Below are 57671 nucleotides of genomic sequence, written 5' to 3'. Positions count from 1 at the left end.
TCAAACTGCTGCTTCAAACGCACTTCTGCCTGCTCAAGAATTTGCAGTTTTTCAGCATTGGCTTGGTTGATTTGTTCGTGGCGTGCTTGCTGCTCACCAAGCTGGGTTTCAAGACGCGATTTGTGCTCTCGCATCTGCCCTAGCTCATCAAAATACTGCTGACGCTCCTGTTTCACTGCTTCGAAATAGCGCAGTTTTTCCATCGCCGCCATCAATTTGCCGTGAGTTTGGCGCACTTCGAATGCCGCTTTATCGCGCTCGTCATCAAGCTCATCCAATTCTTGCTGTGCTTCAGCGAGACTTTGCTTCACCTGTTCAAGTTGTTGTTGATGAAGCTGTTTTTCAGAGGAGAGCTGTTGTTCGAGCAATTGAGTTTGCGTGGCAAAGCGTTGTTTAACCCACCAACCCACTGCAACACCGCTGATGGTCGCGGTAAAAAGAGAAGACAGAATGAGAGATTGATGCTCAAGAATCCATTGCATAATAGCGAGTTAGCCTGTGTTTTTTATCTTTAATAATGGTATTTATATACTGGATAAATGTCCAGTTTGTTGGATGAAAAATCCTCGCATACACTAGGCGCTCCGTACAACATACTCACACCTGCTCAAACCAACAGCGATGAGCGGTACATCATCACACAGAGGCATCATGAACGAGCGTCGCGCCCTAGGATTTGGGCTATCAGCGGTATTACTTTGGTCAACAGTAGCGACCGCATTTAAATTGACTTTGGCGGAATTCTCACCGATTCAGATGCTGACCATGGCGAGTATTGTCTCGGCTATCGCACTTATCGTGGTATGTGGTGTACAGGGCAAGCTGAATCAGCTTAGTTCGACGTTTCTTGCCAATCCTTGGTACTACTTACTGCTTGGATTGATTAACCCGCTGGCATACTACCTTATCTTGTTTAAAGCATACGACTTATTGCCGGCCTCCCAAGCGCAGGCGATCAACTACAGTTGGGCGATCACGCTCACCTTGATGGCGGCGGTTTTCTTGGGTCAGAAGATCCGCAATAAAGATTGGATTGCTTGTGGTTTTAGTTATTTGGGCGTCATCGTAATTGCCACCAAAGGTAACGTGTTAGGAATGGAATTCGAAAGTCCGCTTGGGGTGGGATTAGCACTACTTTCAACATTGCTGTGGGCAAGCTACTGGATTCTCAACACCAAAAACAAAGCCGACCCTGTGGTGGGCGTGCTATTGGGCTTTCTGGTTGCGATTCCGTTTGCGATTGGTTTAAGCATTTATGAAGGCGCAGACTGGAGCCAAATCACCGCGAAAGGTTGGGCGGCAGTGACTTATGTTGGTCTGTTTGAGATGGGCGTAACCTTCGTGTTGTGGCTAACGGCACTCAAACTCACCGAAAACACCGCACGCATCAGCAACCTGATTTTCGCTTCACCATTCATCTCGCTCATGTTGCTTGCCACCATCATTGGTGAAGAGATTCACCCATCTACTTTGATTGGCTTAGTGCTGATCATCAGCGGCTTGGTGATTCAACAAGTAAAGTTCGGCAAAAAGCAAAAACAGACGAACACCGCTCAGTGATGACGTCCGAAAACATTGCAAAAATGAGACACGATTTATAAAAAAGAGAGCTAGCTAACAGTTTACTCGATTAATGAAGTGTTCCTTGCTTGGATTTGTTCGGGCTTTGGATACGATATAGCCAAAGCCCGATATGAACGCTGAGTCAGATGTTCACCATACTATTCCAAGGGCGTTTCAGGATGCTTTATTAATTATGTTTCGCTTCGCTATCTCCCCTGCATTGATGACAGACTGGAAACAGGCTCTACAACAATGCTGTGATGCCACACAGGCGCACGGTCAGCTTTATACTTTCAGCTACACTCGCCAATGGCGCTTGAGTGAGGTGGCGACATCTCCGCAACATCATCGTGAAGTCGTCGCGATTCTCGAACCTGCCACTGAGCACTTTATCTATCCTCAGCTTGTTGTTGAACAAACACCCTTTCAGAATCAAACCTTGAGTTACTGCCCGGTATGGCTGCCGAGCGGTGAGCTGTTTGCTGCCTTCGCGTTGGTTCATCCAACTGAGCAAGATACTGTCATTTCTGGGTGGTTAAGCGCATTGGCAGGACGCGTCGGCTTTGATGTTGCTCAGACTTACCATAATGAGCAGCAGCGTCACGATGTTCAATTGCCAGACTTACTGCCATCCCTACAAGAATTCATTGATTGCTTAGAAGACCACACGTGGATAAAAAGCACCGATGGTCGCTACGCGATGACCAACCGCAGCGTTGAAGACTCTTGGCAAATGACCGGCAGTGAAATCGTCGGCAAGAATGACTTCGAGTTGTTCAGCAGCCGTCGAGCGAAAAAGTTCATTGATACCGACCAGTTGGTGATCGCTACTGGCAGCCAAAACACGGTGGAAGAGTGCACCCTAATTGATGACAACAACAATCCGACTTGGCTGGAAACCATTAAATCGCCAATCCGCAATCAAACCGGAGAGCTGATTGGTATTTTGGGTATGACACGCAACGTCACTCGCCGAAAAATGGTGGAGACTCAGTTGTCATTGGCATCGAAAATCTTCGATAACTCCCACGAAGGGATGGTGATCACCGACCGTAAAGCCAACATTCTTGATGTAAATAGCGCCTTCACCCATATCACTGGTTACGCAGCAGAAGAAGTGATCGGTAAGAACCCAAATATCTTGCGTTCTGGGCATCACGACCGCGAATTTTATCAACAGTTGTGGCGTCAGCTAGAAAGCAAAGGTCAGTGGAAAGGTGAATTCATCAATCGCAAGAAAGATGGCAGCATTTACCCACAGCTCGCGACCATCAGTGCGGTGATGGACGATAAGAACCATCTGATCAACTACATTTGTGTGTTCGAAGACATCTCGGTACGTAAAGCACACGAAGAAAAGCTGCAACGCATGGCGTTTTACGATCCATTGACCAACCTTCCTAACCGTACGCATTTGATCAGCTTGCTAGAACAGCACATTGAGAACGGTCAGAAGCATCAACACGCGTTTGCGACTCTGTTCCTCGATATCGACCACTTCAAGCACATCAACGACAGCATGGGACACTTCTGTGGTGACCAACTGCTGACTAAACTCGCTGAACGTCTGCAAGATGTGCTGCACTTACGCGCTCATGTGGCACGTATCGGAGGCGATGAGTTTGTCATCATATTGCCGAATATCGAATCGGATTCGCAGCTGATCGACACTATTGAGGACATACTCTGCCTGTTCAACCGTCCTTTTGAAGTCAGTAAGAACGAGTCTCTGCGCATCTCCACCAGCGTGGGCGTGGCGCGTTATCCTCAAGACGGGCAAGACAGCGAAACCTTGCTCAAGAATGCCGATACTGCCATGTACTTGGCGAAGAAAAACGGTCGTAACGGCTACGCATTCTACTCACCGGATTTGACCGATAAATCCGTGTCTCACGTGCGTATGCAGTCTGCTTTACATGAAGCGATTGAGAAGAATCAACTGCACCTAGCGTACCAACCGCAATACAACTTAAGCGCCAACGAACTGGTTGGCGTAGAAGCCCTGCTACGCTGGCAACATCCTGATCTTGGAATGATTTCTCCGGCAGATTTTATCCCGATTGCAGAGAAAACTGGCTTGATTCAGAGCATTGGTAAATGGGTCTTGGAGCAAGCTTGTTTGCAAGGTCGCGCATGGCTGGATAACGGCATTGAATTTGGCAAGCTTGCGGTGAATGTATCGGCTCTTCAGCTACAACAATCAGACTTCATCAGTAAACTTGGGGTGATTCTAAAAGAGACAGAATTCCCAGCGCACCGTCTAGAGCTGGAAATCACCGAAAGCTTCCTACTGATCGATCCACAACAAGCCATCGCATCACTCAACTTGCTGCGCGAACTCGGCATTGAGATCTCTCTTGATGACTTTGGTACTGGTTACTCGTCACTGTCTTACCTCAAAGGTTTGCCAATCAACAAATTGAAGATCGACCGCTCTTTCGTAAGCGATGTTCCAAGCAATACCGACAGCAATGCGATCGTGAATGCCATCATCGCGATGGGACAAACCCTGTCATTGAAAGTGGTCGCCGAAGGCATCGAAACCGACGAACAAGCTCAATACCTATTCGAGCGCGGCTGCATCTACGGACAAGGCTTCCGCTTTAGCGCCCCTGTTCGCGCCGAGAAGTTGTTTCGTTAGAGATCGTTCGCAAAAGTAATCTGCTCGGATAAAACATCAGCATGTTTTATCTGGGCTTTCTCGAAACTTCTTCTGATTAATTCGACATCCAAGCCCAAACTGCACAGGCTTGTTGAATTGCGAAGGGGAAGAAGCAAAAAATGAAGAACTCAATATTACTCTTGCTCAGTATCATGGGCTTTACCATTGTGCACGCCCAACCAACATCGCCCTCATTGCTCGCAACCTATGCTAACTATCTGGCAAACGCATCAGAGGAAAATATCTCAGAGACTTATTGGCAGTATTTCTCGAAGGAGGCACTCACAGGTATCGAGGTAAGCTCTCCAACAACAAAAGAACAGTTACTGTTCAAACATTTGATGAGGTCGACAAGCAGTGTCTATGAGGTGCATTTCAACGACTATGGCTGCCTTAGCGTGAATGGCAAAAACTCGAACGATGAGCCCATCACGTTCAATATTGAATATGAGATAGAAAATAGCCGGGCGTTGATATCACACATCGATGTGCAGCTGCATAACTCAGAAAAAGAGTTCCCGACCAAAGCAACATGCCCACGAGACTATATGGTGTTTTGAAGTGACGGGTAGGCTGAGCTGAGACAACGCTCAGCCTAAAGAAAATGTTGCTTAAACCCACTGACCCGCGACAAAACCGCTCGACCAGCACCATTGGAAGTTATAGCCACCTAACCAGCCGGTTACGTCCATCACTTCACCGATGAAGTACAAGCCTTTGATGTTCTTACATTCCATGGTTTTTGAAGACAGGTGATCGGTATCTACGCCGCCTAAGGTCACTTCTGCAGTGCGGTAACCTTCCGTGCCGTTCGGTGCTACTGCCCAGTTTTCCAGACGCTCAACGATGGTTGCCATCTCTTTCTGGTTGAACTGCTTAAGAGGTTTATCTGCTAATTCTTTACGTTCAATCAGCACTTCAACCAAACGCTTTGGTAGCACTTTTGCTAGTGTGTTCTTCAACGATTGGTTCGGATGTTTCTCGCGGCTGCGTTCTAGCAGTTCAGAGATGTCGTCGTTCGGTACAAGGTTAATCGTCACCTTCTGACCCGCTTTCCAGAATGACGAGATCTGCAGTACCGATGGACCAGACAAGCCGCGGTGAGTAAACAGCAATGCTTCTTTGAACATGGTGCCGTCTTGCGCGGTGATTTCTGCCGGGATCGCGATGCCCGATAGTTCTGCGAAATCTTCTTTGTCTTCTTTATGTAGCGTAAATGGCACCAGACCCGCTGTAGTCGTAATCACTGGGATCTCAAACTGCTCAGCAATCTTATAGCCGAATGGCGTCGCACCCAATTTAGGCATCGACAGACCACCCGTTGCTACCACCAAAGATTCACATTCGATATTTTCAGTACCAGCATGCAGACGGAAGCCCGCATCGGTTTTCTCGATCGAATGTACATCACATTGGTAGCGTTGTTGGATGTTTGGCATATCGCATTCTGCTAGTAGCATCTTAACAATGTCTTTTGCAGTAAACGCATCAACACAGAACAGCTGCCCGTGATCGCGCTCTTCAAACTCGATGCCATGCTTGCTGACCATCGAGATAAAGTCCCAGTTGGTGTACTGAGACAACGCCGATTTCACGAAGTGTGGGTTTTGGCATAAGTAGTTGCTCGCTGAGACGTCGTAGTTAGTGAAGTTACAACGACCACCACCTGAGATAAGGATTTTACGTCCTGGCTTTTTCGCATGATCCAGCACGAGCACACTGCGTCCGCGTTTGCCAGCTTCTGCTGCACACATCAAACCCGCCGCACCTGCGCCGATTACTACAACATCAAATTTCTTACTCATGGGTAACGCTCAATTACTTATTTAGATTGGTTTATACCCAAGTAACCTCGAGATGCTTGGTTCAGCGAGGATGACTTGGTTTGTAGGCGCGGCGGCGATTTAAAGGTTTAGTGGGTCTAAATCAAAAATCGACAACAAAGTATACAAGCCAAGGCAACTCGCCCTTCGGGAGCGTGTCATTGACCCGATTTCTACGTCAAACAACTTGGAAAGAGCTAGCTATTACGCTGCGTCGTTTTCCTTGAACTCAAATCAATGACAACGCTCTGAACTCTGCATCTTGAAGTCACTTGGGTATGTAAGTCCAAAAATAAAAAAGGATGTGCGTAATGCACATCCTTGCTTTCTGCGGGCGCTATTCTAACGACAAAAGTCGAGCGGGAAAAGCGCTTAAATTCCAAGCACAGCTTGCCGGCTTAAAGAATGAAGGCAGCCAGTAGGGTCACACCAAGTAAAGCGGTCGATAAAATGAATAACCCGCGTACCCTTTCGCATTTGCCAGTAAAGATCTCATCGTGATGATGGTGATACTCTTTACTCTTAATGTAATGGTACAGCCGCACCTGTTTGGTGACGTTACCATGGGTGGTGAAAAATCCATTGCCATCCACTTGCTGATAAAGCAAAGGATGCGCTTCGCGCATGATGTAAATTAAAGAACGAAGAGCGGTGAGATAACGGACCATGTTTACTCCCGTTACTACCATTAGCGCAAATAAGATTGTGTCTCCACTGATCATCTTTTCCTCCCTACATCTTCAACGATGCTCAAGAGATAAAGACGACCAATGCTTCGTCCTTAACCCGCTGCTTACCGCGTCGGGAACACGTTATGCAGCTGGAGCACCCATAATTGAAGATGAACCTTCTTTTGCCATTTGTGCTAGATCTTTATCGATGAAGAACAATGCTTTACCGTCTTCACCAACTAATTCGATCTTATCTAAAATCCCTTTAAACAACTTCTCTTCTTCGTGCTGTTCAGCCACGTACCACTGTAGGAAGTTAAACGTTGAGTAGTCTTGGCTTGTAAATGCAACATGCGCCAATTTATTGATCTTTTCCGTGATCATTTGCTCATGTTCGTAGGTTTCACGGAAAACATCGCCAAGGCTAGCAAAGTCATGCTTAGGTGCTTCAATTGCACCTAGGATTGGCATTGAGCCAGTTTCACTTACATAAGTGAAAAGACGTTGCATGTGCTCCATTTCTTCTACGGCGTGAGCGCGTAAAAATTCAGCCGCACCTTCAAAACCTTTGTCTTCACACCAAGCACTCATTTGTAAGTATAGATTGGATGAGAAAAATTCTAGGTTAATTTGCTCATTCAATTGTTCAACCATAGTTTGAGACAGCATGTTAACTCCTATTTATGTGCATGCGTTTTGCGCCACTATAACATGATTACTGTGGCAACACTTTGTACCTACGATATTGATATGAGATCACTTCAGCAAAATTATCTGACACTTAGTGCTAATCTGACACTATGACCTTATCAAGGAGATAGCAATATGAGTTACAAACACGTACTTGTGGCAGTCGACCTCTCAGACGACAGTAAAGTGTTGATTAAGAAAGCCGTGTCACTGGCTAAACCTCTGGATGCGAAAGTCTCTTTCATTCATATCGATGTGAATTACGCCGAGCTTTACACCGGGCTTATCGACATCAACATGGCGGAGGCGCAACACCAAGCGATGGAAGCGTCTCGTACACAGTTAGCGAATTTTGAAGAATACGCAGAGTACCCAATCACGCATACGTTAGTTGGTAGCGGTGATTTGAGTAACGAGCTGTGCGACACCATTCAGGACTACAATATTGATTTGGTGGTTTGTGGTCATCACCAAGACTTCTGGAGCAAGATTCTTTCGTCGACGCGTCAGCTTATTAACTGCTCACCTGTCGATATGCTGGTCGTACCGCTAAAAGACTGATTTGCGTTGGCGTGACCTCAAAACTTGGTTAGACTGCGGGCACATTTGTTGTTGATAAAGATTCTCATCCATGGCTTATCTATCCGCAGTTACCCTACTTTGGGCATTCTCATTTAGCCTGATCGGCGTTTACCTTGCCGGTCAGGTTGACTCTTGGTTCTCTGTTTTCATGCGCGTTGCGTTGGCGAGCCTAGTCTTCATTCCTTTCTTAAAATTCCGTGGCGTAAGCAAATCTCTGATCGCGAAATTGATGATCGTGGGCGGCTTCCAACTCGGCTTGATGTATTGCTTCTACTACCAGTCTTTCCTACTCCTTTCTGTACCAGAAGTACTGCTGTTCACCGTATTTACCCCTATTTACGTCACCTTGATTTATGACTTCTTGAAAGGTCGATTCTCGCCTTGGTATTTGGTCACAGCGGCGATTGCAGTGCTGGGCGCGGCGTGGATTAAGTTTGCGGGCATCAATGAAAACTTCTTGATGGGCTTTTTGGTCGTACAAGGAGCGAATCTGTGTTTTGCCATCGGTCAGGTCGGCTATAAATACATTATGGAAACCGAGTCGGTTGAACTGCCGCAGCACACGGTATTTGGCTACTTCTACTTAGGCGCATTGTGCGTGGCGACCGTCGCTTTTGCTCTGATGGGGAACTTGGACAAGATGCCAACCACAGCAACACAATGGGGCATTCTGACTTACCTTGGTTTGATTGCATCAGGCTTTGGTTACTTTGCGTGGAACAAAGGCGCAACCATGGTCAATGCGGGTGCACTTGCGGTAATGAACAACGCACTCGTCCCTGCTGGTTTGATTGTGAATATCGTGATTTGGAACCGCGATGTCGATGTGACGCGACTTGCCATTGGTGGTGCGATCATCATGCTATCACTGTGGATTAACGAAACTTGGGTGAAAAAACGCGTAGAGATGAGTTACGCCAACAAGTAACACAGCTAATCCTAAAAACATTTCGACAATAAAAAACGCTCTCCAACTGGAGAGCGTTTTTTTTGATTCGATTAATGCACTTTGGCTTGCGAGTTTGTGCTCAACAACGTGTTTGGTGGCGTTGGCAGTAACACCTCTAGTTTGGCATTTCGCGCTTCAAGCTTGCGCTGGCGTTTGAGCAATTTTTGCTGCTTTTTGGCTAACTTAAGCAACTTCTTCTGCTGCTTGTAATGTTTCTTAACCGCTTTCTTCGCCTTCTTCAGCGCTTTCTTATCTGACAAATCAAACATAGCTGGCGCCTCTAGCTTAGTGGTTGAGGTTACGGATGCGACTTTTGCTGCCAGTTTTTTCTCTTTCACTCGTTCCACAACACGTTTAACGATCGCGGCTTTCTCTGCGCTTTGCTCAGACGCCATGATGATTGGGGTATCTTGAGTAAGAGATGAAGTTGGCAGTGCTTCCGCCAATAGACCACAAGCCTGTTGCTCAGACAGCGGTTTGTCTTGGCACTTTTGAGGTGGAATCGCGGCAGGCTTACACAAGGTGTTTTTCGATGCAGAAGAACGGGCACAAGAACGACAGACAAACTTAGGTGCCACCACTAGGCGGTGAATATCACCCAAACTCTCAGCAATCTGTTTGCGGCTCATCTTACATAAACGTTTCGCCATGCTACTACTCCAGCTTCCCAATTCTCGACTGTTTTACTCTACGGCATCACACAAGTGAAATAATAATAATTCTTAGTTAGATATACAGTCAGTATGCCGAATTAGCAAGAGAAAAGTATCAATAAGCAGAGCAAACACCAGATACAAACACAGCGCCAGAATAGGCGCTGTGAGAAGAAGTTTTTTGTCGTCAGGTGTTTAGGGTCTGTTGACCTTTTGCGGTTAAATTTTGTTCGAGATAAAAGCGTTTTAATCGCGGCGAGAGGTTTGTAGCCTAGTCATTCTAAGCAAAATCCTCTCAACAAAGAGTAAAACGCTTTTAGCCGAACCCTTTGGGCAGCGTTTGTGGCTCCTTTCTACTGCGTTATCGGCTTATCAGGTAGGGCAACTACATTTCAAAGCCTCTGCCTCTTTCTTAGTTTATAAAGAAGGAAGAATCCACAAACGGCTGCAAAAATCAGCTCAAAAGGTCAATAGACCCTAGTTGAACTACGCCATTGATGCCTTCACATACACATCGAAACGGTTCTTTTTGGTTTCGATTGCCATGCTCGGCTTTTGCTCATCAAGCCAGTTGGCGTAATCAGGGCGTTTGACCACCACACGCTTGCTCGCCAATGCCATTGCAGGCGCCAGCAAACCATCCGCATCAAGATCTGCACCAACCAAAGATTGGAAGACGCGCATCTCTTTCTTCACTAATGCCGATTTCTTTTTGTTTTCAGGGTGCGGGTACATAGGGTCGAGATAAACCACATCTGGCTGAACAAAGCCTTTATCTTGCGCCAATTGCTCCAACGCATCATGACTAGAAGCGTGAATCAAAGACATACGCTCTGATACCCAAGTACCGATTTCTGGATCGTGTTTCGCGCGAGCCAAACCGTCATCCAACAAAGCTGCGACTACTGGGTGACGCTCAACCATTTGGACTTTACAACCTAACGACGCCAATACGAACGCATCGCGCCCTAAGCCAGCGGTGCCATCAAGCACGGTTGGAGTTGCGCCTTTGTTCAAACCCGCAGCTTTCGCGATTGCTTGACCTTTACCGCCACCGAACTTGCGACGATGCCCTACTGCACCACCAATCAAATCCACAAAGATTGCACCCAGCTTTGGCTCATCCACTTTACGCAGCTCTAAACGCTCTGTCGTTAGGACTAAGGCAAAGTCACTGTCATCAGTGTGAGAAAGCTGCCAACGCGCAGCGAGTTCATCAAGGTGAGACTGTTGAGATGGGTCTTCACAAATCAATTGCAGTTGCAAAAGGAGGCTCCAGTAAAAATCGGTTTAACTGGCGCTGAGTGTATACCCAACCCGCCTCTAATTGCTAGGTTGGGGAGAAGTTAGATGACGTTCGTCTAGATGGTTAAAGCTGTTGGAGTTCGTCGACCAGCTCAGCCAAAGGTTTAGGATGCCCAATGCCATAACCTTGCCCATAGTCGACACCAAGTTCGATCAGCAGCTCTCTAACTTGGTCATTCTCAACAAATTCCGCCACCGTGACTTTGCCCATCTGCTTGGCTAAGTCGTTGATTGAACGCACCATCACACGATCCATCTCGTTTACGTTGATATCTCGCACGAAAAGACCATCAATTTTCACGATATCGACAGGAAGTTGCTTTAAGTAGCCAAAAGAAGACAAGCCAGAACCAAAATCGTCCAACGCAATCAAACAGCCCAGCGTGCGCACGCGAGTGAAGAAGCCGAGCGCTTGGTCGATATTGCTCATCGCTGCAGTTTCGGTAATTTCTAAACAGATCTTCTCACAAGGAATCGAGGACGACTGCAAACGCTCTAGCAGGAAGTCGATAAACTCTTGATTCCCCATCGACTGACCGGACAAGTTGATCGCGCAGCGTCCGAGTTTTTCTACTATCTCTGGGCGAGCTTCAAACCACTCTAGGGTTTGGGTAATCACTTGTTTATCAATCCAATGCGCGATGTTGTAGCGTTCAGAGGCTGGGATAAAAACACCAGGAGACAAGTAATTGCCCTGTGCATCACGAATACGCACCAGAATCTCAAAGCACAATGGTGAGCCTTCACCGCTTAAGTTAACAATGCGCTGAGCAAACAGTTCAAGACGCTTACTCGATAGCGCTTCGTGCACCAGATTAACGCTCTGCATTTCTAACTGGCGACGCTGCAACTCTTCGTTATCTAAGCTGAATAGGTTATAGCGATTGCGTCCCTGCTCTTTGGCAACATGACACGCGGAATCTGCTTGAGCATGGACCATTTGTGGCGTTTCGGCAGTGTGGTCAATGATACGAATGCCCACTGAGCAGCTCATAAACAGTTGCGTGTCTTCCCAACGGAAAAGCTGTTCGCTCAAGGTCGTGATAATCTGCTTGGCAACGTTAATTGCACCGTGCTCATCGCAATCTTTCAACAACACAGCAAATTCATCACCACCCATGCGTGCCAAGACTGCATTGTATGGCAGCACCTCTTCCAACATGCTGGCACAGAACTGAATAGCCGCATCACCGGCATCATGACCCACGGTATCGTTAAGCACTTTTAGCTGGTCGAGATCGAGATACAACATTGCATGAACTCGACGGTGGCTTTCTACTTCTCGCAGTGCGGTTTGCAGCTCTAACTCGAAATAGTTACGGTTGTAGGTGTCAGTCAGCAAATCGTAACGTGCTTGGTACTCAAGCTGTTTGGCGAGCTTCTTGGTCTCAGTTATGTCTTCACCAACGATCAGCAGTTGGTCGGAATCTCTTAATGGGCGAATGTTTTCACGTACCCAAACACGATGACCATCCGCATGACGATATTCGATTTCGCGACGCCAAACGCCGTGCATCACTTGCTGCGGTTGTAGTAGCACTTGGCGCGGGATCAGCGCTTTTTCGTCTGAATAGAACTCACGTAGGCGATGCCCCAACATATCCAACGGTTGATAACCCAAAAGCTGCTGGGCAAAACGGTTCACTTCCTGAATGCGGTTATTGTTATCTAACGTCACCATCATTACCGGTTGCTGCTCGTAGTAGTTACGCAAACTCGATTCACGTTGGTAGAGCTTGTCTTCCATCGCTTTACGGCTGGTGATGTCACGCGCTTCGAACAAGTATTGCTCTTGGTTTGCCACTTGCTGAGAAAACGGTTTGAGGGACACTTCCAGCACCATAGCGCCATGTTCTTTACTCCAGATCTCCGTTTCAAAAGTGGAGACTTGGCGATGGCTGGACTGGAAATAATTGGCAAGTAGCTGGCGTGCTTCTTCGCTCCAGTTTTTATGATGCCAAAGCGGACGATCGACACGCATATCCTGATGATTAAGTAACGATTGCAGACGATCGTTACCAGATTTAAGCAAACCATGCTGGTCGAGAATGCCCATGTACTGCATGCTTTGGTCAAACACCGACTCTAAAATCGTCTGGCTCTCGCGAGCAATACTTTCGCTGCGACGAATGCGATGCAGGTAGTAACTAAGCAGCATAATCACGATGGTCATTGCCACCAGCACACTACCAAACAGTTTAATTTCTCGGGCGTAACGCTCAGTAAATTCCACCGGCTTATTGAAGAACACCGACGAGGCTTCTTGCTCTGCGCCTAAGCCCCAACGCACAACCGATTGATAGTCGAGTTTGATGTCCGATTCTGCACGCACAATCGCAGGCAAAGGTTGCTGTGGGTTATCCAGCACTTGTGCCAATAACTTCGCAGCTTCAAAACCTTGGCGATAGCCAGTTTGAATCACACCGCCAACCGCACCGTGCCCAAGTCCAATATCGTGCACCATAAACAGCGGTGCATTAGAGGCTTGGTTGATATCCCGCCAGTCTTTATCGGTCGCAACGTTACCGTGAATATCGCGGTAGTAAGTCCAAAACAGCACTACGTTGTCGATGCTCATTTGCGACACTTGTTGTTTTAAGTCATCGACCGTTTCCGGCACTAAATGAAGGATTTTGTCGCGATATACTGGGTTATTATCAAGAAAGTCTTCGATCTGAGCACGAAGTGCCGCCCCAGTAACAGAATGGTCACTGACAATAAGGATTTGCTTGTGGGTCGGATGCAAACGCTCAATTAAGGCGAGGTTGGCGGACAGATCGACGTCTTCAATCACGCCCGTCGCCTTCAACCCCTGATGCAGTGCAGGATGATAGTTATTGATACCACTGAAAATCACCGGTGTATCTTTGATAACCGAAGACAAACGCTGCATCAAAGCAAGTGCATTGTTATCGCTGACCACGATCGCGTCAAAATGCTCTTCGCTCAGTTTGGTGCGATAAAGGGACTCCAGCTGATTAAAGAAGTGCTGGCTTTGACTGCGCTTGGAATCGAGATACAACACGCGCGTATCAAGCTGTCGCCCCTCAAGCTGCTGGGTGAAACCACGCTGGATAGAATCAGTCCAGAAGAAACCTTGATGGTAAGAGTGAACAACGAGGACTTTTTGCTCTTGCGCCGCAGCGACAGCACTGAACATGATCGCTATGCAAAACAGAAAAAATGGCACATCAACTCCATGACTTCAGAGCTACCTCGCGGTTATCCCTGCGTAAACCTTGTGAATCCTGTCCGCTGTGAGTATAAAATGAACTTTAAACCTCATACCCAACGGAAATAATTGTATGAATGCGAGCTTGCCTAAACTCGACGATCTTGATCGCGCGATTCTCAAAACTCTGATGGCGGATGCGCGTAAGCCTTACGCAGAAATGGCAAAACAATTTAATGTCAGCCCAGCGACCATCCACGTTCGTATCGAGAAAATGAAAGCGGCAGACATCATCGAAGGTACTGAGGTAATCGTCAATACCAAAAAGCTAGGATATGACGTATGTTGCTTTATCGGCATCAACTTGAATGCCGCGCGCGACTATCATTCAGCGCTAGAAAAGCTCAATGCCCTCGATGAAGTGGTAGAAGCTTACTACACCACAGGCGCGTATAACATATTCGTCAAATTGATGTGCAAATCGATTGAGGAGCTGCAATTTGTATTGATTGATAAGCTTCAAGCGATCGACGAAGTGCAATCCACCGAGACACTGATTTCGCTGCAAAACCCGATCAATCGCAGCGTAAATCCATAACAGTCTGAATCAGATACTAAAAGCTGAATCTATGAATAAAAAAATGGGCAGCCACTTGGCTGCCCATTTTCATTCTCAATCGAGATTACGCTGCGATACCTGAATGACGCAGTAACGCATCGATTTCTGGCTCACGACCACGGAAGCGCTTAAATAGCTCCATTGGTTCTTCACTGCCACCCATTTCTAGGATGTTGTTCAAGAAACTCAGACCGGTTTCTTTGTTGAAGATACCTTCTTCTTCAAAGCGAGAGAACGCGTCTGAAGACAGTACTTCTGCCCATAGGTAGCTGTAGTAACCCGCGCTGTAACCACCCGCGAAGATGTGACCAAAGCTGTGTGAGAAACGCGCCCACTCAACCGCTGGTACAACTGCCACTTTCTCTTTCACTTCTGCCAAGGTTTCAAGTACACGAGCACCCACTTCTGGGTCGTATTCTGTATGCAGAGTGAAGTCGAACAAGCCGAATTCTAGCTGACGTAGGATGCCCATCGCCGACTGGAAGTTCTTCGCTGCTAGCATTTTATCTAGCATTGCTTTTGGTAGCGGCTCGCCAGTCTCGTAGTGACCAGAAATAAACGCCAGCGCGTCTTCTTCCCAACACCAGTTTTCTAGGAACTGACTTGGTAGCTCAACCGCATCCCAAGGCACACCGTTAATACCCGATACCGCGCCTGTTTCTACTTGCGTCAGCATGTGGTGGATACCGTGACCAAACTCGTGGAACAGAGTCACCACTTCATCGTGCGTAAACAGTGCAGGCTTGTCGCCCACAGGACGGTTGAAGTTACACGTTAGGTAAGCGACCGGTGTTTGTAGCTCGCCTGATAGCGTCACACGACGACCGCGGCAATCGTCCATCCACGCACCGCCACGTTTGTGTTCGCGTGCATATAGATCTAGGTAGAAGCTACCGCGCAATGTGCCTTCGCCATCGAAGATATCGAAGAAACGCACGGATTCGTGCCAAGTATCTACGCCTTCACGCTCTGTCACTGTCATACCAAACACGCGGTTTAGCACTTCAAATAGACCACTTACTGCTTTTGATTCAGGGAAGTAAGGACGCAGTTCTTCATCCGAGATTTGGAACAAGTGCTGCTTTTGCTTCTCGCTGTAGTACGCGATATCCCAGACGTTTAGCTCGCTAACACCAAATTCTGCGTTAGCAAACTGGCGTAGCTCTTCAATTTCGCGCTCACCTTGTGGCTTCGCTTTGGTTGCCAAATCGTTCAAGAAGCCAAGAACTTGCGCTGGGTTCTCTGCCATTTTGGTTGCCAGAGATTTCTCGCTGTAAGTGTTGAAACCCAACATACGAGAGATTTCATGACGCAGTTTTAGCTGCTCAGTGATGATTTCTGTGTTGTCCCACTTGCCTGCATTTGGACCACGATCAGAAGCGCGCGTTACGTACGCTTCGTACACTTCTTTACGTAGGTCTTGGTTATCACAGTACGTCATAACTGGTAGGTAAGATGGGATATCTAGCGTGATTAGGTAGCCATCGAGCTCTTTTGCTTCTGCTGCCGCTTTTGCCGCTGCAAGTGCAGATTCTGGCATACCCGCTAGGTCTTCTTCGTCGGCAACGTGCTTAGTCCAACCCATAGTTGCATCCAGCACGTTGTTGGAGAATTTCGAGCTCAGCTCAGACATACGCTTGCTGATTTCGCCGTAGCGATGTTGCTCGTCTGATGGTAGACCGATGCCCGAAAGCTCGAAGTCGCGTAGTGAATCCGAAATGGTCTTCTGCTGTGCACGCGTTAGTGTCGCGTACTCTTCGCTGCCTTTGATCGCTTTGTACGCTTCGTAAAGACCTTTGTGCTGACCAACCCAAGTACCGTACTCAGACAGGATTGGTAGACAGCTTTCGTAAGCCTCGCGTAGCGCTTCGCTGTTCACTACTGAGTTCATGTGACCCACTGGTGACCAAATGCGGCTCAAGCGGTCATCCGCTTCTTCAATAGGCGCGATCACACTGGTCCAGCTTGGGTTTGCGTTGTCTTTTAGTACCTCGTCAATCTTGGCACGACAATCCGCAATCGCCTGCTCCACTGCAGGTTTAATGTGTTCTGGTTTGATTTGCGAAAACGGAGGAAGATCCGTAAACGTAAGAAGTGGATTAGACATGAATAATTCCTTTTGTGTTTTGGCTCTGTATTTGCCTATTCGCATTTGCAAAGCACCTATTGGTGTTTGCAAAACAGTAGGCGAACTCAATGCACAGGCAAGCCGACAACATGGATGGGGGGATTTCCGTTCCCTTTCTCGATGCAGCAATGACCGAATGGGTCAAAGAGCGCTTACTCTGTCCTTGAGTCTTGTTATGCCTAAGTTCGGTTTGGCACTCTATTGGAGCGGCGCAATCCCACTTAGGTTCAATTTGTTTACTCATACTAAGTATGGGTGACTTAAAGAAATTTCAATAGCGAATCCCTATCAGTGATACTGATTTGAATCGAAGTTCTACTTCTTTAAGTTACTTGAGTATAATACCGCCATATCGCGAAAATCACAGACCACACTCAGTCAAAGAGTGTTTCGAGAGTTTAATTTGTTAAGTTACCGCCACAGCTTCCACGCTGGCAACCATGCTGACGTGGTAAAACACATCGTTCAAAGCCTCATTCTTGATGCACTAAAGCAGAAAGATAAGCCGTTTGTTTATCACGATACCCACTCGGGCGTGGGACGCTACGATCTGACTCACGAATGGTCTGAGAAAACGGGCGAATACAAACAAGGCATCGCACGCATTTGGGACAACTCAAACATCCCTGAAGAGATCGCAAGCTACATCGATTCAATCAAAACATTGAACAACGGTGAGAATCTGCGTTACTACCCAGGCTCACCACGTGTTGCTCGTGCGCAAATCCGCCCACAAGACCGCATGGTTCTGACTGAACTGCACCCAGCCGATCACCCGCTACTAGAGCAAGAGTTCCATCGTGATCGCCAAGTGAGCATCTACAAAGAAGATGGCTTTAAGCGTCTAAAAGGCAGTCTGCCACCACAAGAGCGTCGTGGTTTGGTGCTGATTGACCCGCCATACGAGCTGGCGAAAGAGTACCGCGACGTCGTGCAAGCGATTTACCAAAGCCACAAACGTTGGGCAACGGGCATCTACGCGATTTGGTACCCAGTCGTAAACCGCCATGACATCGAAGACATGATTGAAGGTTTGGAAGGGCTTGGCATTCGCAAAATTCTGCAAATTGAATTGGGCGTATCTCCAGACACCAACGAGCGTGGCATGACGGCATCGGGCATGATCGTGATTAACCCACCGTGGAAACTGGAAAGCCAGATGAAAGAAATTCTGCCGTTCCTGCAAGAAGCGATCGCGCCAGCAACGGGGCACTGGAAAGTCGACTGGATCGTTCCAGAATAAAAAACACTGAATTTCAGAAACTTAAAGCGCAACGATGACCTCGTTGCGCTTTTTTTTATTTATTTTCTAAAAAATTTTCGCCTGCGCTTCGTCTTTTCTTTTTTGCCTGCGTCTTAGGGATGTAAACAAGCTAAAACATAGAGAGAAATGACCATGCTTAAAGTTATCAGTTTTAAAATTTGCCCATTTGTTCAACGCGTAACTGCGGCACTAGAAGCAAAACAGATCCCTTACGAGATTGAATACATCAGCTTAAAAGACAAGCCACAATGGTTCCTAGATATCTCACCAAACGGTCAAGTGCCTGTGATGGTGACAGAGTCTGGCACGGTACTGTTTGAGTCGGATGCGATCATCGAATACATCGAAGATGAATACGGTCCGTTAGAGCAAAGCGTGACAAACGAACAACGCGCACTAGACCGAGCATGGAGCTACCTAGGTTCTAAACACTACTTGGCACAGTGCGGCACGATGAGCAGCAAAGACCAAGCAACCTTTGAAGAACGAGCAGAGAAGCTGATCAAAGCGTTCCAAAAAGCAGAAAACCAACTGTCTGGTGAAACCAAGTTCTTTAAATCCGATGAACTAAGTAATGTGGACATGGCTTGGTTGCCGCTTCTGCATCGCGCGGCTATCGTCAAAGCGCACTCTGGTTACGACTTCTTCTGTGGTCTGCCAAAAATGCAGGCATGGCAAAAGCACATCCTAGAGTCAGGATTAGTAGATAAGACGGTATCGGAAGACTTCGTGCAGCTGTTTAGCGATTTCTACCTAACCAACACTTATCTTGCGGATGGTAAAGACGTACAAGCCCAGTCAGGCTGTGGCACATCAAGCTGCTGCGGTTAATGGTTTTCCCCTACCCTGAGCATGAAAAACACCAGCGGAATAGCGCCTTATTCCGCTTTGCTATCCTTTCATCGCTATTTGTCATAAGCAATGTCACTTTTTCCCATTTAGGAAATTGCTAGACTCGATTTATGATAGGGACATGGAATTAACAACAATTCCGTTGGGCTGTTGAGTTCATCACCCACCACCCCAATGTAGTTGTTGTCAGACAAAATTAATAAGCTCTTGGAGAAAGTAATGGCGACTCATTTTGATTATATCTGTATCGGCGGCGGCAGCGGCGGTATCGCATCAGCAAACCGTGCGGCAATGTACGGTGCTAAAGTAGCGCTTATCGAAGCTCAAGACCTTGGCGGTACCTGTGTAAACGTTGGTTGTGTGCCTAAGAAAGTGATGTGGCACGGCGCGCAAGTTGCAGAAGCAATGAACCTGTACGCAGAAGACTACGGCTTCGATGTAGATGTAAAAGGTTTCGACTGGAGCAAACTGGTTGAGAGTCGTCAGGCTTACATTGGTCGTATCCACCAATCTTACGACCGCGTTCTTGGCAACAACAAAGTAAACGTGATCAAAGGCTTTGCTAAGTTCGTTGACGAGAAAACAGTTGAAGTAAATGGTGAACACTACACAGCGGATCACATCCTGATCGCAGTGGGTGGTCGTCCAACGATTCCAAACATCCCAGGCGCAGAATACGGCATCGATTCAAACGGCTTCTTCGAGCTTGCTGAGCAACCAAAACGCGTTGCAGTGATCGGCGCGGGTTACATCGCGGTTGAAATCGCAGGCGTGCTGCATGCACTTGGCACAGAAACGCACCTATTCGTTCGTAAAGAATCACCACTACGTAGCTTCGATCCAATGATCATCGAAACGCTAGTAGAAGTGATGGACGCAGAAGGTCCAACTCTGCACACCCACTCTGTTCCAAAAGAAGTAGTAAAAGAAGCAGACGGCAGCCTAACTCTGCACCTGGAAAACGGTGAGAGCCAAAACGTTGATACCCTAATCTGGGCAATCGGTCGTCACCCAGCAACTGACGCTATCAACCTAGCATCAACTGGCGTTGCAACGAACGATCGTGGCTACATCAAGGTAGACGAATACCAAGAAACTAACGTGAAAGGCATCTACTGTGTAGGTGACATCATGGAAGGCGGTATCGAGCTAACACCAGTGGCTGTTAAAGCGGGTCGTCAACTTTCTGAGCGTCTGTTCAACAACAAACCAAACGCGAAGATGGACTACGATTTGGTACCAACTGTGGTATTCAGCCACCCACCAATCGGCACTATCGGTCTAACGACTCAAGAAGCAGAAGAGAAGTACGGCAAAGACAACATCAAGGTCTACACGTCCGGCTTTACTGCGATGTACACAGCGGTTACTAAGCACCGTCAACCATGTAAGATGAAACTAGTATGTGCTGGCGAAGAAGAAACGGTTGTTGGTCTACACGGCATCGGCTTTACCGTTGATGAAATGATTCAAGGTTTCGGCGTAGCAATGAAGATGGGCGCAACCAAAGCAGACTTCGACTCTGTTGTGGCTATCCACCCAACAGGCTCTGAAGAGTTCGTGACGATGCGTTAATCACTTTGCTGATTTAAACAGACAAACAAAAAGGGTCATCAATTACTTGATGACCCTTTTTCTATTCACGTTTTAAAACGTTAGGGGGTATTTCGGAGCTGTTTGCGCGTTTTACTTAACTGCGCGAACCAATTCAGCAATACCTTCCCAGTCGCCGTTGTCCATCATAGCGGTTGGCACCATCCAAGTACCGCCACACGCTACAACCGATTTCAGCGCTAGGTAATCTTCCACGTTAGATGGGCTTACACCACCAGTTGGCATGAATTCCACTGGGTAAACTGCCGTTAGTGCTTTAAGCATGTTTACGCCGCCTGAAGGCTCAGCAGGGAAGAACTTCAGGGTACGTAGACCCATTTCCATCGCTTGCTCAACCAAGCTTGGGTTGTTCACACCCGGTACGATTGTCACGTTGCGTTGCTGACAGTATTTCACTGTCGTTGGGTTGAAACCTGGGCTCACGATAAAATCCACGCCAGCTTCAATTGCGATGTCCACTTGCTCTGTTGTCAGTACTGTACCAGCACCGATCAGCAGTTCTGGGTACGCTTCACGCATGATGCGGATCGACTCAGCCGCCGCTTCAGTGCGGAATGTTACTTCCGCACATGGTAAACCGTTTTCTACCAACACTTTTGCCAGTGGCAGAGCGTGTGCTACATCGTTGATTGCGATAACTGGGACGATTTTGATTTCTCTTAATCGTTGTTCAAGTGTTGTCATGGGTAACCTCTAAAGAATAAAGCTTAATGTTGCTACGATAATAAACGCGATACCACCAAGTAAAGTTTCCATTACCGTCCAAGTTTTTAGCGTTGTTTTCTCATCCATCTCTAGTAGACGAGATACTAGCCAGAAACCAGAGTCGTTGAAGTGAGAAAGCACTGTTGCACCACCTGCAATCGCGATAACGATAAAGCATAGGTCTAGCTCGCTCAAACCAGTTGATGCAGCCACTACTGGCGCGATAAGTGCTGCAGTTGTCGTTAGTGCTACGGTTGCTGAGCCTTGAGCAACACGCAGACAGGTAGAGATAACAAATGCCGCTACGATCACTGGCATACCTGTGTCAGTCAGAACGTCTGCTAGTGCATCACCGATACCACTTGCACGCAGTACGCCACCAAACATGCCGCCCGCACCTGTTACTAGGATAACGCCACAGATAGGAGCCAATGAGTCGCCACACAGCTTCTCAAGTTTTGCCATGCCGTAGTCTTTCGCGAATACCGCAAGAGACACAAGCAGAGTAATCAGAAGTGCTACCGGTGTTTTACCTAGCATACGCAGGAACTCAACCAGTGCGGTTTTGCCATCAATCACACCCGCAACCGCTAGCGTGTTCAATACTGTGTCTAAACAGATTAGCAGTACAGGCAACACTAGGATGGTCATTACTGTGCCAAATTTTGGCAGCTTAGATTCATCAACTTGTGTTTCACCGTTGAAGAACGCTTTTGATAGTGGGATATCGAACTTCTTACCTGCGTACAGACCAAATAGGTAAGCGCCTAGGTACCAAGTTGGGATAGCCACTAGGATACCAACAACAAGCAGTAGACCAATGTTTGCGCCTAGGAATTCTGCTGCTGCAACTGGACCTGGGTGCGGAGGAACAAAGCCGTGCATTACTGCGAATGCACCTGCTGCTGGTAGTGCGTATTTGATTGGCGAACCACCAAAGCGTGCTGCCACACTTAGGATGATTGGCATCATTACCACTAGACCAGCGTCAAAGAAGATTGGGAAACCGAACAGTAGTGAAGCCACACCCAATGCAAATGGTGCCCGCTCTTTACCGAAGCGTCCAATCAAAGTATCTGCCAGCACTTGCGCACCGCCAGTTACTTCCAAAATCTTACCGATCATTGCGCCAAGACCAACCAGCAATGCTACTGAAGCCAGTGTGCCACCGAAACCACTCATCATGGTTGGGACAACTTGGTCAGAAGAAACGCCAGTCGCAATCGCAGTACCTAAACTCACCATAGTTAGGGAAGCAAAAGCGTGCACTTTTAGCTTAATAATCAATACAAGTAACGCCGCAATCGCGAGGACTGCAATCGTTAATAGGAACGTAGGGTCTGGAGCTTGGGTTAGCTGTTCCATGGGTTCACCTTTAAAAATTATTGTTTGTGTTGTGGTTCACATTTATTTGAGTTACCGGTAACATGTTACCGATAACATGAATAAGATAAACCCATATTTTAAAGTGAATTCAAAAATTGAGATCACGCGCAAATTTGTTATGAGGATAAGTTATGGCTGGTAGTAGTGTCGTCGTTATGGGCGTTTGTGCGAGTGGCAAAACCACAATTGGTGAGCACTTGGCGAAAAAGCTGGGACGTAAATTCATTGATGGTGATGATCTTCACCCACGAGCAAACATTCAGAAGATGGCATCAGGTCAGCCTCTGAACGACGACGACCGCAAACCTTGGCTAGAACGTATCCGCGACGCTGCTTATAGCTTAGAAAGCAAAAATGAGCACGGCATTATTGTCTGCTCGGCACTAAAAAAGATTTATCGTGACCAAATCCGCGAAGGCAACGAGAACGTGACCTTCCTCTTCCTAGACGGCAGCAAAGAACTGATCCTTGAGCGTATGCGTGCTCGCCAAGGTCACTTCATGAAAGAGAACATGGTCAACAGCCAGTTCGAAGCTCTAGAACGCCCAGAAGATGAGCCTCGCACCATTTTCGTCAGCATTGATGCAACCATCGAAGACGTTGTGTCGAATGCCGCTGAGTTAATCCTAGTGCAAGACGAGGCAATGGCATGACTCATCAAGTAATTTTAGACGTTACCCAACGTTTAGTTGAGCGCAGCAAAGAGGCGCGTGCGGCGTTTCTTGCTCGCACTGAAGTCCAAGCTGAAGCAGGCAAAGGTCGTGTCGGTCTGTCTTGCGGTAACTTGGCTCACGCTGTTGCGGCATCTTGTTCTTCAGAAAAGAAAAGCATTCTGGATTTCACGCATTCGAATGTAGCGCTGATCAGTGCTTACAACGATATGCTGAGTGCCCACCAGCCATACCAACACTACCCTGATCAAATCAAGCAAGTGCTGTCTGGTTACGGTCACACTGCGCAAGTTGCTGGCTGTGTTCCGGCAATGTGTGATGGCGTGACTCAAGGTCAAGCGGGCATGGACATGTCACTGTTTTCTCGTGACTTAATTGCTCAATCGACAGCACTTTCACTGAGCCACAACGTGTTCGACGCGACCTTGCTTCTGGGTATCTGCGACAAAATCGCACCAGGACAATTGATGGGCGCGCTGTCTTACGCACACCTACCAACGGCGTTTGTGCCAGCAGGTTTGATGGCAACAGGCATCAGCAATGAAGAGAAAGTCGACGTTCGCCAAAAATACGCAGCGGGCGAAGTAGGCAAAGACGCGCTACTTGATATGGAGTGTCGCGCTTACCACTCAGCTGGCACGTGTACTTTCTACGGCACGGCAAACACCAACCAACTTGTGTTTGAAGCAATGGGCTTGATGCTGCCAGGTTCGGCATTCATCCATCCACATACTGAGCTACGTAAGGCGCTGACCGATCATGCAGCTCTGAAAATCGCGGCAATGAATGCAGGTTCAGCCAATTTCCGTCCATTGTCTGAAGTGGTCACCGAAAAGAGCCTGATCAACGGCATTATTGCGCTGTTGGCATCGGGCGGCAGTACCAACCACACTATTCACATGTTGGCAGTGGCGCGTGCAGCGGGTTTGATTCTGACATGGCAAGACATCAGCGACCTATCTGAAGTGGTGCCACTATTGGCGCGCGTTTACCCGAATGGTCCAGCTGACATGAACGCATTCCAAGAAGCGGGCGGCGTACCTGCGCTATTGCATCGTTTGGACGAGTCAGGCTTGCTTCATCGTGACGTGAAACCGGTATTCGGCGAATTCGAAGACCAAATGACACTACCTAAACTAGTCGACGGCAAACTGACTTGGACACCATGTGGTGGCAGCCAAGACGGCGAAGTGATTGCTGCGCCAACGCAAGCTTTCCAAAACACCGGTGGTACTCGCGTACTCAACGGTAACTTGGGTAAAGCGGTAGTGAAAGTCTCTGCGGTGAAAGAAGATCAGCGCATCATCGAAGCGCCAGCAATCGTATTCCAATGCCAACACGAAGTGGAAGCGGCGTACAAACGCGGTGAGCTAAACCAAGATTGCATCGTGGTCGTGACGCACAACGGTCCTGCAGCGAACGGCATGCCAGAGCTGCATAAACTGATGCCAATTCTCGGCAACGTGCAGAAAGCGGGCTTTAAAGTCGCGCTAGTGACGGACGGTCGACTATCGGGTGCATCGGGTAAGATTCCATCGGCAATCCACGTTTCTCCAGAAGCAATTCGTGGTGGCGCGATTGGCTTAGTCCGCAATGGCGACATCATCCGCGTTGATTGCCAAACTGGCGAGCTGAACAACCTAAGTGATGTTATGGGTCGTGAATTGTTAGAGATGGATACTGAAGCGAAACAACAGACTTGGGGTCGTGGTTTCTTTAGTGTGATTCGTCAAAGTGTTTCGAGCGCAGAAGAAGGCGCAAGCTTTATTGTTTAAGGCGGAGAGAAAGACCCCGTCATTCCGACAAGCCTAGGCAAGAGCAGGAATCTACTATCAAAGTGCTGTGAAGTGAGAGGAAACATCCCTGCCACAGCACTTTTTGTTGGCAGATTCTGAATCACGCTCGTCCCTCGCTGTTCAGAATGACGAGCTTTGGGGTTGGTCACTTTTCTTTTTAAATAAATAAATCCGTCATTCCGACGAGCCTAGGCAAGATCAGGAATCCAATATCAAAGTGCTGTGAAGCGAGAGGAAACATCTCTGCCACAGCACTTTTTGTTGGTAGATTCTGAATCACGCTCGTCCCTCGCTGTTCAGAATGACGAGCTTTGGGGTTGGTCACTTTTCTTTTTAAATAAATGAATGAATCCGTCATTCCGACAAGCCTAGGCGAGAGCAGGAATCTACTATCAAAGTGCTGTGAAGTGAGAGGAAACATCCCTGCCACAGCACTTTTTGTTGGCAGATTCTGAATCACGCTCGTCCCTCGCTGTTCAGAATGACGAGCTTTGGGGTTGGTCACTTTTCTTTTTAAATAAATGAATCCGTCATTCCGACGAGCCTAGGTGAGATCAGGAATCTAATATCAAAGTGCTGTGAAGTGAGAGGAAACATCCCTGCCACAGCACTTTTTGTTGGCAGATTCTGAATCACGCTCGTTCCTGGCTGTTTAGAATGACAAGCTTTGGGGTTGGTCACTTTTCTTTTTAAATAAATGAATGAATCCGTCATTCCGACGAGCTTAGGCGAGATCAGGAATCTACTATCAAAGTGCTGTGAAGCGAGAGGAAACACCTCTGCCACAGCACTTTTTGTTGGTAGATTCTGAATCACGCTCGTCCCTCGCTGTTCAGAATGACGATATCTAGGACTCAGGCAAAGAACATCAAGCCGTCTTCATCACCACAACTGCAGCAATCACCACAAAGATACCAAACCAACCAATCGCCTTAAGCTTTTGTTTGAACAGCAAAGCGCCACCAATCGCGGTACCTAAGATACCTATCGCGCCCCAAGAGGCGTATGCGATCGCAAGGTCGATCTCTTTTACCGCTTGAGCAAGTAAGGTAAACGCCGCCATCACCAACACAATCGCAGTGATGCCCCACCCTTTGTGCTTAAAGCCTTTAGAGCGAGTCAGTGCCATGTTCGCCATGATGTCGACCAACGCCGCCATGACAACAAATCCAAATGAAACAGTAAAAAATTGGCTCATGATTAACACCTCGCATTCGATGAGCTTGGCAACTCATCTTTTTGTTGAGGCTGACCGTGCGACTCACCGAGCGTCACACACACGATACCGACTACCGCCAGCGCCAAACCAAGCAACTGCTGCGTACTTAAGTTGGCATCAAATAAGACAATAGAAACCAGGGTAATCAAGGCGATACCCAAACCTTCCCATGTTGCGTACGCGACACCGATAGAGATTTTCTTTGCCGCTTTCGACAAGAAGTAATAGGAAATGGCGATCAGAACGTACATCACCAGATAGCCTTCCCACGCATTACTTTCACCAATAAACGACATCGTACTGGTACCGGCAACTTCGGCAACGATGGCGAGCAACAAAAATAGACGTGCAATGAGCATGATTCATCCTCCCCAGAAATTAAAAAACTGCATAACGGAGAATGGTGAATGTCCTTTAAGAATCAGACATTCAAAGAATTGATAAGATAAAAAGAGCCGCTTCTCCTGACTATTTGTAGTCAGATTAGCCCTTCTTCAGTAAAACAGACAGGTAATTGAGATATTCATTTTTGAATATCTTAAAGGGCAGTTTGCTTATCCGATCACGTTAATGGCGTATTGAGGGTTTGCTGCATCACTTGGTGCAAATGGCGGTGCAATGGGTGGTTACGGTAGGTCTGTAAATAACCACCAGAAACAACAAATTGGCTGAACTCTCGGTTGACCATCGGCATTGGATAAGAGGCAAGCTCGTGCATCAAATGTGCAGTACTTTGGCTGGCATACATGATGGCATCGGTCTCAAGCAACATTTGGCAAGCGACACGCAAGTTGTAGGACTTGAGCAATACAACGGGTTCGTAACCCATGCGGCGATATTCCGACTCCACCGTACACAGCGGATTGTAGGATGCAGGTGCAGGCAAAGAGACCAGTGGCAATTCCGACACCGTGTCCCAGTCATTACTGACTTGCGACAACGTCGGGTGGTCTTTACGCGCCAAAATCACACGCTTTTCAACAAACAATGGGCGCATGTAGATGTCTTTCGACAACTCGGTTTCTTGATCGAGAATGCAGTAGTCGTGCTCGCCCTCTAACATCTCGTCTTGGGAATAAATGTTCCAGCTTGAGAAGGCAAACGAGGCTTGAGGAAACGCCTGATGGCAACCGCGCAATAAACGCTGACCTTGCTCGTCCATCAAGTAAGGGTCGGTCACTATCGCAATCTGACCTTGGTATTCAAGTGGGTCGAATTCCGAAAACTCCTGCACTACTTTTTCTAGCGGCGACAGCATGTTATCGAATTCCGCCGCTAAGCGAATCGCCATTGGAGATGGCTCTACCCCATGCGCTTTACGCACAAACAGCGGATCATCAAACACGTCTTTAAGTTTCATCACCCCACGACTGGCACTGGGTTGCGAAATACCAAGCTGCATCGCCGCCAACTTGATGCTGCGATTTTCTACCACGGCTTTAAGTAAGCGCATTAAATTAAGGTCTAGCGCATCAAGTTGATGTGGCATGCCCGTGTCCTTATCAGAAACGAATGATGAAAAATAAACGTGAGTCAGAGCGAGTTAGACGCTCTCGCCTGCTGTAATTTGATAGCCCATGTTCACGACCGTCTCGGCTTGCTCTTCACCCTTAAGGCGTGCAATCAATAGCTCGGCACTTTTCTCACCAATCTCGAAACGCGGTGTATCCACACTGGTCAGTTTCGGGCTAATAGTTTGCCCGATGTCCAATGCGTTGTAGCCCACCACCGCAAGTTGATCTGGCACTTTGATGCCGCGTTGCTGAGCACTCAACAAGGTACCAATCGCGATGTCGTCGTTGGTACAAAATACACCATCAAGTTCTGGGTAGGTTGCCAGTGCGCGCTCCAATAAATCATGCGCCAACGAAAAGCTAGAGTGATCGCCCGTTAGCACGTGTTTTGGCTCCAATCCTGCTTCTGTCATTGCGCGATCGTAGCCTTGCATACGCAATTTAGTACGCGTATCCAAGCGAGCACCGAAGTAAACAATAGTACGTTTGCCCGACTCCAACATGCGCTTTACGACGCTGTAAGAAGCGTCTTCGTGGTCCATACCAACCGCCATATCAATCGGCTGCTCTGGCAGTTCCATGGTCTCTACCACAGGAACGCCAGCGTTTTTGATCATCTGCAAAGTGCGTTGAGTATGGTGGCTTTCAGTTAGGATTAAGCCGTCAACTTGATAAGAGAGCAGCGACGCGATTTTGCGTTCTTCTTCCAGCTCGTCATAACTAAAGTGCGCAAGCAGTGTTTCATAGCCATTAGCTTTAGTGACCGTTTCAATGCCCTGAACAAAAGACGCAAAAATTTGGTTGGACAGTGAAGGCAGTAAAATACCAATCGCTTTACTGGAAGACTTCGACAGCATCGCCGGAGCACGGTTTTCGATGTAGCCCATCTCTTCAATTACAGCGGCAATTTTCACTCGCGTTTTTTCTGCCACTGAGTCTGGATTGCGCATATAACGCGAGACGGTCATTTTTGTTACGCCAACTTTGTCTGCGACATCCTGCAATGTCGTTCGTGCTTTCTTATTCTGCTGAGCCATAAATATCTAATTTATCAGTAATGTTACTAGTAACATTATGACGAATAGACTCCTCGTCGACAAGCTCGGCAAAATCCATCTGCTACATCATTAATAAAATCATAACCTTACCGCTCAAATAACCATCAAATTGCAATTCCAACATTGTGATTCAAAGCTGAATAAATAAATGACATTAATATTGAGTTTCTTATAAAATAGCGTACCTAAAACAATAAGATACGAAGTACAGTGCAGTTAGGCTCTAGCGAAACCCAGATTTACTATCACCTGCTTGATCTGGACGACTCTCAAAAGCAGCAATACCTCAACGAATTGCAGCAGAGTCAACCTGAGCTTTACCTCCAAATCGCTCCTCTTTTAGCTAGCGAAAACGAAGAAGAACAACTGACACAGTTGCTCGGCTTCGGCGCGAATTTGGCAACCAAACAAGAGGTCGACCTAACGGGCGAAGAAGTTAGCAAGTACCGACTCACCCACGAGTTAGGGCGTGGAGGTATGGGGGTCGTATATGCGGCACTGCGCGCTGACGAGACGTTCGAGCAAGACCTTGCGATCAAGTTCATCCAAACCAATCTCAGTAATGTATTAGGCAAACGCGCGCTGTTTGATGAAGCTCAGCTTCTGGCTCGTTTGAACCATCCTTACATTGCCAAAGTGTTTGATGGCGGCTTGCACGGTGATTCGGTTTACATCGTGATGGAACGCGTTTTTGGTCAGACCTTAGACTCGTATTTGTTGCTCACGCCAATGGAAGACGATGACAAGTTGTTGCTGTTTAAGCAGATTTGTCAGGCAATGGAACACGCCCACCAGCATCAAGTCCTGCATGCGGATCTCAAACCAGAAAACATCCTAATTGATCGCAATAAACGACCAAAACTGCTCGATTTCAACCTGACACAAAAGGTGCAATCAAACAGTGATGATTCGTCTCCGGCATTAATTGCCTTCAGTGAAAAATACGCCAGCCCAGAACAGCAAGCCGGAGCGTTTTTGACTGAGCAAAGTGATGTGTATTCACTGGGTAAGATTCTGGCGCTGATGTTTCCTGATCAGCCAATATGGTCAGATATTTATTGGGTGGTGAGACGCGCAACGCGAGCGAAAGCAAAGCAGCGCTACCTCAATGTTCGGACACTGCGCCAAGATATTGAATGTATTTTAGAACGACGCCCAATAGAGCAAAAGAAGCACTGGCCACTGTACAGTACGCTTCGTTTAGTACAACGCCGACCGCTGCCGTCGCTGTTGTCCGCAATCTTAGTGTTATCTGGTTTGCTGTTTGGTAACACTCTGATTCAAAAGAACATACAACTGCAACAAGAGAAAAAGATTGCAGAAGACATCATGTACGAAGTGACGCGCCTTGTCTTTCATGCCAAGGGGCAAAACGTCGAGCATATGTCCGTCAGTGCCATGATGGAACTGACACGCAGGCGGATTCTGTCTAACCCAGATATCCCCAAACACATAAAACAGAAAATGCTGTTGGCGATGATGACACCGGTGCCAGAGAAGCACCTCACTAAATCAATAAGTTGTCAGCCAAATTGTGCACCAAAGGACCGCACTCAACAGTAAGGCTAAACATAAAAAAGGCTTAAAAATTAAAATGCACACACGTTCCATTGCGATCTGGCTGTCTGCGTTAGCGATAGCACCAGCATGGGCGAACTCTACTTCTACGACTCCGTCGGCAGAAGCGACAGCGCCTACCATAAAACAAGGTTTCTTCATCGATTCACCGGTAACTGGTCTGTATTACAAAACCAGTTCCAACCTGTCTGGTCACACAAACAAAGGCGCATTTCAGTATCGTCCTGGCGATGTCATCAGCTTCTTCCTCGGCAATGACGATAACGGCTACTTGCTCACCACGATGTCGAGCCAAGAAGTGCTTACTCCGACAATGGCAACCACCAAGCCAAGTCGCAGTATCAACATGACCCGCTTGTTGCTCTCTCTCGACAGCACACCAGAAAACCGCCAAGAAATCGTGTTGGCTAACAAGGTGTTATCCGACCCTGCCTTCCAAGCGCAACTCAAGCGCCTCGACCTCAACTTTTTAGATGATGCCAAACACCAACTCAATTTGGATTGGGTTTCGGTACAAGAAGCGGTCGAACACCTCAATGAAAGCCAACGCTATATCGAGAAGAACTTTGCCTCAGATGAAATCATTTTTGAGCCTCGTGATGTGCGCTTTAAGAACATCATCATCAAGAAGAAGGATTGGCAAGGTCGCGCCTGTGCGTTTGATATCCGTTATCAGCACCATCCCCGCTATCGCCCACCAATCGGTGAGGTTAACTTCACCATCACTGAAGAAAATCTGATCCAGCACCCAAGCGTGGGGGACTATTTCCAAGGCTGTTTCTTAGCGCTCAATCAAAGCGTCACCGAAGACATTATCGAACCAATTGAAAAGTTCTCAGAGTGGGAGAGCTTTGTCGGCTGCGCGGATACAGGTTGCACCCGCAATGACCTAAATGGCTTCTCGCTGGAAGATTATGATGATGAAGGCGACTGGAAATATCGCTCGGTCGCACTCAACTTCGATCCAAATACCCAACTGTTGATGGAAAAAGTGCAAGGTTTGGGACCAAATGAACACGTTAAACACCACAACCGCACTGAAATGCTGTGGTTTACCTATCCTGATTCGGTTGATAACCAAATAGCCTACCAAGGTGTGTGGCAGCAAACTCAATACCTACAAGACTCAATGAAGCAGTCGTGTCTACTAATGCGTCATAACCAAGTGTTGCGTTTACCTGTCGATGCCGTTACCTGCCCTACAGATACCAGTCTATACACCCAAGATGTCACCAACGAGTATTTGGACATGTGGTGGGTCAACAATGACCAGCCAAGTGCTGAACTCGCGCAAATGAACGTAATGGTGCGTTGGTCACCAACCCCAGCAGAAATCAACTACACCACGTGGGAATACCTACCTGCTGGCAAAAGCTGGGAGCAAGGCATTTTGTATCGTTACCAACAAGACATTAGCCGTAATCGCGATGGTTCTGATCGCGTTGAAACCTATTCCATCTCTGAGTTTGTAAAAGTAAGTGAGGATGTATAGCAATGACTTCTAAATCTACTCTGACGCAAATTATCCAACAGTGGCAAGCAGGCGATAAACAGGCGGAAAGTGAGTTGTACCAATTCGCTTACCTACAACTGCGTAAAATTGCTCAACAAGAACGCGAGCGCAACGCAGAGAAATACGGAACCGACAATAAGGTACTGTCGGACAGCGTAAACAGCACCACCGCGCTGATCCATGACGCGTATTTAAAGATGTCTAACTGCGACATGAGTGAGATTGAAACCAAGCGCGATTTCTTCTTAATGGCAGCCAAAGTAATGCGCCAAATCCTGATCGACAACGCTCGCTCGCATCAAGCGCAAAAACGCCAACACATCACGCTAATGAAAGAAGAAGAAGATCGCTTCGAGCAACTCATCATCATGGATAAAGCACTCGATAACTTTAGTGTGCGCTACCCACGCCAATCCAACGCGTTAAAGCTCAAATATCTGATGGGCATGAAAAACCAAGAGATCTGTGAACTACTCGAATGCAGCGCCAGTTTGATTGAAAAAGACCTTAAGTTCTCCCGCAGTTGGCTGCAATCAAGAATGGCACACGCGTAAAATCATGAAGAAGAAATACTGGATTGCAAGTGCATTAAGTACCTGCTTGATGGCGCTTTACTGGCTAACAGACGAACAAACCACAGCTGCGGCTGCCAACATACAACCAGCGAATAATAACGAGGAAAAGAGAAATACGCCTCACGGTGAACGCACTTCCCTTATCGAAGTAAAACAGGCACTCACCGCATCTGTATTGGAAAGAAGCAATGAACTGGCGTTTGAAAAAGCGCTTGAATCCACGTTGTCAGACCGTCCTGATCAGGTTGAAGATGCCTTGGGATCATTGGAGGCCAATTACTCCCAAAACCTAACGATAACCTACATCAGTGAATCTGCACACGACGATGCAACAGAGAACGGCAAGCCGATAATAAACCTAGCGGTTGAGCAGCAATTACAAACCATTATCTATAGTTGGGAACTGACACAAAACAACCCTATCAACTACTCATTAGGGTTGGAACAGCTGTTCGAAGATCCAGAAGGAGACTTACTCACCACGCGAATTTGGCTAGAAAACGCCAACGGACTGAGCGTTCTCAACCAAGGGCAAATCATGCTGCAAGGCGCGCCAAAAGACTTCAACCAAACCACATATTTGGCAGTCTCTGCACGTGATGACCACCACGGGACAGAAGATCACGCTTGGGTCACGACACGCTTCGAGCTGCCAGCAGTCACTGCAGAGCAGAACGATACAGAACATCCGCTCATTGATGGTGTGGTATATCGCCTTGAAACCACAACGTTGCTCGGTGGACGCAAGTACCCTTACGAAGTAGTGTACTGTGAAGCATTTAAATTCATTGATGATGAAGTTTTTTATGCTGCTTCAAGCAACAAAACTCGCTGCCCAGACGAGCATAAGCTGAATAAAGTCGGGGAATACCAGATCAGTGATGACTCATTGATCATCCACATCAAAGGTAGCCGTCAGATCTGGACTACGAAGAAAACCTACCGGTCACGAGCTCACAAAGACACTGAGAACTACTTTATTACCGTCTTTGATAACAATCGTTTCGAAAGCTACACCATGCAAAAAAACAAGCGCTCAATGGAAGAGCGTTTGAACGTCAATACTGGAAAAGAGCTGTATCAGTCCGCCCTATTTGATCTGCTCATTCCGACTGCCGGCGGTTATCGCCATGCGCTCGCGGGTAACTATATTTTTGACCGAAGGCATGCTCAAGGTGGTGAGTATTACGACGGTTTCGACTCAGATCTCAACATAGTCGCGTCTAATAGCGACTTATTTGCTCATGAATTCTGTCAGTTTTGGGACACCTCAATCCTTGCAGGTGAAGGGATGTTTAGCGAGGTAATTTCTTACTCCAATAATACCGATTGCGCGACTGCACCTAAGCCATCCGCATACGCTTATGTCTACTTCAACAATGATTATCATGCTAATGATGAGTTTATTCAGGGGGAGGTTTATAGCTACATCCTACGCCCATTTCCTCAGTACGCGAGCAAAGTAGAAGAGCTAAAAATAAACATGATTTACCACTACCCAAAAAATACAGCAGCCTATAAATAAACCAAAACAACACAAGTCATTGTTTATAAAGACCTAAATTTAAAGTTAATTGATATTTTTATTGATAGAAATTCCAAGAAAAAATATTCCAAAAATTTTTACGGTTTTTCTTTGGTTTTCCGTGTCTTGAAGCCGCTTCCAAATCCGATTAAAAATGCGCAGCTTTTCTAATCTCACTAGTGAGATTAGAAAATAAAACAATAAAAAGCGACTTTCTCATTCGGAAACGAAACAAGGACAAATAAACAATGAATAAGGTGAGTTTACTAGCAGCGTCAGTGGCTATCGCGCTAACCGGTTGTGGTGGTTCAGATAGTGGTTCAAGCAACAACAACTCTGGTGTAGTGATTACAGGCTTTGATGGCTACTTCAAAGAAGCTGTCGTTTTTGAAGATGTAGACAACAATGGAAAGCTAGATAGCAACGACCCAATTATTGGTCTAACCAATGATGAGGGTAAGGTGACGCTAACAGACAAACAATACTCTGCTGAAAAGAGCCTTGCGATTCAAACCATTATTCCGGGTGGTACTGTTCAAGCTGAACTGATTGCTCGCGATCCACAACTTTTTGCTGGCACATACACGGTTGATATGGACAACCCAACCCAAGCTATGGCTCATGAGGTTGTATTCCGTACACTTCCGGGTGAGAAAGTTATCTCTCCGCTGACTGACCTTGTTGCAATCCAAGCTGGTGCTAACCCAACACCAGAAAAAATCCAAGCAGCGAAAAACAAAGTAAATGAGACATTAGGTATCGAGGGTGATACTGCATTTACTGATGTAATCGCCGCTAACAATACCGCTTTACATAAAACGGCTCAGATTCTAACCGAGTCTAAAGCACAAGCAAAAGACAGCTACTCTGCAGAAACCGCTATTGCAATTGCCGATAAAGCAACTGACGTCGTTAATGATAAAAACAACGCAGACAAACTAGATGATCCAAACTTCAAACCAGTTATTGAAGTCAACAATGGCGTAGTTAGCGAACCCGTTATCAACAGCAAGTTATTTGCAAATGAGAGCGTTGTAAAAGCTATCAATACAGAACTGAAGCCTCTTGATAGCCACTCAATCAATTTAGAACTGCCTCTTGCTGCTGGCGATCTTGCCCTTTTTGAAGATGACGATAACAAAAACATCGACATCACAGTAAGCGTCATCACACTTGATGGTTCTGTGGTCAAAAATCTAACAACTACGGCTATCAATGGTGGCAAGTTAACGATTTCAGGTGAGCTAACTCCAGTTCGTCCTGCTTACCAAATCAAGCTAACGGCAACTGACTACAACTCACAAGAACAAGATAAGTCCTTTGGTGCTGTAACAACCGCTTTCGACCTACAAGTAAACGTTGAAAATCCAGCGCCAACAATCAACACAGAAGCCGCTGATACAATCGAAGAGTGGATTGACAGTATTGAGCTATACCAAGGTATTGAAGTTCAGAATGAACAATTCCGTATTGACAACTTGTTCTCTGACGACGAAAAGCTTGCATTTAAAGCATACACATCTGTTGATGGCTTAGTACTTGAACTTGTAGAAACACAAGGTCAGACTGAGCTGAAAATCACAGGTAAGCCATCTCGCATTTACCCTGAAGGTCAAACAATCACGATCTCTGCATTTGACGGTATCAATACGACTTACAAAGTCTTCGAGCTAGATGACATTGAAAAACAACCTGAAGCATCGATTGAAATTGATCGCGGTGATCTTGCAGAACTTCAACAAGAAATCACAGTACAGCTAACAACACTAAAAGTTGGTGAAGCTGTTGATGCAGATTTCAATATCACTGAAGTCTTTGAAGCTCAGCACACGTCAGGTGCAATCGAATACTACGCTGGTACAGAAGAAGATGAGTACGCAACAACCGTTCCGGGTCTAAAAGTCAATGTTGATAACAACGGCACACTGACTGTTTCTGGCACACCAACTAGTGCAACGCAAAACGGTTCATTCGTGATTGCGGCAGGTGTAAACCCAGATGCTGACGATGCCGTAATTTCTGAATACGTAACGATCACACTGCCAAACGTTCAACCAGCAGATGACGTAACACCTCCTCCTGCAGGACATCCGTTAGAAGGTAAGTTCCTACATTTCGTAGAAATTGGTCACAATGGTACCAACTTCGCTAAAGGATGGTGTGACTCAATCTACCTAGATGTGAACACGAAAACGATGTACTGGAACGATCGAGATAGCGACAATCTATCAACTTGTGACACAGACATGTCAGAGTTTACAGAAGGTGTCCCATACACAATCGTTGATGGCAAAATTATCTCCCAAGAAGATGGTATGAAAATGACATTGGATGTCATCAAACAACACTCTTTTGATGACGACGAGCATTTCCTCGTGTCATTCACAGATGAAGAAGGCGATGAAAAATCAACCGAGCTGTATTCTTACCACACAAATGCTCAATATGTCGAAGAAGCGCTTAACAACGACGTTAGCGAATCTCAAGAAGATGCTAATTGGGTAGACCGTGAAACATTCATTGCGATGCCATCTGAAGAAGGCGCAAATGATATTGTGGTAACTGAACTGAAAGTTTCTGGCATCGTTCAACAATTTGATTACCAAGGCAGTCCATACACTTCAGCTTCAATCTATGGTCGTAATGCAAAAACTTGTGAAATCCTAAAAGATATCTATCTCGACTACGGTCGTATCCAAGTTCACGGTGACAGCTACAGTGCTGACAACTACTTCAGCAGCCAACCACAATATAGAGATGCTGAAGGCTCTTGTTACATCGATTTCATGCCTTTAGATCATTCAGCAGCAATTCCTACGGGGCTTTACACTATCGAAGCCACTCCAGAGCGTACTGATGAAGCAGAACGCATTATCTTTAGTTTTGAAAAGTGATAACTAGAAGCTCATAAACACGAAGCCCCGCTCTTGCGGGGCTTTTTTTAATCCATTTTTTACTTCACGCAAATCACGTTAAGCAACGAGGTGCCCGTTAGCTGATTTGGCTCTCGGTCAGCAAACAAGCCTTTTTTATCTTTACCCCAGTAAGGTAACTGCAAAGGCCACTTGTTCTTCTCCATCACGCCAGAATCGCGCAATGTTTTAAACTCTGACGCAGTTGCTAAGTGCATTCCTAGCTGTTGGCAAACTTTCATTGAGCTTGAGTAGCTAAGACGATTCCATGGTTTTCCATGTTCCATGTAGAACTGGTTGTTGTTCTCGATTAAATACGGCACCACAAATGTCTTGCCCTTCAGTACCGTTTTCAAACGCACTTCAACGTTGTCATTCTTGATAGTTGGTTGAGCTGGCTTGGTCATTTTAGCAGGCTTAGCGGCAACTGGTTCTAGCGACTTTGGCTTTGGCGCATCTTTTGTCTTAAATGCGTCCGTATTAGCACGAGTAGCAGCTGGTACGACAGGTGTTACAGGTTTTGCCACCGGCTTGGTCATTGGCTTAGCCTGTTTCGCAGGGACTGTACCGCCTTTACCAACCACACGAATAAATGCTTCGTTATAGGTCGACAAGGTTTTGACTCGTTGCAAGTCCTGCGATGCTTTAGCAAATTCCGTATAAGGACCAATGAGGCAACGATAGCCTTTTTGTTCTGGCTTCATCCAAACATCGGTGGTGATTTTGCCGTAAATCGGCTTTGCTTTGGCTAAAGACATCGGTTTTGGCAATAGACCACACTGGATCCAGAAGAAGTCATTGCCTCCTTGCGGCACTTTCTTTCCCCATAGCCCTTTACCGATCGGACAAGATTGCTCAAGCACAGGCAATTCTTTATTGCTGGCCTGAGAGGCTTGGCAAAGAAATTCACTCGCCAAAACCGGAGTCGAAAATTGAGCGCACGCCACCAGCAGCCCAAGGCTCAAGCCAGATTGGACGATACGGGAAGAATGTAGTGCCTTTTTCATTTCCATAGCTTCACTCTAAACAGTAGGTGATGAAATTATCGCGACAGAGCGTCAATAAAACATGCATAAAAAGTGATAAGCAAAAAAAGAGCCGGAATTGCATCCGGCTCTCAGTTTAGAAAGAAATTTATTAAATAGGCAAATAATACGTCGATTTTATCGCGTCATTAACCCTTGTAGATTTTCGGGTTGAACACGTCACGTAACCAGTCACCCAGTAGGTTAATCACCAGTACCAATGTCACTAGCACGATACCTGGGAAAGCGGTAATCCACCACGCACCAGAGAAAATGTAGTTAAAACCAATACTGATTAGTGCACCCAATGATGGCTGGTCTACTGGCAAACCTAGACCAAGGAATGACAATGCCGCTTCTGACATGATTGCGTTTGCTACCTGTACCGTCGAGATAACCAAGATTGGTGATAGGCAGTTCGGAAGAATATGACGGAACATGATTCGCGGGGCTTTAAAGCCCATCACTCGTGCCGCTTCTACGTATTCTTTCTTCTTCTCAGCCAGTACTGAAGCACGAATGGTACGTGCATATTGCGGCCACTCCGCCACACCAATGATCACGACAAGCATGACTACCGCGTATTGGCTGTAAAAATCACTGCCAAAGCTGGCTTTAAAGATAGCTGACACGATGATCGCAACCATCATGGTCGAGAACGACAGCTGAACGTCAGCAAAACGCATCAAGAAACTATCAATACGACCACCAAAGTAACCTGCTGACAAACCAATGATGATACCCAGCATAAGCTGAAGACCAACCGCGAGGAAGCCGATCGTCAAAGATAAACGAGAGCCGTAAAGAATGGTCGACAAAATATCACGACCTTGCTCATCCGTGCCCAATACGAAACGCTCATCGCCATCTTCCATCCAAGATGGAGGTAGCTCTGAGTCCATGATGTCGATAGACGTCAAATCGTATGGGTCAGTTGGAGCTAGAATCGGTGCTGCTACAGCCAAGACTAAAAACATCATGAAGACGGTAAAACTTGCCATCGCAACTTTGTCGCGCTTGAAGTAATACAAGAAGTCCGACTCTTTGAAACGCTGCCAGGCTGACGGTGCGGCAGCAGGAGCTGGTGTTACATTTGATTGGCTCATGATTAAGCTCCCTTTCCAGTTAGGTTCACAGTTGGGTTGATGATGCCGTACAGCAGGTCAACGATGGTATTAGTTACCACGAAGATCAGACCAACAAAGATAACGTAGGCAGTGATCAACGGTGTATCTACACGGTTTATTGCCTCTAGGAAAAGAAAGCCAGTGCCCGGCCATTGGAACACGGTTTCTGTCAGAATGGTGTATGCCACCATGGTACCAATTTGCACACCACCGACCGTCAATACAGGTAGCATGGTGTTTTTAAGTGCATGTTGGTAATAAATCTTTTGTAAGTTCAAGCCTTTCGCTTTAGCGAACTTAATGTACTCAGAGCTCAGTACTTCCAGCATTTCTGAACGCACCAAACGGATGAACAACGGCAGCATGATAGATGCAAGTGCAATACACGGCAGGATCAGGTGCTTAATACCATCGATGGTAAAGAAGCCAGACTCCCATCCGAGTAGATTGGACGTTTCGCCCCGTCCAAAGGAAGGTAGCCAACCGAGTTCTATGGAGAAGACGTACATCAACATGATTGCGGTTAAGAACACCGGAATCGAGATGCCGACACTACTCATCGCCATAACGAATTTTGTAAAAATACTCTTCGGATGGATCGCGGAATACACCCCAAGCGGTATAGAGAAAACAATGATAATGAGCGTCGCACCAAACACGAGCTCTAATGTAGCCACCAGCTTATCGAGGATGACCTCAACTGCAGGTCGCTTGAAGAAGTAAGACGTACCTAAATCACCTTGCAGCGCATTGCTCACAAAGCGAGTGTACTTTGTGATAAAGGGATCGTTCAGGCCCAGTTCGTCACGCAGCGCTTGACGCTCCGCTTCTGAAACCGACTGACCTACAAGCTCACGTAGCGGGTCACCCAGGTTATCCTGAATGGCAAACGCCACCAAACTGATCACAAACATCACTATCAGTGCCTGAAACAGGCGCTTGACCAGAAACGAAAACATTCCTTGCCCCTTAACTATCCATAGATCTCTATTCAGAGAGAAAATTCAGTCTAAAAACAACTCAGTCCGACTGAAACAAAACTGAGCCGAGTACGTAGAGTTGAGGAGGGACATCCATCCCTCCTCAACATCGACTAACCGTGATTATTCAACCACTAGGTCACCGAAGTAAGGCATTACCATTGGGTTAACGATGTCTGCAGCTTTCACGTTAGACTTCGCGCCCCAGGCTTCACTTTGCCAGTGTAGCGGTACGAATGCAGCGTCGTTGTACAACGTTGCTTCAACGCCTTTCAGCATTTCTGCACGTTTAGCTGGATCCGTTTCTACGTTTGCCGCTTCAACCACTTTGTCCATTTCTGGATTAGAGTAATGACCACAGTTGTACTGACCACGACCTGTCTCTTCGTTACGTGTCATGGTTAGGAACTCGTTGAAGTTTGCTGAATCTTCTGTATCTGAGTGCCAACCGATCATCAACATGTCTGCCGCACACTTGTCGAACTCAGGCCAGTATTGCGCTTTAGGCATAGTCTTCAGGTCAACCTTGATGCCGATCTTAGACAGCATTGCCGCCGCCGCTTGTGCCACTTTCGCATCGTTCACATAGCGGTTGTTTGGTGCAATCATCGTTAGCGTAAAGCCATTCTCGTAACCCGCTTCTTTCATCAGCTGTTTTGCTTTCTTAAGATCGTAACGAGGAACCAGTTTGTCATCATGACCAACGTAGCCTGCTGGGCTTTGCTGACCTGCAGCTGTTGCGAAGCCTTTCATGATTTTTTTCACGATGCCTTCGTTATTGATTGCGTGAACAATCGCTTGGCGAACGCGAACGTCTTTCAGTGCTTCGTTGTTGCTTTGGTTCATTTGGAACGTGATGATACGCGTACCAGGTAGTGTTACTAGATCGATACCTTTTGCGTCTTTCACACGTTTGTGATCGTTTGGCGCTACTGGGTGGATCATATCAACGCCGCCAGAAAGCAGTGCTGCAACACGAGTCGCGTCTTCTTTGATCGGAAGTAACGTCAGTTTGTCTACGTTACCTTTCGACTCTTTATCCCAGTAATCTTTGAAACGTTCGAATTCTACTTTTACGCCCTGCTCACGAGCCGTCACGATAAACGGACCAGTACCAGAAACATGTGTTGATGCAAATGAGTTACCATGCTTCACTAGCTCAGACTTGTCTTTACCATCTTCGGTTTTACCCGTGTAGAACTTGCTGTCCATTGGGAAGATGTACGTTGCTGTTTGTAGCACTAGCGGGTAAGGCCCTTTAGTCACTAGATCAACCGTGTAATCATCCACTTTCACGATTTTTTCGTACGGGTCAAAGATAGCTTTGAAGTCTGGAGAGCTTTGTAGACGTTCGAAAGTCCACACAACGTCATCCGCTGTCATGTCGTTGCCTGAGTGGAACTTAACGCCTTGGCGAAGTTTGAAACGAACCGTCGTATCATTGATACGCTCCCAGCTTTCCGCTAGGCGAGGTTCAAAGTCCATGTCTTGTGTGAAACGAACTAGAGGGTCAAATACCATGTGTGACATTTGCAGCGTACCACCTGATAGCTGCTCGTGCGGGTCTAGAGATACTGGGTCAGCTGCATAGCCAACTTTGATATCTGCTGCCAATGCGTTAAAGCTTAGACCTGCTGCCATTAGCGCCACTGCTAACTTGCTTTTCATGGTTTTCATTTGCATAACTCCTTCATGCGGGAATTCGAATCCCTTGTTGTGTTTGCGTCTTTGTTATGACTAAGGTTTGTTGACCTTGATGGTCAGCCAAGCGAAAAACTTGGTTTATGCCGTTTTGATTTCTTCTCTCAAACCTGTGAATTCAGGCATCAGAGAAATCAGTTTCTTACTGTATTCATGCTGAGGAGCAGTAAACAATTGCTCTGTCGGAGCCACTTCCAGTAGCGTACCCATCTGCATCACACCTACTCGGTCACACATCTGACGAATAACCGGTAAGTCGTGACTAATAAACAGCATGGTGAGATTCAGTTCACTTTGCAGATCTTTCAGCAAGTTTAGAATTTGTGCCTGTACCGATACATCCAACGCAGATGTTGGTTCATCACAAATCAGTAATCGAGGGCGGGTCGCCAGCGCACGCGCAATTGAGATACGCTGACGCTGACCACCGGAGAATTCATGAGGGTATTTCACACCTGCCATTTTGCCTAAACCTACGTGATCAAGTAGGTCATTCACAATCTGGCGCGTTTCCGCTTCATTTTTCGTTAGCTTATGGAAACGAATTGGCTCCGCGATGATGTCAAAAATCTTCATTCGCGGGTTCATTGAGGTATATGGGTTTTGGAAAACCATCTGCATCTGACGACGCAATGGGCGGCGTGCTTTTTCCGATTTAAGCGCCGTCAGGTCAATGCCTTCAAAGCTTACTTGACCTGAGTTTGGTTCATACAAACCAGCAATCACACGTGCGATGGTCGATTTACCTGAACCAGATTCACCCACCAAACCAAACGTCTCACCTTCATGCACTTCAAAGCTAACATTGTTTGATGCTTGCACGTATTCACGGCGGCTTTCAAACAATGAATCTTTGGTTACAAAACGCAGGTTAACGTTCTTCACATCCAATAAAGGACCTGTGTACTCACGTTGGTCTTGGCTTTGACCCAACCAGTGATTCTTAATGTCTAGCTCTTGTAACTCTGTCGCTTCTTCGATGTAGCTCACCAATGGGAAACGATCGAGCTTTACATCAGAACGCGGAACGGCAGAAATCAAGCTGCGCGTATATGGGTGATCAGGGTCGCCCAATACCTTAGCTGTAGGACCAAACTCCACCAAATCGCCACGGTACATAACCGCCACACGGTCAGTCACGTTTGAAACCACGCCCATGTCGTGCGTAACCAACATACAACCTACGTTGTTCTTGATACACAGTTCACGGATAAGGTTTAGGATTTGGTCTTGAATAGATACATCGAGCGCTGTCGTTGGCTCATCGGCAATGATCAGGTCTGGCTCACCAGCCAAAGCGATAGCAATAACCACACGCTGACGCATACCGCCAGAAAATTGATGCGGATACTGCTTAAGACGGTTTTCAGGTTGAGGAATGCCAACCTGCTGCATTAGAGAAAGCGCACGTTGATACGCCTCTTCATCCGACACCTTCATGTTGGCGTGAATGGTCTCTTTCAATTGCTGCTCAACCGTAAATAGAGGGTTAAGTGAGGTCATTGGATCTTGGAAGATAAAGCCAATCTTAGAGCCGCGAACCTTACGCATCGCTTCCGGTGTTAAACCAGAAATTTTCTCCCCATCAAGGTACACGTCGCCACTAGCAACACGTCCCGGAGGACTAAGCAAATCAATAACGGCGTTACCAACGGTGGATTTACCCGCACCTGATTCGCCAACAACACCCACAATTTCGCCACGATCGATATGAAAAGAAAGCGATTTCACGGCCGCATGGACACCGTGACGGGATGGATATTCAATACGAAGGTTTTTCACCTCTAATAGTGACATTTCAGACCTCTACTGCCTTGTCTGTGGTATCGAATCGCGCAATAAAAGCGCCATTCATCACCTGAATGAATCCGTTCAAATTCAGAATAATACTCTGAAATCTTAATGCGGAGACAATTTGGCAAAAATTACACAAAAAAGCAACAATTAAAGTATATTCCGCCGAAAAAACATTATTTACACGCACAATGAGCGAATAGAAATGCATTAACAAGTATTTAACCATTTTCATAACACCCCATTTTTGTGCGATACGCACCAATAAAAACAGAAAAATGCTCTAAAATTACGCATAAAGTCACTATTGATAGTATCCCTATTATTCACGCGTCATTATTAACATTAACCAAACAATATTCCGTTCTTATTGGGATATTTCGACATAAAATGTTACTAACAAAATAGTCTGCATACATAAAAAGCCAAAATTCACTCTAGTAAACAGAGGCGAAAACGTGAGCAGTTCAGCAAAACAAATGAAATCTGTCACCTACCCCAAGTTATGCGTCTGTTATGCGATTTTGTGATTAAGCTAATTTTCTATGGATTTAAAACACTCTCCGAACTGGGAGCTTTGGTGGGGGAAAAGAGAAGTTCAGCCATCAGTTTTACGCTTTCCACTGTCATTTTGAGTGAGATCAGCGATAATCAAGCTCCAACATCGAGTAGTGAATGAAGGAGCCCCTGTGCTTAAAGCGATATTTTTTGATATGGACGAAACGTTATGCGGCACATCTCAAGCCGATAAAGTGGCAGGAGAAGAATTTGCTGCTTGGATTGCTCAAACTTACCCGCAAGTCGCCGATTCAACTGCTTTTGTTCAGCGCTACTTGCAAGGCGTATACAAAAAGCTCAATAACGAATTTCCTCAACTTATTGCTCTACTGCCAGATGAAAATGCCTTCCGCTGCGGTTTAATTCAGACCATCTTGGCAGAGCAAAGTATAGAGATTGATACAGAAAAGGCTCAACAGGCGCAGAGCTATTTTGACTCGGCTCGCATGGGGGCTTTTGACTTCTTCCCAGGCGTAAAAGAGATGCTGACCGAGCTACGTCAACACTACAAATTAGTGGTGATCACTAACGGTCCAATCTTCTCACAGCACCCAAAACTCAAAGCAACACAAATGAGCGAATGGGTTGATCACATTATCGTCGGTGGGGAAGAGCCAGAAGAGAAGCCAGCAGCCAGCATTTTCCGCAAAGCACTCAACCTTGTGGATGCAAAGCCAGAAGAGGTGATTCATATTGGCGACTCTCTACCAGCAGACATTGCGGGTGCCAACAATATGGGTATTCTGAGCGTGTGGGTAAACGCAACAGGTACGGAAAATACAACCGATATCAAACCCAACTATCAAGTGCGAGAGACGGTTGAACTGAATGAAATCCTAAAAACGCTTGCTCAGTAAAGCGCTTAATTCAAGAAACACAAAACCCCAGCCAACGTGCTGGGGTTTCTTTTATCAGCTCGAATCGCATTTAGATCATAGGTGACCAAAACCTTCCAGAGCTGTACATGTTTACTGATATTGAAATGGAATGCAGATTTTTTAGGGTGAGAAATACAAAAAAGCCCCAATCTTTCGACTGAGGCTTTAAATAGCGGTCGATGAAGAGCCATATTCTAACTTCAGGCGAACCCCATATGGGTTCAAATCCATTGAAATATTGCCGACTCATCTAGTCCAAGTGAGATCATAAGCTCTAAAACGACGAAAGCCTGCTAAAAAGCAGGCTTTCTAATAGTGGTCGGTGAAGAGGGATTCGAACCCCCGACCCTCTGGTCCCAAACCAGATGCGCTACCAAGCTGCGCTATTCACCGAACTGTATTTGCTGATTCTCTCAAATCAGACAGGATACTTCAACTAAGAAGTCACCTAAATTAATGGGGTGGCTAACGAGATTCGAACTCGCGACCACCGGAATCACAATCCAGGGCTCTACCAACTGAGCTATAGCCACCATCAATTTTGCTGTTTACCGCTCTATTATAGCCATAAACTAAATAGTGGTCGGTGAAGAGGGATTCGAACCCCCGACCCTCTGGTCCCAAACCAGATGCGCTACCAAGCTGCGCTATTCACCGACGAATTTTGTTTCGACTCTTGGGATATTTGAATCAAAACTGGAAACTTCACTAATTTAATGAGTTACCGAAATAATGGGGTGGCTAACGAGATTCGAACTCGCGACCACCGGAATCACAATCCAGGGCTCTACCAACTGAGCTATAGCCACCACTATTGTTCGTGCCTTTAATTTGTATTCCGGAATGGCACGCCCGAAAGGATTCGAACCTTCGACCTTTGGCTCCGGAGGCCAACGCTCTATCCAACTGAGCTACGGGCGCATGCCCCATCGGCGGAGAGGAATAATACGGATATCACACTATGCCGTCTAGTACTTTTTTTACTTTTTTTCTCGTTTGGTCTCTTTTTCGACAGTTATCTGCCTTTAAAGTGAATTTTTGATGTGATTCACGCCCTGTCATGGATAACTTGTTGTTTATTGCAACAAGTTATCGGGATATAATCACCCATTATTTACATTGATTTAACAGCTGCAACTTGGTTGTTCAATCACTCTAGACTGTTAGATAAGGTTTTTTGCTCACTATAGAAGCAATCACCTAAAACTTTATCCAACAGCTCTAAATACTCTAACTATATAAATAGGTAAGTCACTTACCTCGGAATGTGAAGTGGGTTTAATGGATATGTCTCGACGAATGATTAGCGTTTTGTTCGCTGCCTTAACTTTCTCTACGGCAGCTTTAGCTTCTGACATCAGCCAAACTGAATACGATGCGATCGCAGAACGCATCAAACCTGTCGGTGATGTTTACCTTGCAGGTGCGGAACCAGTAAAAGCAGAACCAACTGGTCCACGTGATGGCGCGGCAGTTTACGGTACCTTCTGTATTGCTTGTCACTCATCTGGCGTGAACGGTGCACCAAAAACTGGTGATGCTGGCGATTGGGCACCTCGTATTGCACAAGGCAAAGACGTACTGACCAACCACGCAATCCAAGGCTTCAACGCGATGCCAGCTAAAGGTACGTGTATGGACTGTTCTGATGACGAAATCATCGCAGCCATCGACCACATGATTGAAGGTCTATAATAAAGACATCAATGAAAAAGGCTTGCCGCGTGGCAAGCCTTTTTATTTTTGACAAATTAGAACCGTCCTTGACTACTTTTTAAACATTGCACGGATATTGGCAATATGTGCCTGACCTTTCGCCATACGCTCTTCCGCTGATACTGGCTTTTTGTTTGCTTCCCATTCAACGTCATCAAATGGCAGCTCATCGAGAAAACGACTTTGAGTCGGCTTGATCAATTCACCAAACTGTCGGCGCTCTTTACACATGGTAAAAGTCAGCTCGCGCTGTGCACGCGTAATACCTACGTACATCAATCGACGCTCTTCTTCGACGTTGTCTTCATCAATACTGGTTTGGTGTGGCAAAATACCCTCTTCCGAACCAATCAAGTAAACAAATGGGAACTCGAGGCCTTTCGACGCATGTAGTGTCATCAATTGCACCGCATCACTGTCTTCATCTTCCTCACCACGTTCCATCATGTCGCGCAGAGTAAGACGCTGAACCACCTCTTTTAACGTCTTTTCTTCTTGGTCGTAGTTATCACCTTCTAAGTCAGCAACAATCCACGAGTAAAGATCAGAAACGTTCTTCATGCGCATTTCCGCCGCTTTCGGGCTTGCTGACGTTTCATACAGCCAGTCTTCATAATGAATATCACGTACAAGTGAACGTACCGCTTCAACGGTATCACCACGCTCGGCTTGATCGGCAATCGCAACTAACCACTGTGTAAAACGACGCAGGTTTTCCAAACCTCGGCCTGTAAGGTGCTGCTCCAATCCCATTTCAAAGCTGACTTCAAACAGACTTTTACCACGCATGTTGGCATAGCTGCCTAACTTCTCTAGTGTGACCGGACCGATTTCACGACGCGGTGTATTCACGATACGTAGGAACGCGTTGTCATCATCTGGGTTCACCAACACGCGCAGGTAAGCCATGATGTCTTTAATCTCGGCACGAGCAAAGAACGATGTGCCGCCAGATAGTTTGTATGGCACGCGGTTTTGCATCAGTGATTTTTCAATCAAACGCGATTGGTGGTTACCACGATACAAAATCGCATAATCTTTATATTCGGTGCGGTTTAGGAACTTGTGCGCAATCAATTCACCCGTTACGCGCTCCGCTTCGTGCTCTTCGTTCTTCGCCAGCAACACTTTGAGTTTTTCACCGTCAGGAATTTCCGAGAACAGTGATTTTTCATATACGTGTGGGTTGTTCGCAATCAAGATGTTAGCTGCGCGCAGAATGCGACTCGTCGAACGGTAATTCTGCTCCAACTTGATCAAACGCAGGTTAGGATAGTCTTCACCAAGCAATACTAAGTTTTGCGGCTTAGCACCACGCCATGAATAAATAGACTGGTCATCGTCACCTACTACGGTCAAACGACCGCGCTCACCAACGATTAACTTCACCAAATCATATTGACTGGTGTTGGTGTCTTGATACTCATCCACCAATAAGTAACGAATGCGGTTCTGCCAACGTTGACGCACTTCTTCATTGTTACGTAGCAATTGCACTGGCAGAGAAATCAGGTCATCAAAGTCGAGCGCGTTGTACGCCTTCATTTGCTTCTGATACATCTCAAAACAGAAAGCAAACAGTTGTTGTTGCTCACCTTGAGCCAACGCTTTGGCTTGCTCTGGTGTCAGCATGTCGTTCTTCCAGTTGGAAATACAACTTAGCAACTGACGCAGCAGATCTTTGTCGCCATCTAGCTGCTTTTCTGTCAGCTCTTTAAGCAGCGCTAGCTGATCTTGATCATCAAATAAAGAAAAGCCCGCTTTCAAACCAAGGTGCTTGTACTCGCGCTTGATGATGTTTAGCCCCAAAGTATGGAACGTCGAGACCATCAAGCCTTTCGATTCAGCTTTGCCTAATGTCTGCCCTACACGCTCTTTCATCTCACGTGCAGCTTTGTTGGTAAAGGTCACCGCAGCAATATTACGCGCCTTGTAGCCACACTGCTGAACCAAATAAGCAATTTTATTGGTAATTACACGAGTTTTACCCGAGCCAGCACCCGCAAGTACCAAGCATGGGCCTGATACGTACTTAACGGCTTCGTCTTGTCTTGGGTTCAGCTTCATAAAAATTCTCTGCGGGTGGAAATAGTGGCGCCTATGATAAAGGGGTGAGTGTGTGAAAGCTACGGTCATTTTCACGTAATTTTTACACAGAGAGTTGCAACATTTTGTTGCATAAGCGACCACTCTTTACGCTATAATGAATGAACGTTCATTCATTGGGTGGTGGGGTTATGACCAATAACACTACTGGAGATAAATACGAGCAAATCATTGCAGCTGCCGAACGCTTAATCGCTGAGTCGGGCTTTCATGGTCTTTCCATGCAAAAGCTCGCAACTGAAGCAGGTGTCGCAGCGGGCACGATTTACCGATATTTCTCAGATAAAGAACATCTTTTGGAAGAGGTTCGCCTTACTGTTACCAAACGTATTGCGGACGCCGTTCAAGCGGATGTTCATGACGATATGCCTCTGAAAGAGCGTTACCGCACCATGTGGCTCAATATTTGGCACCTTGCTGGTTCAAATTTAGACACCTTAAGCAACCGTGTCCAATATGAATCACTACCTTGTACAAATCGTAAAGGAACTCGGGAACTTGAAAGGCAAATGTTTGCCCAAGTAGATCGTCTTTTCGATCAAGGTAAGGCGGAAGGGGTATTCAAACTCCTAGATAACGAGATTCTTTCAGGGTTGAGTTTCGAAGCTAGTGTTGCGCTTGCTAGAAAACATGCTTTGGGATTTTATCAGTTGGATGAAGACGCGCTGGAAGCAGCCGTTGAAGCTAGCTGGGATGCAATTATTAAACACTAACTTGGAGTTCTTAATAGAATGAAAAAGTGGACTTTCTTTATGTTGCTTATCGCGATTCTCCTATTCGGGAGCGTGATAGGTTTCAATTTATTCAAGCAACAGAAAATTGCTGAATACATGGCGAATCGTCCGGAACCAGAATTCCCAGTAACCGTAACAGAAGTAAAAGCGGTTGATTGGGTTCCTGTTATCGAGGCAATCGGCTTCATTGAACCTAACCAAGGTGTCACTGTTGCGAACGAAACCAGCGGCGTGATCGATAAGATCTCTTTCGACTCTGGTACTCAAGTTGAAGAAGGCCAACCTTTGGTTCTTCTGGACTCTGAGGTAGAAAAAGCAAATCTTAAGAGCTCACAAGCAAAACTGCCAGCAGCTCAAGCTAAGTACAAACGCTACCAAGGTCTTTTCAAAAAAGGCTCTATCTCTAAAGAAGCGTACGACGAAGCTGAAGCAAACTACTTCTCACTTAAAGCGGACATCGAAAGCTTGAAAGCGACCATTGACCGCCGTGAAATCAAAGCGCCTTTTGCTGGCGTGGTTGGTATTCGTAATGTTTATCTTGGTCAGTACCTACAAGCAGGTACCGATATCGTTCGTCTTGAAGACACCAGCGTGATGCGTCTACGTTTCACTGTTCCTCAAACGGACATCTCTCGCATCATGCTAGACCAAGAAGTGGACATCTTTGTTGATGCTTACCCTGATAAGCCTTTCAAAGGTTCTATCTCAGCGATTGAACCAGCAGTTAACGTTCAAAGTGGTCTGATCCAAGTTCAAGCCGACATTCCTAACAGCGATGGCAAACTTCGCAGCGGTATGTTCGCGCGTGCAAACATCATTCTGCCTAAGCTAGAGAACCAAGTAACGCTGCCACAAACGGCTATCACGTTTACGCTTTACGGCGACAACGTCTACATCGTGACTGAAGAAGACGGTGAAAAACGCGTTAAACAGCACGTTGTGAAAGTGGGTGAGCGTACTAAAGACATCGCGCATATCCTAGAAGGCGTGAAACCAGGTGACGTCGTGGTCACATCGGGTCAAATCCGTCTAAGTAACCACGCGAAAGTGACTATCGTTGAAGATGCAGCACTGACACCACCTGCTGAAACACCAATGCTTTAATTGGAGGCATCATGCGCTTTACTGATGTTTTTATTAAACGTCCAGTTTTAGCGGTATCGATCAGCTTTTTGATTGCGTTGCTTGGTTTGCAAGCCGTATTCAAGATGCAAGTTCGTGAATACCCTGAAATGACAAACACGGTGGTTACTGTAACCACTAGTTATTACGGTGCGAGTGCCGACCTGATCCAAGGCTTTATTACCCAGCCTTTGGAGCAAGCGGTAGCGCAAGCCGATAATATCGACTATATGACTTCATCCTCGGTGCTTGGTACGTCTACCATTACCGTAAACATGAAGTTGAACACCGACCCGAATGCGGCGCTGTCTGACATTCTGGCAAAAACCAACTCCGTTCGCTCACAGCTTCCAAAAGAAGCGGAAGACCCAACAGTAACGATGTCGACTGGCTCGACTACCGCGGTACTGTACATCGGCTTCACCAGTGACGAGTTGTCTTCTAGCCAGATCACCGACTATCTTGAGCGTGTAATCAACCCGCAGCTATTTACGGTAAATGGTGTATCGAAAGTTGACCTATACGGTGGTATGAAATACGCGCTACGCGTATGGCTAGATCCAGCGAAAATGGGCGCACTTAAGCTGACAGCAACCGACGTGATGACGGTACTAAACGCCAACAACTATCAGTCGGCAACCGGTCAGGCGACAGGTGAATTCGTACTTTACAACGGTAGCGCAGATACTCAAGTATCCAACGTTGCTGAACTCGAAGCGCTGGTTGTTAAAACTGGTGAAGGTGACGTCATTCGTCTTGGCGACATTGCGAAAGTGACCTTAGAGAAGAGCCACGACGTTTACCGCGCAAGTGCGAACGGTCAAGAGGCTGTAGTTGCAGCGATCAACGCGGCACCAAGTGCTAACCCAATCAACATCGCGGCAGATGTGCTGAAACTTTTACCTCAATTAGAGCGTAACTTGCCAAGCAACATCAAAATGAACGTGATGTACGACTCAACTATCGCCATCAACGAATCTATTCACGAAGTTGTGAAAACCATTCTTGAAGCGGCAGTTATCGTACTTGTGGTAATCACTCTGTTCCTTGGTTCATTCCGTGCGGTAATCATCCCTATCGTTACTATCCCACTATCATTGATTGGTGTTGCGATGGTAATGCAGGCGATGGGCTTCTCGTGGAACTTGATGACACTTCTGGCAATGGTACTCGCCATCGGTCTGGTGGTGGATGACGCGATCGTGGTTCTTGAGAACGTCGACCGTCACATCAAAGAAGGGGAATCGCCGTTCCGTGCAGCTATCATTGGTACTCGTGAAATCGCTGTGCCAGTAATTGCAATGACACTGACACTAGGTGCGGTATACGCGCCGATCGCACTAATGGGCGGTATCACGGGCTCGCTATTTAAAGAGTTCGCATTAACCCTAGCTGGGGCGGTATTTGTGTCTGGTATCATCGCTCTGACTCTGTCGCCGATGATGTGTTCAAAAATGCTTAAGGCAAATGAAGAGCCAAGCAAGTTTGAGCAAAAAGTACATCACGTATTGGATGGCATGACCAACCGCTACGAGAAAATGCTGACCGCTGTTATGGCGCATCGCCCAGTGATCATTGCTTTCGCGATCATCGTGTTCGCAACGCTACCAATTCTGTTTAAGTTTATTCCAAGTGAATTGGCTCCTTCAGAAGATAAAGGCGTAGTGGTACTAATGGGTACAGCACCTTCGAACGCGAACTTGGACTACATCGAACACACCATGAATGACGTGAACAAGATTCTGTCTGATCAGCCAGAAGTAGAATACGCTCAGGTGTTTAACGGTGTACCAAACTCAAACCAAGCGTTCGGTCTAGCAACTCTTAAACCTTGGAGTGAGCGTGAAGCGAGCCAAGCTGATATTACCAAACGTGTAGGTGAACTAGTCGCTCACGTACCAGGTATGTCAGTTACCGCATTCCAGATGCCAGAGCTTCCTGGTGCCGGTTCAGGTCTGCCAATTCAGTTCGTTATCACCACACCAAACAGCTTCGAGAGCTTGTTTACTATCGCAAGCGATATCCTAGCTGATGTGTCTACCAGTCCAATGTTCGTCTACTCGGATCTGGATCTAAATTACGATTCAGCAACGATGAAGATCAGCATCGACAAAGACAAAGCCGGTGCCTACGGTGTGACCATGCAAGACATCGGTGTAACGCTAAGTACTATGATGGCGGACGGTTACGTAAACCGTATCGACCTAAATGGTCGTTCATACGAGGTTATCCCTCAGGTTGAACGTAAATGGCGTCTAAACCCAGAGTCGATGAAGAACTACTACGTGCGTTCGGTTGACGGTAAAGCGGTACCATTAGGAAGCTTAATCACGATTGATGTTGTTGCAGAGCCTCGCTCACTGCCTCACTTCAACCAGCTAAACTCAGCAACGGTTGGTGCAGTACCTGCTCCAGGCGTAGCAATGGGTGATGCAATCAACTGGTTCGAAGACGTAGCACAAAACAAACTGCCATCAGGCTACAACCATGACTATATGGGTGAAGCTCGTCAGTTTGTAACGGAAGGTAGCGCACTATACGCAACTTTCGGTTTAGCACTGGCGATCATCTTCCTAGTACTGGCGATTCAGTTTGAATCTATCCGCGATCCAATCGTAATCATGGTATCGGTGCCGCTAGCGGTATGTGGTGCATTGATTGCTCTGGCGTGGGGGACGGCATCGATGAACATCTACTCGCAGGTTGGTTTGATTACTCTAGTTGGTCTGATCACCAAGCACGGTATCCTGATCTGTGAAGTAGCGAAAGAAGAGCAGTTACACAACAAACTGTCTCGTATCGATGCGGTAATGGAAGCGGCGAAAGTTCGTCTACGTCCAATCCTGATGACAACAGCGGCGATGATTGCAGGTCTGATCCCACTGATGTACGCAACAGGCGCAGGTGCAGCTCAGCGTTTCAGTATCGGTATCGTAATCGTTGCCGGTCTAGCAATCGGTACACTGTTTACGCTATTCGTACTGCCTGTGATTTACAGCTACCTAGCTGAGAAACATAAGCCACTGCCAGTATTTGTTGAAGACAAAGACTTAGAAAAGCTAGCTCGAGTGGATGAAGCAAAAGCTGCTCATCGCGAATTAGCTGATAATAAGTAAGCGTAAAGCACTAAGAAAAAGGTCACTTCGGTGACCTTTTTTATTGCTGCTCTCTTTTTTACCATCTAAATGGCGACTTTCCCGTATCATTTACATAGAATGTGGGCAAATCAAAAGGAGTTTTAGCCACTATGTTTGACCCAAAGAAATTAGAGCAAATCGCTAAACAAATTCACGAATCAATGCCACAGCCAGTAAAAGAACTAGGCGCGGATGTTGATCAAAAAGTTCGCCAAGTAATCCAAGGTCAGCTAAACAAGCTAGACGTAGTTAGCCGCGAAGAATTCGACGTACAAACTCAAGTTCTGCTGCGTACTCGTCAAAAGCTGACAGAAATGGAAAAGAAATTAGCAGAGCTTGAAGAAAAGCTCGCTGATAAATAAGCGAAAAGCGACAAGAAAATTATAAGGGTTGATGTGAGAACATCAGCCCTTTTTGTTTATTGGGATTCGAGATTCAGGATTCGCTTCTATTTTGCCTTCTTAAGGACAAAATTCACCTTTATAAAAACAAAAAAGGCTTGGTCAACGGCGACCAAGCCTTTTAATTAGATGTTGTGTTTTATGTTGTATTTATTGACCCCAGTCTGTCTGGAGTTCTTATCTGCTTTGCTTTAATGCAATTACGCAGATTGTATATTCGAAGCTAAGAGCTTTAGTCCCTTAAACGAATTGCGCTGAATTAAGGTTTCATTTCTAGGAGAAGGCGCGGAGTTTACGATAGTATATGAGCACCTTCGACACCGAAATGGAACCTTAAGGCAAGTAATTAGCCGCCTACAGCGATGTTCTTCATATCAGTCATATACCCACGTAGCTCTTCACCAATGTATTCCACTGGGTGGTTACGGATAGCATCATTTACAGCGATAAGAGTCGCGTTATCTACTTGGTTAGAAGTTTCACCTAGACCCTTACCAATTACGTCAGTATTTACTGCTGACATAAACTTCTCACGTAGAAGCGGTGTTGCTACGTTAGCGAACAGGTAATTACCGTATTCCGCAGTGTCTGAGATAACCACGTTCATCTCGTATAAACGCTTACGTGCGATAGTGTTCGCGATCAGCGGTAGCTCGTGTAGAGACTCGTAGTAAGCAGACTCATCGATAATGCCAGATGCTGTCATTGCTTCGAACGCTAGCTCAACACCAGCACGAACCATAGCAACCATCAGGATACCGTTGTCGAAGTACTCTTGCTCAGAGATTTCTACGTCAGTTTCTGGGTAGTTTTCGAAAGCAGTTTCACCCGTTTCTGCACGCCAGCCTAGTAAGTTTGCATCGTCGTTTGCCCAGTCAGCCATCATTGTGCTAGAGAAGTGACCTGTGATGATGTCATCCATGTGCTTGTTGTATAGCGGACGCATCAGCTCTTTTAGCTCTTCAGAAAGCTCAAATGCTTTTACTTTTGCTGGGTTTGATAGACGATCCATCATGTGAGTGATACCACCAAACTTCAGTGCTTCAGTGATGGTTTCCCAACCGTATTGAAGAAGCTTACCTGCGTAGCCTGGATCGATACCATCAGCAATCATCTTCTCGTAACATACGATAGAACCAGCCTGTAGCATGCCGCAAAGGATAGTTTGCTCACCCATTAGGTCAGATTTCACCTCAGCAACAAAAGAAGACTCTAGACAGCCGGCACGGTGACCACCTGTTGCTGCTGCCCAAGCTTTCGCGATATCCCAACCTTCACCTTTAGGGTCGTTCTCAGGGTGAACAGCGATAAGAGTCGGTACACCGAAGCCACGCTTGTATTCTTCACGAACTTCCGTACCCGGACATTTAGGCGCAACCATTACTACCGTTAGGTCTTTACGGATTTGCATGCCTTCTTCAACAACGTTGAAACCGTGTGAGTAGCCTAGTGCTGCGCCTTCTTTCATCAACGGCATTACCGTCTCAACAACGTTTGTGTGTTGCTTATCTGGAGTAAGGTTTACGACTAGGTCAGCTTGTGGAATTAGCGTTTCGTAGCTACCCACTTCAAAGCCGTTGTCTTTTGCGTTTTTGAATGACTGGCGTTGCTCATCAATTGCCGCTTGGCGAAGTGCGTAAGCTACGTCTAGACCAGAATCGCGCATGTTTAGACCTTGGTTAAGGCCTTGAGCACCACAACCTACGATGACCACTTTCTTACCTTTTAGGTAATCTGCTTCTGATGCGAATTCTTCGCGGTCCATAAAGCGACAACGACCAAGTTGGTCCAATTGCTCACGCAAGTTTAGGGTATTGAAATAGTTAGCCATCTGGGTGCTCCTTAACATTCTTCCATAGAGGTCGGTACTTGTGTTACCGAATGAGTTCATACTAAAACAGACATTCTGTTGCTGAAAGTGATATATTCACAATTACTTATTGCAATTAATGCAACATGGAAGTGAAGATTTAATGAACATCAAAAGCCTGCAGTTATTCATTCATCTATGTGATAGTAAGAGCTTCGCTAAGACAGCGGCGGCAATGCATATCAGCCCTTCTGCACTAAGCCGGCAGATCCAGAAATTGGAAGAAGAAACGCATCAACAGCTATTCTTGCGTGATAACCGAAGTGTCGAATTAACGGTTCAAGGAAAGAAGCTATTACCTGTTGCACTAAAGATCTTAGGGGAATGGCAGCAATACCAAAGTTACGTCAAAGGAACGGAAGACGAGTTAAAAGGGGAGATACGTTTATTTTGCTCGGTAACGGCAAGTTATAGCCATCTCCCAGAGCTTATTTCCGAATTCCGCATTCAGCATCCATTTATTGAATTCAAACTCTCTACCGGCGATCCAGCACAAGCCATCGATAAAATATTGGCGGATGAGGCTGATATCGCGATCTCTGCAAAACCCGATCAACTACCAGCTAAAGTCTCCTTTGAACCAATCAGTGAGATTCCCCTATCGGTGATAGCACCAGTTGGAGTCAGCAGCTTTGCAGAAGAACTACAGAAAGAAAATCCGGATTGGTCAACAATACCTTTTATTCTCCCAGAAGCAGGCACAGCGAGAGAAAGAGCGAATGTTTGGTTTAAGCAAATGAAGATCAAACCAAATATCTACGCACAGGTGGCAGGACATGAAGCCATCGTCAGTATGGTGGCCTTAGGCTGCGGAGTCGGTATTGCACCGGATGTAGTAATCAACAACAGCCCTGTCAGAGAGAAGATAAATAGGCTTAAGGTTCTGCCTATCAAACCATTCGAACTTGGTGTTTGCTGTATTAAAAGCCAGCTAGAAAACCCTTTAGTTAAAGCATTATGGGAAGTGGCAGAAAGTAAATATATCTCCCTGTAGGGATACCTCATTCAAATGGGAATGGAAGCCCGTTACTCACGTAATGGGCTTTTTGTTTACAGTCAATCTTGAACATAAAATCTAGAGCAGCACAAAAAGAGCTCAACGTCACTGTTCATATAACAAAGATAGTGCTAGAAAAACGATGAGAGTAAGTAAGCACTTACGTTTGGATAGTTTTAAGGCTTAGAAAATAGCCAATGATAGAAGAGAAGTAAGACCTTTATCCCACAGAGTTCGCTATGCTGCAGGCACTGGGCTATGAAGATATCAACCCAATCCAAAGGGTGTTTTTCTAAATAAGTGGCAAAACTACAGAGATGCCTAGCTGGATTTGCGCACTCGGCAGGAAAATTATTCTGCTCTAAAACGACAAAACCCAGTCCGAAGACTGGGTTTCTAAATAAGTGGCGGAGCGGACGGGACTCGAACCCGCGACCCCCGGCGTGACAGGCCGGTATTCTAACCAACTGAACTACCGCTCCGCACTGGTTAGACCTAAAGTCTAAGTTTTTGTCTTCACTTTTTC

General features: G+C 46.5%; 45 protein-coding genes and 6 tRNA genes (1 of these 51 running past the window's edge). 23 read left to right on the top strand and 28 right to left on the bottom strand.

Annotated features, from left to right (window positions below):
- Nucleotides 1-482, bottom strand: partial view of a DNA recombination protein RmuC gene (rmuC, locus tag ABMY42_RS15365; RefSeq protein ID WP_005434560.1) — the 5' portion only. The gene continues 1051 nt to the left of window position 1, outside the view; the window shows 482 of its 1533 coding nt (coding positions 1-482); it begins with the start codon at nt 480-482; its stop codon lies beyond the left edge, outside the window.
- Nucleotides 483-651: 169 nt separating this feature from the next.
- Here rmuC and ABMY42_RS15360 point away from each other — a divergent pair, with 169 nt between their 5' ends.
- From ABMY42_RS15360 to ABMY42_RS15350, 3 genes are all read left to right on the top strand, one after another.
- Nucleotides 652-1560 (top strand): DMT family transporter, encoded by a 909-nt coding sequence (locus ABMY42_RS15360; protein ID WP_038893757.1) that lies wholly within the window; start codon nt 652-654, stop codon nt 1558-1560.
- Nucleotides 1561-1756: 196 nt separating this feature from the next.
- Nucleotides 1757-4204, top strand: coding sequence for an EAL domain-containing protein (locus ABMY42_RS15355; RefSeq protein WP_349266520.1), 2448 nt, complete (start codon nt 1757-1759; stop codon nt 4202-4204).
- Between the two features lie 140 nt (nt 4205-4344).
- Entirely contained in the window at nt 4345-4785 is a 441-nt protein-coding gene (locus ABMY42_RS15350; protein WP_349266519.1) for a hypothetical protein, read from the top strand.
- A 51-nt stretch (nt 4786-4836) separates the two neighbouring features.
- Here the strand turns inward: ABMY42_RS15350 and ABMY42_RS15345 are convergent, their stop codons facing one another.
- From ABMY42_RS15345 to ftnA, 3 genes are all read right to left on the bottom strand, one after another.
- Nucleotides 4837-6030 (bottom strand): NAD(P)/FAD-dependent oxidoreductase, encoded by a 1194-nt coding sequence (locus ABMY42_RS15345; RefSeq protein WP_239911943.1) that lies wholly within the window; start codon nt 6028-6030, stop codon nt 4837-4839.
- A 416-nt stretch (nt 6031-6446) separates the two neighbouring features.
- Complete coding sequence (gene uspB, locus ABMY42_RS15340; protein ID WP_005448571.1) at nt 6447-6770, bottom strand: universal stress protein UspB; 324 nt, start codon at nt 6768-6770, stop codon at nt 6447-6449.
- Between the two features lie 90 nt (nt 6771-6860).
- Nucleotides 6861-7388, bottom strand: coding sequence for a non-heme ferritin (gene ftnA / locus ABMY42_RS15335; RefSeq protein WP_005434576.1), 528 nt, complete (start codon nt 7386-7388; stop codon nt 6861-6863).
- A 156-nt stretch (nt 7389-7544) separates the two neighbouring features.
- Between ftnA and uspA the strand changes: the two genes are divergently transcribed.
- Both uspA and ABMY42_RS15325 read left to right on the top strand, forming a co-directional pair.
- Nucleotides 7545-7970 (top strand): universal stress protein UspA, encoded by a 426-nt coding sequence (uspA, locus tag ABMY42_RS15330; RefSeq protein WP_005434578.1) that lies wholly within the window; start codon nt 7545-7547, stop codon nt 7968-7970.
- Between the two features lie 70 nt (nt 7971-8040).
- On the top strand, nt 8041-8919 hold the full coding sequence (locus ABMY42_RS15325) for a carboxylate/amino acid/amine transporter (protein ID WP_005434580.1): 879 nt from the start codon (nt 8041-8043) through the stop codon (nt 8917-8919).
- A 71-nt stretch (nt 8920-8990) separates the two neighbouring features.
- On the opposite strand, the gene ABMY42_RS15320 is transcribed toward ABMY42_RS15325, so the two are convergent.
- The 3 genes from ABMY42_RS15320 to ABMY42_RS15310 form a co-directional block, all read right to left on the bottom strand.
- On the bottom strand, nt 8991-9590 hold the full coding sequence (locus ABMY42_RS15320) for a hypothetical protein (RefSeq protein ID WP_061007919.1): 600 nt from the start codon (nt 9588-9590) through the stop codon (nt 8991-8993).
- Between the two features lie 489 nt (nt 9591-10079).
- Nucleotides 10080-10859 carry a class I SAM-dependent methyltransferase gene (locus tag ABMY42_RS15315; protein WP_349266518.1) on the bottom strand — a complete coding sequence of 260 codons (780 nt, stop codon included), beginning with the start codon at nt 10857-10859 and terminating at the stop codon, nt 10080-10082.
- Between the two features lie 103 nt (nt 10860-10962).
- The gene (locus ABMY42_RS15310; RefSeq protein ID WP_349266517.1) at nt 10963-14088 is read right to left on the bottom strand and encodes an EAL domain-containing protein; all 3126 of its coding nucleotides are present in this window, start codon (nt 14086-14088) and stop codon (nt 10963-10965) included.
- Between the two features lie 115 nt (nt 14089-14203).
- On the opposite strand from ABMY42_RS15310, the gene asnC reads away from it, so the two are divergent.
- Nucleotides 14204-14668, top strand: coding sequence for a transcriptional regulator AsnC (gene asnC, locus ABMY42_RS15305; RefSeq protein WP_005430014.1), 465 nt, complete (start codon nt 14204-14206; stop codon nt 14666-14668).
- Nucleotides 14669-14753: 85 nt separating this feature from the next.
- Here the strand turns inward: asnC and prlC are convergent, their stop codons facing one another.
- Nucleotides 14754-16796, bottom strand: a complete 2043-nt coding sequence (gene prlC / locus ABMY42_RS15300; RefSeq protein ID WP_349266516.1) for an oligopeptidase A — start codon at nt 16794-16796, stop codon at nt 14754-14756.
- Nucleotides 16797-17220: 424 nt separating this feature from the next.
- Between prlC and ABMY42_RS15295 the strand changes: the two genes are divergently transcribed.
- The 3 genes from ABMY42_RS15295 (at nt 17221) to gorA (ending at nt 20508) form a co-directional block, all read left to right on the top strand.
- Nucleotides 17221-18060: a 23S rRNA (adenine(2030)-N(6))-methyltransferase RlmJ gene (locus ABMY42_RS15295; RefSeq protein WP_005434590.1), complete on the top strand. Its 840-nt coding sequence runs from the start codon at nt 17221-17223 to the stop codon at nt 18058-18060.
- A gap of 147 nt (nt 18061-18207) precedes the next feature.
- Nucleotides 18208-18912: a glutathione S-transferase family protein gene (locus tag ABMY42_RS15290; RefSeq protein WP_349266515.1), complete on the top strand. Its 705-nt coding sequence runs from the start codon at nt 18208-18210 to the stop codon at nt 18910-18912.
- 240 nt (nt 18913-19152) lie between these two features.
- Nucleotides 19153-20508, top strand: a complete 1356-nt coding sequence (gorA, locus tag ABMY42_RS15285) for a glutathione-disulfide reductase (protein ID WP_005429991.1) — start codon at nt 19153-19155, stop codon at nt 20506-20508.
- Nucleotides 20509-20619: 111 nt separating this feature from the next.
- On the opposite strand, the gene ABMY42_RS15280 is transcribed toward gorA, so the two are convergent.
- Together ABMY42_RS15280 and ABMY42_RS15275 are read right to left on the bottom strand one after the other, a co-directional pair.
- The gene (locus tag ABMY42_RS15280) at nt 20620-21231 is read right to left on the bottom strand and encodes a bifunctional 4-hydroxy-2-oxoglutarate aldolase/2-dehydro-3-deoxy-phosphogluconate aldolase (RefSeq protein ID WP_005430025.1); all 612 of its coding nucleotides are present in this window, start codon (nt 21229-21231) and stop codon (nt 20620-20622) included.
- A gap of 9 nt (nt 21232-21240) precedes the next feature.
- A complete protein-coding gene (locus ABMY42_RS15275; RefSeq protein WP_005434597.1) occupies nt 21241-22617 on the bottom strand; it encodes a GntP family permease in 1377 nt (458 codons plus the stop codon).
- Nucleotides 22618-22769: 152 nt separating this feature from the next.
- Between ABMY42_RS15275 and ABMY42_RS15270 the strand changes: the two genes are divergently transcribed.
- Both ABMY42_RS15270 and edd read left to right on the top strand, forming a co-directional pair.
- Nucleotides 22770-23291, top strand: a complete 522-nt coding sequence (locus tag ABMY42_RS15270; protein ID WP_005449047.1) for a gluconokinase — start codon at nt 22770-22772, stop codon at nt 23289-23291.
- Complete coding sequence (gene edd / locus ABMY42_RS15265) at nt 23288-25084, top strand: phosphogluconate dehydratase (protein WP_349266514.1); 1797 nt, start codon at nt 23288-23290, stop codon at nt 25082-25084. The genes ABMY42_RS15270 and edd overlap by 4 nt, the downstream gene beginning before the upstream one ends.
- A gap of 178 nt (nt 25085-25262) precedes the next feature.
- On the opposite strand, the gene ABMY42_RS15260 is transcribed toward edd, so the two are convergent.
- The 5 genes from ABMY42_RS15260 to ABMY42_RS15240 form a co-directional block, all read right to left on the bottom strand.
- Entirely contained in the window at nt 25263-25565 is a 303-nt protein-coding gene (locus tag ABMY42_RS15260; RefSeq protein WP_349266513.1) for a hypothetical protein, read from the bottom strand.
- Between the two features lie 408 nt (nt 25566-25973).
- Nucleotides 25974-26303 carry an SMR family transporter gene (locus ABMY42_RS15255; RefSeq protein WP_050907810.1) on the bottom strand — a complete coding sequence of 110 codons (330 nt, stop codon included), beginning with the start codon at nt 26301-26303 and terminating at the stop codon, nt 25974-25976.
- Between the two features lie 2 nt (nt 26304-26305).
- Complete coding sequence (locus ABMY42_RS15250; RefSeq protein WP_005430013.1) at nt 26306-26683, bottom strand: SMR family transporter; 378 nt, start codon at nt 26681-26683, stop codon at nt 26306-26308.
- 203 nt (nt 26684-26886) lie between these two features.
- Nucleotides 26887-27813, bottom strand: coding sequence for a LysR family transcriptional regulator (locus ABMY42_RS15245; protein ID WP_349266512.1), 927 nt, complete (start codon nt 27811-27813; stop codon nt 26887-26889).
- Nucleotides 27814-27867: 54 nt separating this feature from the next.
- Entirely contained in the window at nt 27868-28875 is a 1008-nt protein-coding gene (locus tag ABMY42_RS15240; protein ID WP_038899404.1) for a LacI family DNA-binding transcriptional regulator, read from the bottom strand.
- 231 nt (nt 28876-29106) lie between these two features.
- Here ABMY42_RS15240 and ABMY42_RS15235 point away from each other — a divergent pair, with 231 nt between their 5' ends.
- The 5 genes from ABMY42_RS15235 (at nt 29107) to ABMY42_RS15215 (ending at nt 36981) form a co-directional block, all read left to right on the top strand.
- A complete protein-coding gene (locus tag ABMY42_RS15235; RefSeq protein WP_017189912.1) occupies nt 29107-30459 on the top strand; it encodes a serine/threonine-protein kinase in 1353 nt (450 codons plus the stop codon).
- 31 nt (nt 30460-30490) lie between these two features.
- Nucleotides 30491-31966, top strand: a complete 1476-nt coding sequence (locus ABMY42_RS15230; protein WP_349266511.1) for a chromosome partitioning protein ParA — start codon at nt 30491-30493, stop codon at nt 31964-31966.
- 2 nt (nt 31967-31968) lie between these two features.
- Complete coding sequence (locus ABMY42_RS15225) at nt 31969-32541, top strand: sigma-70 family RNA polymerase sigma factor (protein ID WP_005446332.1); 573 nt, start codon at nt 31969-31971, stop codon at nt 32539-32541.
- Between the two features lie 4 nt (nt 32542-32545).
- Nucleotides 32546-34087: a hypothetical protein gene (locus ABMY42_RS15220; protein ID WP_349266510.1), complete on the top strand. Its 1542-nt coding sequence runs from the start codon at nt 32546-32548 to the stop codon at nt 34085-34087.
- Between the two features lie 248 nt (nt 34088-34335).
- Complete coding sequence (locus tag ABMY42_RS15215) at nt 34336-36981, top strand: hypothetical protein (RefSeq protein ID WP_349266509.1); 2646 nt, start codon at nt 34336-34338, stop codon at nt 36979-36981.
- A 59-nt stretch (nt 36982-37040) separates the two neighbouring features.
- On the opposite strand, the gene ABMY42_RS15210 is transcribed toward ABMY42_RS15215, so the two are convergent.
- The 5 genes from ABMY42_RS15210 to ABMY42_RS15190 all read right to left on the bottom strand — a co-directional run bounded on the left by ABMY42_RS15210 (nt 37041) and on the right by ABMY42_RS15190 (nt 43629).
- Nucleotides 37041-38012 carry an SPOR domain-containing protein gene (locus tag ABMY42_RS15210; RefSeq protein WP_349266508.1) on the bottom strand — a complete coding sequence of 324 codons (972 nt, stop codon included), beginning with the start codon at nt 38010-38012 and terminating at the stop codon, nt 37041-37043.
- A 161-nt stretch (nt 38013-38173) separates the two neighbouring features.
- The gene (locus ABMY42_RS15205) at nt 38174-39130 is read right to left on the bottom strand and encodes an ABC transporter permease (RefSeq protein WP_005446340.1); all 957 of its coding nucleotides are present in this window, start codon (nt 39128-39130) and stop codon (nt 38174-38176) included.
- A 2-nt stretch (nt 39131-39132) separates the two neighbouring features.
- Nucleotides 39133-40110 (bottom strand): ABC transporter permease, encoded by a 978-nt coding sequence (locus ABMY42_RS15200; RefSeq protein ID WP_050902793.1) that lies wholly within the window; start codon nt 40108-40110, stop codon nt 39133-39135.
- Between the two features lie 144 nt (nt 40111-40254).
- Nucleotides 40255-41808, bottom strand: coding sequence for an ABC transporter substrate-binding protein (locus tag ABMY42_RS15195; RefSeq protein ID WP_005446344.1), 1554 nt, complete (start codon nt 41806-41808; stop codon nt 40255-40257).
- A 105-nt stretch (nt 41809-41913) separates the two neighbouring features.
- On the bottom strand, nt 41914-43629 hold the full coding sequence (locus tag ABMY42_RS15190) for an ABC transporter ATP-binding protein (protein WP_005446346.1): 1716 nt from the start codon (nt 43627-43629) through the stop codon (nt 41914-41916).
- Nucleotides 43630-44315: 686 nt separating this feature from the next.
- On the opposite strand from ABMY42_RS15190, the gene ABMY42_RS15185 reads away from it, so the two are divergent.
- Nucleotides 44316-45041, top strand: a complete 726-nt coding sequence (locus ABMY42_RS15185) for an HAD family hydrolase (RefSeq protein WP_053050447.1) — start codon at nt 44316-44318, stop codon at nt 45039-45041.
- A 337-nt stretch (nt 45042-45378) separates the two neighbouring features.
- Here the strand turns inward: ABMY42_RS15185 and ABMY42_RS15180 are convergent.
- From ABMY42_RS15180 to ABMY42_RS15160, 5 genes are all read right to left on the bottom strand, one after another.
- A tRNA-Pro gene (locus ABMY42_RS15180) sits at nt 45379-45455 on the bottom strand.
- Nucleotides 45456-45519: 64 nt separating this feature from the next.
- Nucleotides 45520-45595, bottom strand: a tRNA-His gene (locus ABMY42_RS15175).
- A 47-nt stretch (nt 45596-45642) separates the two neighbouring features.
- A tRNA-Pro gene (locus ABMY42_RS15170) sits at nt 45643-45719 on the bottom strand.
- A 76-nt stretch (nt 45720-45795) separates the two neighbouring features.
- Nucleotides 45796-45871 (bottom strand) — tRNA-His (locus ABMY42_RS15165).
- Nucleotides 45872-45906: 35 nt separating this feature from the next.
- A tRNA-Arg gene (locus ABMY42_RS15160) sits at nt 45907-45983 on the bottom strand.
- Between the two features lie 360 nt (nt 45984-46343).
- Between ABMY42_RS15160 and ABMY42_RS15155 the strand changes: the two genes are divergently transcribed.
- Complete coding sequence (locus ABMY42_RS15155) at nt 46344-46757, top strand: cytochrome c5 family protein (protein WP_005446350.1); 414 nt, start codon at nt 46344-46346, stop codon at nt 46755-46757.
- Nucleotides 46758-46829: 72 nt separating this feature from the next.
- On the opposite strand, the gene rep is transcribed toward ABMY42_RS15155, so the two are convergent.
- On the bottom strand, nt 46830-48845 hold the full coding sequence (gene rep / locus ABMY42_RS15150) for a DNA helicase Rep (protein ID WP_009703181.1): 2016 nt from the start codon (nt 48843-48845) through the stop codon (nt 46830-46832).
- A gap of 170 nt (nt 48846-49015) precedes the next feature.
- Between rep and ABMY42_RS15145 the strand changes: the two genes are divergently transcribed.
- The 4 genes from ABMY42_RS15145 to ABMY42_RS15130 all read left to right on the top strand — a co-directional run bounded on the left by ABMY42_RS15145 (nt 49016) and on the right by ABMY42_RS15130 (nt 54239).
- On the top strand, nt 49016-49597 hold the full coding sequence (locus ABMY42_RS15145; protein WP_005446352.1) for a TetR/AcrR family transcriptional regulator: 582 nt from the start codon (nt 49016-49018) through the stop codon (nt 49595-49597).
- Nucleotides 49598-49615: 18 nt separating this feature from the next.
- Nucleotides 49616-50722, top strand: coding sequence for a multidrug efflux RND transporter periplasmic adaptor subunit VmeC (gene vmeC / locus ABMY42_RS15140; protein WP_005446353.1), 1107 nt, complete (start codon nt 49616-49618; stop codon nt 50720-50722).
- Between the two features lie 11 nt (nt 50723-50733).
- Nucleotides 50734-53856, top strand: coding sequence for a multidrug efflux RND transporter permease subunit VmeD (vmeD, locus tag ABMY42_RS15135; RefSeq protein ID WP_005446354.1), 3123 nt, complete (start codon nt 50734-50736; stop codon nt 53854-53856).
- A 131-nt stretch (nt 53857-53987) separates the two neighbouring features.
- Complete coding sequence (locus ABMY42_RS15130; protein ID WP_005427244.1) at nt 53988-54239, top strand: accessory factor UbiK family protein; 252 nt, start codon at nt 53988-53990, stop codon at nt 54237-54239.
- 385 nt (nt 54240-54624) lie between these two features.
- Here the strand turns inward: ABMY42_RS15130 and ilvC are convergent, their stop codons facing one another.
- On the bottom strand, nt 54625-56109 hold the full coding sequence (gene ilvC / locus ABMY42_RS15125; protein WP_017817145.1) for a ketol-acid reductoisomerase: 1485 nt from the start codon (nt 56107-56109) through the stop codon (nt 54625-54627).
- 142 nt (nt 56110-56251) lie between these two features.
- Between ilvC and ilvY the strand changes: the two genes are divergently transcribed.
- Nucleotides 56252-57142 carry an HTH-type transcriptional activator IlvY gene (gene ilvY / locus ABMY42_RS15120; protein WP_005446357.1) on the top strand — a complete coding sequence of 297 codons (891 nt, stop codon included), beginning with the start codon at nt 56252-56254 and terminating at the stop codon, nt 57140-57142.
- A 408-nt stretch (nt 57143-57550) separates the two neighbouring features.
- Here the strand turns inward: ilvY and ABMY42_RS15115 are convergent.
- Nucleotides 57551-57627: transfer RNA gene (locus tag ABMY42_RS15115), tRNA-Asp, on the bottom strand.
- Nucleotides 57628-57671: the final 44 nt, after the last annotated feature.

The sequence above is a fragment of the Vibrio sp. SSH13-20 genome (assembly GCF_040104475.1).
Lineage (GTDB): Bacteria > Pseudomonadota > Gammaproteobacteria > Enterobacterales > Vibrionaceae > Vibrio > Vibrio harveyi.
Note: the sequence above shows the minus strand (reverse complement) of the source record. Positions and strands in the feature narration are given on the sequence as shown.

Bases quoted from the DNA above. Each gene is read 5' to 3' on its own strand.
- ABMY42_RS15230 (WP_349266511.1), top strand. From the start codon at position 30,491: ATGCACACACGTTCCATTGCGATCTGGCTGTCTGCGTTAGCGATAGCA.
- ABMY42_RS15255 (WP_050907810.1), bottom strand. From the start codon at position 26,303: ATGAGCCAATTTTTTACTGTTTCATTTGGATTTGTTGTCATGGCGGCG.
- ABMY42_RS15190 (WP_005446346.1), bottom strand. From the start codon at position 43,629: ATGTCACTATTAGAGGTGAAAAACCTTCGTATTGAATATCCATCCCGT.
- ABMY42_RS15240 (WP_038899404.1), bottom strand. From the start codon at position 28,875: ATGGCTCAGCAGAATAAGAAAGCACGAACGACATTGCAGGATGTCGCA.
- ABMY42_RS15345 (WP_239911943.1), bottom strand. From the start codon at position 6,030: ATGAGTAAGAAATTTGATGTTGTAGTAATCGGCGCAGGTGCGGCGGGT.
- ABMY42_RS15350 (WP_349266519.1), top strand. From the start codon at position 4,345: ATGAAGAACTCAATATTACTCTTGCTCAGTATCATGGGCTTTACCATT.
- ABMY42_RS15195 (WP_005446344.1), bottom strand. From the start codon at position 41,808: ATGAAAACCATGAAAAGCAAGTTAGCAGTGGCGCTAATGGCAGCAGGT.
- uspB (WP_005448571.1), bottom strand. From the start codon at position 6,770: ATGATCAGTGGAGACACAATCTTATTTGCGCTAATGGTAGTAACGGGA.
- vmeC (WP_005446353.1), top strand. From the start codon at position 49,616: ATGAAAAAGTGGACTTTCTTTATGTTGCTTATCGCGATTCTCCTATTC.
- ABMY42_RS15270 (WP_005449047.1), top strand. From the start codon at position 22,770: ATGGCTGGTAGTAGTGTCGTCGTTATGGGCGTTTGTGCGAGTGGCAAA.
- ABMY42_RS15355 (WP_349266520.1), top strand. From the start codon at position 1,757: ATGTTTCGCTTCGCTATCTCCCCTGCATTGATGACAGACTGGAAACAG.
- ABMY42_RS15245 (WP_349266512.1), bottom strand. From the start codon at position 27,813: ATGCCACATCAACTTGATGCGCTAGACCTTAATTTAATGCGCTTACTT.
- ABMY42_RS15145 (WP_005446352.1), top strand. From the start codon at position 49,016: ATGACCAATAACACTACTGGAGATAAATACGAGCAAATCATTGCAGCT.
- rep (WP_009703181.1), bottom strand. From the start codon at position 48,845: ATGAAGCTGAACCCAAGACAAGACGAAGCCGTTAAGTACGTATCAGGC.
- ABMY42_RS15155 (WP_005446350.1), top strand. From the start codon at position 46,344: ATGGATATGTCTCGACGAATGATTAGCGTTTTGTTCGCTGCCTTAACT.
- prlC (WP_349266516.1), bottom strand. From the start codon at position 16,796: ATGTCTAATCCACTTCTTACGTTTACGGATCTTCCTCCGTTTTCGCAA.
- ABMY42_RS15360 (WP_038893757.1), top strand. From the start codon at position 652: ATGAACGAGCGTCGCGCCCTAGGATTTGGGCTATCAGCGGTATTACTT.
- ABMY42_RS15220 (WP_349266510.1), top strand. From the start codon at position 32,546: ATGAAGAAGAAATACTGGATTGCAAGTGCATTAAGTACCTGCTTGATG.
- ABMY42_RS15210 (WP_349266508.1), bottom strand. From the start codon at position 38,012: ATGGAAATGAAAAAGGCACTACATTCTTCCCGTATCGTCCAATCTGGC.
- ABMY42_RS15205 (WP_005446340.1), bottom strand. From the start codon at position 39,130: ATGAGCCAATCAAATGTAACACCAGCTCCTGCTGCCGCACCGTCAGCC.
- asnC (WP_005430014.1), top strand. From the start codon at position 14,204: ATGAATGCGAGCTTGCCTAAACTCGACGATCTTGATCGCGCGATTCTC.
- ABMY42_RS15280 (WP_005430025.1), bottom strand. From the start codon at position 21,231: ATGACAACACTTGAACAACGATTAAGAGAAATCAAAATCGTCCCAGTT.
- uspA (WP_005434578.1), top strand. From the start codon at position 7,545: ATGAGTTACAAACACGTACTTGTGGCAGTCGACCTCTCAGACGACAGT.
- vmeD (WP_005446354.1), top strand. From the start codon at position 50,734: ATGCGCTTTACTGATGTTTTTATTAAACGTCCAGTTTTAGCGGTATCG.
- ABMY42_RS15215 (WP_349266509.1), top strand. From the start codon at position 34,336: ATGAATAAGGTGAGTTTACTAGCAGCGTCAGTGGCTATCGCGCTAACC.
- ilvY (WP_005446357.1), top strand. From the start codon at position 56,252: ATGAACATCAAAAGCCTGCAGTTATTCATTCATCTATGTGATAGTAAG.
- ABMY42_RS15225 (WP_005446332.1), top strand. From the start codon at position 31,969: ATGACTTCTAAATCTACTCTGACGCAAATTATCCAACAGTGGCAAGCA.
- ABMY42_RS15320 (WP_061007919.1), bottom strand. From the start codon at position 9,590: ATGGCGAAACGTTTATGTAAGATGAGCCGCAAACAGATTGCTGAGAGT.
- ABMY42_RS15130 (WP_005427244.1), top strand. From the start codon at position 53,988: ATGTTTGACCCAAAGAAATTAGAGCAAATCGCTAAACAAATTCACGAA.
- ABMY42_RS15200 (WP_050902793.1), bottom strand. From the start codon at position 40,110: ATGTTTTCGTTTCTGGTCAAGCGCCTGTTTCAGGCACTGATAGTGATG.
- gorA (WP_005429991.1), top strand. From the start codon at position 19,153: ATGGCGACTCATTTTGATTATATCTGTATCGGCGGCGGCAGCGGCGGT.
- ABMY42_RS15275 (WP_005434597.1), bottom strand. From the start codon at position 22,617: ATGGAACAGCTAACCCAAGCTCCAGACCCTACGTTCCTATTAACGATT.
- ABMY42_RS15250 (WP_005430013.1), bottom strand. From the start codon at position 26,683: ATGCTCATTGCACGTCTATTTTTGTTGCTCGCCATCGTTGCCGAAGTT.
- ilvC (WP_017817145.1), bottom strand. From the start codon at position 56,109: ATGGCTAACTATTTCAATACCCTAAACTTGCGTGAGCAATTGGACCAA.
- ftnA (WP_005434576.1), bottom strand. From the start codon at position 7,388: ATGCTGTCTCAAACTATGGTTGAACAATTGAATGAGCAAATTAACCTA.
- ABMY42_RS15290 (WP_349266515.1), top strand. From the start codon at position 18,208: ATGACCATGCTTAAAGTTATCAGTTTTAAAATTTGCCCATTTGTTCAA.
- ABMY42_RS15325 (WP_005434580.1), top strand. From the start codon at position 8,041: ATGGCTTATCTATCCGCAGTTACCCTACTTTGGGCATTCTCATTTAGC.
- edd (WP_349266514.1), top strand. From the start codon at position 23,288: ATGACTCATCAAGTAATTTTAGACGTTACCCAACGTTTAGTTGAGCGC.